This is a genomic window from Terriglobia bacterium (assembly GCA_020073185.1).
Lineage (GTDB): Bacteria > Acidobacteriota > Terriglobia > Terriglobales > Acidobacteriaceae > JAIQGF01.
Map to the genome: position 1 here is coordinate 57,672 of JAIQFT010000009.1, position 57,671 is coordinate 115,342.

Sequence of the window (57,671 nt, forward strand, 5' to 3'; positions counted from 1 at the left end):
GTTATCACCAAGGAGCAGGCGGACATCGGACTGGATACCCTGGAAGAGTGCATTCAGGCTGTGGACAACAGCTCAAAAGACGCCCAGCCCGGCAAGGCTTGAGGAAATGAAGAATTAAGAATGCAGAATGAAGAATGGAAAGATTAGCCCGGCTAATTGGCCGGGCTTTTGTTTACCCGCTGCGCTGCTTGACCGCCAACGCAGTGGAAAATCGGACGTGGATATTACACGTGGGTCGAAAACTGAGTCAAACGTCTGTAGGGATAGTGTGTATTGGATGTAGATGTGTACACACCTGGCCCGGCGTGTGCGCCGCGGCAGGTTTCGCCGTTTATGCGGGTGCGAGCGCTATGGCGTGCGTTTCGACCGCGTCACATGCGGTGTGAATGGTCACGGGGAAGTGCGAGCGGGCGGAGTAGGTGCTGCGCGTGCGTGCGGCGTGGGGCATGCGCATCGCGGCAGCTGAAATCGTGCTTTCGGAGTGTTCGTTTTCGGGAATTAAACCTGTTGCGCGAGCGGCGAGCCGGTTTTGTTCTGAAAGTAGAACACGGACAAAAAAATGCTTCCCGTCTACAAGAATGCCACATAATCTGCAGCCGAATGTCATAGCCACACAATGAAGGTTGTCATTCGCAACCCACACAATCTGAATGGGAGGCACTTCAAAATTATGTCGCGACTAATTTTCGCCATTGTTGCGGTTTGTCTGTCGCTCCCCGCGCTCGGACAACAAGCGCAACAACAGGACAATGTCAAAGAACTCTCGAAAGATTTGGGTGAGTTAAACAGCCTCGTTCAGCAACTTCGGGTCGCAGAGCAGCCCGCGCAGGACGGCAAGCAAATGGCGTACCTGCGGCTAGACTCCGAAGCGAAAGCGCAGCCGATGGTTGCAGCAAAGAACACGGCGCAGTTTAAGCATGGGGAAGCAGCTCAAGTATTGAAGGAGCGCGGTGATTGGGTGCTTGTTGTTGGCCAGGACAATAAGACCGGCTGGGTCGAATCCCAGGCGATCGCGGTGCAGGCTACAGCGCAGGCAGCATTTGACATGGCGGTTGAAAAAATCATTCGCCAGCTTCAGAAGATGCGCGCGAAGTACTCGCAGGGGCCAGTTGTCTTGTCGGGCTTCACGATTGACGTAAAGTTTCCGCCCGGAGCTTCCGTAGAGTTTGGTTTCAAGTGATCCCGTTCCGCGACAGCACTGATAGGCCTTCGGTATTGGCGTTGGGCTGCTCTGCAAAAAAACGGGGATTCGATATGCCTTATCACCACATCCGGGCATACGGTTGGGTGCAGGCGCTGGGTGGGCGAACTGGAGCCTGGTGCCCCACATCTGCCCGCCTTTGGCAGATGTGGGTCATTCCAAAGAGGGAATCTGCACCCAAGCAGGCAGCATGTCCTGGCCAAGGCTTGCTGGAGGAGTTGCAGGTGGATCTGGATGACTGGCTTGACGACTACAATCGGACACGCCCGCACTCGGGCAAGTACTGCTACGGCAAGACGCCGATGCAGACCTTCTTGGATTCGCTTTCCTTGGCGCGGGAGAAAATGCTGGACTCCCACTTGAGTCCAGCGCCGGCGCCGGAGCGGAGCCCTGCGCAGCGAAGCGCAGGCGACGGCGCGGCCGCGGATGCGGCTGCTTGCAGTTAACCGGAGTGTCAGATCAAGTCTGAGCTATTACAGCTATTTGCAGGGTCTTTGTCGTATACGTTCCAGCATTTCCTTCATTACAAGCTCGAGGGCCTTCGAGGGGTCATTGGGGTGCTCGGTCGCTAGCTCTTCAATACGTTTCTCAAAATATTTGGCGTCATCGGCAGGAACTACAGGATTTTCCAGCCATTTTTGCAGCATTTCAATCTTCGGAGAACTCAATCCCAAGAACTCTTCATTTAGCGCAGCAATCTCTGCGGCCATTTCAAGTGTGATGCACTCATCCGGTGCCACAAATTTCTGGTCTTTGAAATCGACATATAATGCGGCGTTTTTTGCGGTATTGGCCTTCAGATGAAATGCTTTCTGCATTTGCTTAAAAGCGGTAAGGGCGGCGTCGAAGTCTCCAGCCTGTTTCGCACTCTCTTCTTCTGCGGATGCGTTTAAGGAGTATGCGTTGGTGCGGTTCTTGTGAGCATGGCTTGCCAAACCCTTCTGTACCTTTTCAAAATCAACGTCGTGGCCCATCAGCAGGCTGGTGGCAAATGCTCCCAAGATTTCGATCTTTGCACACTCTTCTAACGAAATCTGATGCAGGAACAGCGCGCGACTCAACCTTCCCTGTCCCCGCAGAAAAGATGCCTCGTTGTAGAGAGCTTCACCATTTGCGAACGTGATTTGCGCTCCTCGCGCAAGTTCGGCCAAAAGCACCTTGTCTACTCCGCTCGAATTTTGCTTGTTGCCCGTCATTGCCAGAAATACTTCGGAACTCGCAACCGGTGGCTCACTGAATTTCCAGCATCCGGTCCAGCGCCACCCGCGCCCAGCGCTTCACCTCGTCCGCGACCTGGATGCGGTTCACCACGTTGCCGTCCACCAGGTTTTCCAGCGCCCAGCACAAATGCTGCGGCGAGATGCGGAACATGGTGGTGCACAGGCAACCGGAATCGTCAAGGGTGATCACCGTCTTCTCCGGCGCCACTTGCTTGGCCAGCCGGTTGATCAGGTGTATCTCCGTGCCGATGGCAAATTTCGAGCCCGCGGGCGCCTGCTCCACCATCTTGATCAGCTTCTCGGTCGAGCCGATGCCGTCCGCCTTCTGGCAGACCTCCAGCCGGCACTCGGGATGCACGATGACCTGAATGCCGGGATATTTCGCGCGCACCTTATCCACGTGCTCCGGCAGGAAGCGCTGATGCACCGAGCAGTGGCCCTTCCACAGGATTACGCGGGCCGCGCGCAGCCGGTCCTTGCTTTGCCCGCCCTGCGGCAGGAACGGGTCCCACACCACCATCTCACCGAGCGGTATCTGCATCGCGTAGCCGGTATTGCGTCCCAGGTGCTGGTCGGGCAGGAAAAGGATTTTTCCATTCTTGGCGAATCCCCACTCGAACGCGCCGCGCGCATTCGACGACGTGCACACCAGCCCGCCGCGCTCGCCGCAAAACGCCTTGATCGCCGCCGTGGAATTCATGTAGGTGATCGGCGTCATGCCCTCGCCCGCGTCGCTGGTCAGGCCCAGGGCGGCCAGTTGCTCCCAGCAGTCTTCCACCTGGGTGATTTCGGCCATGTCGGCCATGGAACAGCCGGCGTTCAAGTCGGGCAGAACCACCACTTGGTCGGGACGGCTGAGCACGTCGGCACTTTCCGCCATGAAATGTACGCCGCAGAAGACGATGTACTGGCCGCGCGCCTGCGCCGCCATTTTGGAAAGCTTGTAGGAATCGCCGGTGTGGTCCGCGAACCGGATCACCTCGTCGCGCTGGTAGTGATGTCCCAGGATGACGCAGTCCTCGCCCAGTTCGCGCTTGGCGGCGGCGATGCGCTCGTCCATCGAGGTATCGGGCAGGACAAGATAGTTGTCCAGCCTGCAACTGGAAGCAATTACTGTTGCCACTTTTGAACTCGCTTTCAGTCCCGCGCGTTGAGCGCGCTGAACGGGGATGTTGAAAGCATCCTTGGGCTCCAGTAGATCCACTGCCCGGTTGCTGGCCCGACCTACGGGGTTGTTGAAGCCGCTGGTCTTAATTGTGCATCCAGGAGATTGGCCGGCGCAAGTTAAAACGGAGGCGGCACTTACCGCTGCCCAGGCGCCTTGAAGTTAACCGTGATCGTGTTTTCGACTTCGAGCGGTGTTCCGTTCAACACGAAGGGCTGGTAGCGCCAGCGCTTCACGGCAGCGGCCGCCGCCTGCGCCAGAACCGCTTGGCCTCTGACGACCTGCACCGCAGTCACTTTGCCCTCGCGGTTGATGGTCGCCTTCAATATCACTTCGCCGTGCATACCCATGGCGCCGGACGGATAGACGGGGTCAAACCTCTTGATCAGCTTGCCGCCGCTGATATGCGAAACTCTCGCCTCCAGGGTGGGCACCGGCACCGGCGCATGCAGCACGTGGGAAATGGCTGACAATTCGCTCGGCGCATGCGTAGCCATCGCAATCGCCGGAGGCGGATCGGCCTCTGCCTTAATTGCCTTAGTAACGTTGGTAACGTTGGGCGGCGGTAACGTAATCGTCTCCGCGACCTTCTCCTCTGGAGTGTCCTTCGCGGGACCTGGCGGAATCGCCGGCGCGGTGACGACGCCGACGGGCACTGGCTTGGCGACGGCTACGCCGGGCTGCGACGCCGACGGTTTTGCCGCCGGCGGCACGGCGTTCGCCGGAACGGGCGCCGCAGTCGTACTCGCCGCAATCGTGGGTGCAGCCGTATTGCTGGGCGGTGCCGCAGCAGGATTGGCTCGCTTGAACTCGCTGTCCATGGGCGTGCCCTGGGGAGGGGCGAACGCCCGCCAGACCTGCCATCCGCCTATCACCAGCACCGCCACCAGGATGACGCCGCCGGTAGTTCTCAGCCTCCAGGGCGACGGCCGTTGCGCCGCCAAGCTGGACAACACCGCTTCGCGTGTCGAAGCAGCCGTGGGCAGTTCGTCGCCACCATCCTCATCCTGATCTCGCACCGGCGCCGGCTTGGGCCGGGCGGAAGCCTGCACGGCCGCAGCCGCCGCAGCAGCCATCGCGCGCGGCTTGACAAAATCAGGCTTGTTGACCGGCGGCGGAGGCGCCACTGCCTCCAGCGGCGCAACCGGAGTACTCGCTACCACTGGAACACTGACCACCGCCGGCACACTTGCTTCTCTCGGCGCGACTCTTTCCACCGGTGGCGGCGCGACTGTTTTTTCCACCGCCACTAAGCTGCGCTTCGCTGGCGGTTCCTGCTCTGCCTTGACCTCGGACTTGACGACCGGAGCAGGCACGGGCGGCGGCGGCACAGGCCGCTCGATCGGTGCAACGCTTGCGGTGGATACGACAACCGGCGTCGGTTCAGCTGCTGGCTGCGGCTTTGGCGCAGGCGGCGGCACAGGCCGCTCGACCGGTGCAACGCTTGCGGTGGATACGACAACCGGCGTCGGTTCAGCCGCTGGCTGCGGCTTTGGCGCAGGCGGCGGCACAGGCCGCTCGACCGGTGCAACGCTTGCGGTGGATACGACAACCGGCGTCGGTTCAACTGCTGGCTGCGGCTTTGGCGCAGGCGGCGGCGCAGGCCGCTCCTCAACGTCCAGCTTGAGGATTTCTTCGATCATAGCCGGCATGGTTTCTTCCGCCTGCGGATCTGCCAGGAACGGTTCCATTAGCGCCGCTGCCATCACCGTGTGCGGACGCGAGACAGAGGACGGCGCCGGCCCCGGTTGGCTGACGGTGATCCCCGCTACCAGTTCGGATACGCGTCGCAGGAGCAGCACGTCACTGCTTTCGAAGGCGTGGGCTCGGGAGGAAAACACTTCCAACACGCCCGCCGGACATCCCTGCACGCGCACCGGAACAATCACGATGGAACGCAGTTCCAGGCGGCGGCAAACCAGGCGGTCGGCACGAGGATCGGTTTCCGTGTCTTCGCAGCGCACAATCTCGCCGGTGCGCACGCATTCGCCCGAAAGTCCTAAGTTGGGATCGACCCGTGCCCCGATACCGGGCGCATTCCCGCTGCTGGCGCGGCACACGATCTCTCCGCCCTCTTCCAGGGCAATCGCACCGCCGGTGGCGCGAGTCATGCTGCGCACTCGTTCCACGATGTACGTCAGCGCCGCGTCACCGGTGAGCTTATCGCTGGTCAGCTCGCGGCGCAGGGCGGCGATTTCGTCGCGCGTATGCGCTGGTGGCCAGGACGGAAGCGCCACATTCGGGCCGGGCGCGATCAGCGGACGCCGGTCGCGCGCCAGCCACTGCGCCAGGTGAAGCCGGCTCCTCTCGGCAATTTCCTCAAACCGGATTCCCAACCGCCCCGAGCTGTCCGTCCACGCAATCCGGCCCACGCCGACTATCCGTCCGCCGGTTTCCGGAAGATCAAAATGGAGAGGGGTGGTGGTGCCGCTGGGCACGCTGCCCAGCGCTTGCACGCCCATGCCAGTCTCGCTCAGATCGAGGAGCAGCGCTCCGGTCTGGAACGCCAAGTCGACGGTGATCAGCTGCGAATCCACCACGCTGCGCCGCAGCGAAGTACGCCGGTCATTCGCGCCTTCGTCCTTAGGCGGTTCGGTCTCTCCCGTCAGTATCGTGCCCATCTGTTCTTACCCGAGCCAATCTGGCCGCGCGATTACGGGAACTGCCGAATGCCGGACGGCGGAGCCATTGGCTCCGCCGGTTTCACCGTAGCGACGACGGCCGCCGCCGCGGAAATCCGTGGTGTCGTCACCATGCTGGGCACGGACCTTGAAGCGCTCGTTTCCGCATCGTTGTCATCGGCCAGCAAACGCGCGGCCACGCGCAACGCCTCAATTTCCTTCTGCAACTGCTGAATTTCGAGTTCTTTCTGCCGCAACACTTCGTAGAGATTCTTCATGGGGAATCACACGACTTCCTCTTGGACTTGTCATCTGGGTGTTGCGTTACTTTAACTCGAATTCAGTGAAAAATTGAAGCAGATAAATTGTCGTGATTTTGGCGGCAGAGGGATAGATAACTGAAGTAAGCAAAAACTGGGGTTACTAACATAACGCAGGCGGGGACGCCATAGCCGGCGCCGCACTTTCTAGTCTTACCCGCCGATATGCACCATCGTCCTTGAGGCCGGCACAAAGTCCGGCTCACCGATGCGGTGGCGCGCTTCCTTACGCTGGATGACTTTACGGAGGAATGCCGCCAAGTCGTCGTCCGAACCGCCCTGCCTCATGACCGACGCCAGATCGTGGTCGAAAGCTGAAAACAGACAAGTGCGGATTTTCCCGTCCGAGGTGACGCGCACCCGGCTGCAGTGCCCGCAGAAGGGATGCGAAACCGGCGCGATGATCCCGATCTCGCCCACGCCGTCGTCGAAGCGGTAACGCCGCGCTGTCTCGCTGCGCTCGTGGGGAATTTCCCGCAGCGGCCGAAACTCCGCCATGCGCTCCAGGATTTGCTCCAGCCGCACCACGATTTCCGGCGACCACACCCGATCTTCTTCCAGCGGCATGAACTCAATGAAGCGCACCACCACGCCTTCTTCGCGCGCGAACCTGCCGAAAGCGGGAATCTGATCGTCGTTAAAGCCGCGCAGCAGCACGCAGTTGACTTTCACCGGCGACAGTCCCACCCGCCGCGACTCCCGCACTCCCGCCAGCACCGCCTCGAAGCCGTTGGACACGCGGGTAATGCGCGCAAACCGCTCCGCATCGACCGCGTCCATGCTGACCGTGACCCGCCGCAGCCCTGCGTCTTTCAGCGGCTGCGCCAAGTCCGCCAGCAGGTGTCCGTTGGTCGTGATCGCGATGTCCAGCGCCTCGCCGTCAAGGGTACGCAGGCGCGCCAACTCGCGGACAAATTCCACCACGCCATGCCGCAGCAGCGGTTCTCCGCCCGTGATTCGCACCTTCGTAATTCCCAGCGACGTGAGCACGCGCGCGATGCGCAAGTAATCGGAGAACGGCAACTCGGCGTAAAGCGCGCCCTGGTTCCCGGTGCGGCAGTACACGCACTTGTAATTGCAGCGGTCGGTGATGGCGATGCGCAGATCGGTAATGGCGCGCCCGTACTTGTCCGTCAGCCGCGTATCCCGTGCGAGTTCAGCGATCGCCGCCATACCATGCTCGCAAACTGAAAACTCAAAGTCTGGCTGAAACTGGGAGCTCAGGGCGGACTCACGTGACAGCCGGAGAACGCTGTCCACTGGAAGGCGTTTCCTTTCCAAGTGGCCCATCCTGCCGATGGGCACGGGAGGCGCCGGCGTTTCCACCTGCACCCTGATCCCGGTTCAACCACGCCGGGAGTCGCCGCCGGGACCATGGTATCCCTGAAGGTCCAGACGGTCGGAAACCACGCACCGTATTATAGATGCACTCGTCAAGCTCCGGGGTTCGCAAGCCCGGCGGAGGGTTGCCTCAATAAAAAACCCGGGCCGACGTGCCCGGGGCTTAGAGGCACGAACTCAGAAATCTCTTACGGCGGGCTAAGCGGCCTGTTGCTACTTTTTGTGGTCTCCCACGCTACGAACCCTATCAGCACCCCAAGTCCAACCCCTGCTCCGAGGGCAATTGCATTCCCTTTGTTGACCACCGCGCCGTGACTGACGCCGGCATCGGCCTGTGGCAGCGGCTCGGGATCCGCAATGGTGGTTGCATTTCCTTCCGCGATCAGCTTCTCGCTGCTGCCGTCGGTCAACTTCACCGACCCGCGCAGCGCCGCGATCATGACCTTGCCGCTACCGCGTACCACCCGATAGCTGGAGCGCCCTTCCGACGCTGGTGTCACCACCAGCTTTTGGATCTGCGTCTTCATACTGTTTTCGGTGGTGACCATCGTGGAACCGGAACTCAGCCTCACCGCGTCGCCCTGGTACACCAGCAACGACGACGGGCCCACCAGCACCGTGCTGCCCTGCGCGGTTAACGTCACCGCGCTGTCGGCAGGCGTTTGGATGGTGTCACCCGAGAAAACCGCAGAGGAATTCGCCGCGCCCACTCCGTTGAGCGTGACCGCGTTCGTGGCGTACAGCATCGCAGGGTGTGTTTCCGCCGACATTGTCGCCGCCGGAAGCAGCGCCGCGAGCATTAGTGCAAGAACTCTTCCCAGCAATCGATCAGTCATGAAAACCGACCTTGTCATGTATTTAAGTGAGCGTAAATCGTACTTTGCTTTTGGAGTTGCGGCAACGGTTTTTCAATCCCAGGGCATCGGCGGTAACACCATCGGCCCGCGATCCACACATAACACAACGCATGACGAAAGTCCCGCCTGGTTACCTTAGTAACTTACCTGGTTGATTCGGACCTAGTTTCCCCGCCGCTTGTCCTACCAGCGGTTTTCACCAGCAATAATCAACGTTTCCTCCACCTCGCTGGTACTTGCGGGTGTGAGCTTGTAGATGTCACTCCGGCGGCCCCCGGTTGCCTGCTTTCTTGATTTCTTGGCTCAGTCTCAATTTGGGACGGTGTCCCATTGTGGCCTGAACCAAATAAAACTGTGGATAAACTGTGGAAAACATCGCCCTGTCGGATTCGAACCGGTCGCCCAACAAAAACGCTACTGGATATCGCGGTAGGATAGTTGGCGCAACTCGTGCCCTCCGCCACCGCCATCACCGACTTCATCAGCCGGGCCGCCGGCGCCGCCGGCTTCGACCTCAGCGGCATCGCCCCCGTGCGCCAATTTCCCGAACTCGAGTATTTTCCTGCCTGGATCGCCTCCGGCCACGCCGGCGAAATGAGCTATCTCGAATCCCGCGGCGAGTCGGGCGATCTGAAGCGGGCTGGGCTCGCCGAAGTCGCTCCCTGGGCGCGCTCAGTCATCGTTTGCGCGATCAATTACAACACCCGTCAGCCGCGCTCGACCGACCCTCCATCCGCCATAGCCTGCCCCGAGCGCAGTCGGGGCTATCGACCATCGCCGAATTCCGGGTGGATTTCCCGCTATGCCTGGTCCGTCCAGGACTACCACGCCGTTCTCCTGAGCCGCCTGCGTGTCGTCGAAGCAAGGCTGAAGCAAGAATCGCCCGGTTGCGAAACCCGCTGCTACGTGGATACTGGCCCGCTGGTCGAGCGCGTCTGGGCCAAGTACGCCGGCATTGGCTGGCAAGGCAAGAATACCTGCCTCATCCATCAGCACTTTGGCTCGTGGATTTTTCTCGGCGTGATCCTCACTTCGCTCGAGCTTGAGCCCGATATTCCCGCGCCCGACCGCTGCGGCGCCTGCACGCGCTGCCTGGACGCCTGTCCGACCGACGCCTTTGTGTCGCCTTACCACCTCGACGCCACCCGCTGCATTTCCTATCTCACTATCGAAAAGCGCGGCAACATCCCGGAGAACCTGCGCGACGGTATCGGCCGCCACGTCTTCGGCTGCGACATCTGCCAGGACGTCTGCCCGTGGAACCGCCGCGCACCCGTCACCGCCGCACTTGAGTTCGCCCCGCGCCCTGGTCTGGTGAATCCCGCGCTGGAATGGCTGGCGGCGATGAACGAAGACGAATTCCGTGCCACCTTCCGCGGCTCACCCATTAAGCGCGCCAAGTACAATGGCCTGCGTCGTAACGTGGCCATCGCCATGGGCAACAGCGGCGACTCCAGCTTCCTGCCGACACTGGAAAAACTCGCCGCCGATCTCGACGCCACCGTCGCCTCCCACGCCCGCTGGGCCATAGACAAACTCCGCCAACGCAGGTGACCGGCGGCTTTCGATATTCACCCCGAGCGTTTCGATGCCAGCACGCCTATCCGTAGCCCGTCAGCGCGACCCGCGCACCATGTAAGTAATTACTTACTACGGCGCGAAATCTTCCCTGCTCTAAGGCTGGCAAGAACTTACAACTAACAGATTTTCATATACTTGCATTTGGCACGCACACTGCTCTTCCGACGCGTTGTGCAGGTTGGGCCGCAAGGCTCAGCCGGGAGGAAGAGATGAAATCCACCGTCGTCCGTTCGGCGATTGTTTCCGCGGTTATCACTGCGGTGCTGGTTTCCGCGCTGGGACTGTGGGCGGTTCCCAAGTTCGTAAGTCCGCACCCACCCCAGGTCGCCCAGGCCGATGACACCGTCATGCAACCCGCGGTTTACGACCGTCCTTCGCCGGCAAACTCCGACCGGCCAGTATCAACCACCCGAGCGCGCGCGCGCGCCACGCCACCTCAACCTACGCCAACTCAACCTATAACGACCGGGTTGTCCGCGACGCCTACGGCGAGCCGGTTCGTCATTACCGCTCCACCGAGAAGTCGGCGCTGATCGTTGCCGGCTCGGCCGGTACGGGCGCTGCCATTGGCGCGATCGCCGGCGGCGGTAAGGGCGCGGCCATCGGCGCCATCTCCGGCGGCGTAGCCGGCTTCATCTACGACCGCCTGACGGCGAACAAATAGTCAGCGAATCTCACCGGCGGCAGACGATCGGACAAGCAGGCCCGACGCAGCATGTGACTCCGCGTTGGGCCTTTGCTCTTCGCGCCTTTCGTAGACGCTGGTCCGCAGTTCCGACTTATTCGGAATTGGAAAGGGCCACCTGCATCCGCGCGTTCAAACCGGCTAAGTTGTGTCGCGAGTCATGAAACTACCGAATCTCCCAGCAGCAGGCCTCTTTTGGGAAGATCAAGATCGTAACGTTCGCAGATCGCCTGCACCATGGCATGGTTGATGTCACTCGCCCCTCCAGAACAATAGAGTTCTTCGAGTTGCCGCAGGCGCGAGGCGAGGTGGTGGTCGCCGAAAACGTTTTCGACCCAGCGCGAAAAGTCCCTGCGGCGCAGGTGTCCGTGGAGTTCGGTAGCGGGTGTTGCAGCAACGACATCGACAAATTCCCGCAGGCTGCGGGCCTGCTGGCCCGAAGAGCCTTTACTTGACACGAACACAAATGCCTGGCCTCTCAGTATGGGTACGTCGAGATATTTCTCCCGATGTCTGACGTGCGATGTCAGCCGCGGCGCAAGCCGGAACCGGCGGAGCCCGCTCTCCGCTCCCTCCCCGCCCGTCAGCACCGCGGCTTCCCCGAGGTGCAGTTGCCCAAGGGTGACGCCCCACTCCTCTTCACGATCCTTGACACGGCAGAGCGCGGCCAGGGTCTCCACCTCATTGGGGTCCGTCGCAAGCGTCACGATGATGGTCTCCGTGGCATCCAGCACGCGTTGATCCAGCCGCGCTACTTTATAGGTCACAAGGATATATCCGGCCAATTCGAGGTCAAGGAGATCCGCTGCCTCTGGACCCTGAAGGAAGTAATGCGCTTCGTCGACCACGATGCGATGAGGCAGGCCAGTGCGGCGGCGGACGAGCGCCAATGCGGGGAGAAGCGATTGCATGTACTCGGATTTTTCCGCGTGCGTGAGCCGCGAAAGATCGATCACCACGCTCATGTCCGGGTGCCGTAACGCGCGGAGCAGTTCGTGGGAACGCGGTGGCGGACTGTCGCCGCCCAGCACCGTCACACCGGGGAGCACCTCAAGCCCCGTATAATCGCCCTCGGGGTCGATGACGCACACACAGTAGCGGTAAAAAGCGAGCTGCTCGCAGAGCAGACCGGTGACCCAGGACTTGCCCGATTTCGGGTCCCCGGCGATCAGTAGATTGCGCCCGCGGAAGGACAGTTCCATGGGCCAGCCTTCGCAATCATGTCCCAGCAACAGGCGGCGGCGGCCAACGCGTGAAGGCAACAGGCTGCGAGAATGAACCAAGCGCCGGATGTAGGACGCAACGTCGGGCGGCCCCGACCCGTTCACGACTTCATCGGCCGCCGCCTTGAGCGCCTGACTGCCCCATTCCACAGCCGCGCCGATCTCGCACATCTCGAGCATGCGGTGATCGTTTTCCGCATCGCCAATGGCAATCGCATTGTGGGACGAAAGTCGCAGGTCAAAGAGTGCCACCCGTAGTCCGGTGGCTTTGCTGACACCGTCGGGCAAGACCATCAGCCGGTCGCGATTGAACACGGGGACCAGCGAGAGCCGCATCTCGCGGACGACCGACAATACGTCGTACGCCGCCGAAGCAGGAGCTTCCACGACGCACTCGCCCGCATTGATTGGAATTCCGCGCTGGCGGAGTGCGTCGAGGAAGGCAGCAGGCGGAGATGAGGCAAGGACGCTGGAGTAACCCGAGCCGGGAAATGCCAGGACAGCGCCGTTCTCGGCGACGATGACGTCGACGAAACCGAGATCGCCGGCCTCGCGCCGCAGGTCGTTCAAAATGCGTCCGGTCGCCAGGACTACGACAATGCCCGCCGCGCGCGCCTCGGCAATGGCCGAACGCACATCCGGGTCCAGCACCCCGTCGACGGCGATGGTGCCATCATAGTCCAAGACCAGCACGCCGAACTTCACACTCACGTTCTCCGCTTCCGGTCGACTTGATCAGCGATGTGTGCGACATAGTACGCTAGAAAAAGAGAGCGCAGCCAAAAAATAATCGGATGTTGTGATCGGATTGCTGTGCTGGAAACAGCCCTCTCCTTCGCCACCTGCACCAATTTCGGGCTGGCTTGTAACCGTACCCTCCAGAAACTACGCCGTGGCCAGCACAAAGGCGGGCCATGGGGGAGTGAGAGGCAAGTATGGCCAAGACAGAACGGAGTATGAATCTCAATCTCCCCGAAGGACGCGCACTAGTTGCGCTCTACGCCAGCATCTTCGCACTAAATCAGGGGCATGAAGCGAATGCTGCGCTGAAACGAGCGCGAGGCCATGATGCGGCTGTTCCGAAAACCTCCACTGATCGGCAGCCGCAACTTACTGATTCGACGGCGCAACAAATAGTAACTCCTGTCTCACGTATGCCTGTCAATCCTCCTCTCCCAACTGTTTTTCCCATAGCGAGATACCCCTATATTTTTTACGCGGCCCGAGACCCTATATACGTGAACTCTGGCCTCGGGTAACCGGGATCGCCTTCTTAGCCCTCCCCACGATCGAGGCTGGGGTTCCCGCTCTCCAGGATTTCGCGAGCGGCTGGGAATCGCCGAGGCCCGACTGACCTCTGGGTGTGCCTTGCGAAACTGTGGATCCAGTTTCGTGCTTATGCGCCCACGGAAGAAACTCGAGTCGGCGAAGCGCTCTGTGCGCTTCCACGGTGACGCGACCCATCCGGTAGCGGAACTTGGAAAGAGCGGATTGTCGCCTCGGCGCGCGATTGTGTCACCACAAGAAAGCGCCGAGGCGGCGCTCGACCGAAGTCTGCTCGATCCCTATAGGCAGACACAAGCGCGACACGGAAGGAAACGTCGCGCGGCTGCGCACGCATCTCATTGAAGATCGCCCTCTGCTATGACATTTCAGAACGGATGGTACCACCGGCCATCCTCCTTGAACGAGCGGGTGGCAGCGTGGTGGTTCACCGTCAAACTGAAAAGGCTTCCCTTACTTAGGATACGGCTGAGAGCTGTCGTTAGGCGAACTTTCCGATGAGCACGAAGGGGGCCCAGTGATAGGGATGAGCATAGCTGGAGCGCAGGCTATGAATCGCGTGTTGCAGGGCAACGGCCTTGTTGGTTGTACAGGTCAGCTCTTCATAGAAGCACTTCATGAACATGGCGGTGCTCTCGTCGTTTACATCCCAGAGTGTAACCACCAGCGCCTGCGCCCCGGCATAGAGCAGGCCGCGCGCTAGTCCGAGCAGTTCGTCTCCACCTACCACTGCGTTCAGGCCGGTGCCGCAACCGCTAAGCGTTATCAATTCGGCAGACAGCCGTAGCTGGTACAGGTCTAACAGAGTGAGCTGCGAGTCGCCCAGCCGGATGGATGAGAACATCGGGTTGTCGCGCCTAAACAGGCCGTGGGTTGCGATGTGGATGAAGCGGCTCACCGGCCCGTAAGCGCGCAACCGGTCCTCGCTGGCTTCTTCACCCAGGAACAGCGTGGCATTGGGCAGGACGGAAGCGACGAACTCCGCCTCCTGGCGGATGTGGGGCGCCCGGGGATCAGGAATACCAAACACCAACGAGCGCTCCGGCGCACGCGATCGCTTTGCCGCGCACAGGTGAAACACGCTGGCGCTGGGGGCATAGGAGATCGAGAACTCGTCGCAAAGCCATTTTCCCCCATCGAACAGCGCGTGAAAGGGAAGTTGGTGCAGAAAACCATGCGGGACGATTACCAGGTGTTCGGCGTCCAGGCGATCACGTATGGGCGCTATCAGCTCGCGGTAAAGTTCGCTGAGGTGAAAGGAGGCCGCAGCATGTAAAGCCGGACTGAGTGCATCGGCGAACACCCGCCCTAAGCGGAATTTCGAAAGCTGGAATTGCAGGAGCCGCAGGTGATCGCGGACCTTCTCGATCGGTCCCAGCGGCACCATTTCCACCGAGTGCTTTCTCACCAGCCAAACGTAGAACACGCCGCGGGCGTGGTAGTACTCCAGCAGAACTGAATTCTGCGGAAGCGAAGAGCAGATCGCATCCAGCCCGACGGTGCCCGCGCTTTGCAACTCGGCAAACTCGCGGTCGGAGTTCCGGATCTGGGCCAGGGCGCGGGTCAGCGCACCCTCCAAAACCCGGGTCCGGCGACTTAAGCGCCGGATGCGCGCGCGTGAGCCTTCCTCCGCACGCAGTTCCTCGAGGAGGATCTGGCGAGATGCCCAATGAAGTTTGTCGCGCACCTGGTTCACCTTGTCTCCCAGGGCAGCGCTGCGCCGCGTCCGTGGCTGCATCGCGTGGACCCGGGACGCGATCAGGTCAGCCAGGCTGCGCGACTTTGCCTGTTCCACGAAGGCGAAGGCGGAGACAGCGCCCTTCGGCCCCGGCCGGGTAAGCAGAGTGATCCAAGTCAGGCTCTCATAGACTTCAAGCTTGTCTTTGAGGAAGGCGATCTTCAATTCCTCGCCCAGCAAATGACTGCGCAAGTCCTCCAGCGTGGCATGAGATTGCCGGTATGACCGCGCCGCTCCTTGAAGGTCCTTCATCGCCTCCCTTACTTGCCCGAGCACGAAATAAGCCTGGTAGCCGACAGCCGGCGTCTCGGCATTCTTCAGGCGCCGCAGTGCGGAAAGGCAATGCTTCTTCGCCGCCCCAAATCTTTCCGCCTGGAGGTCAAGCTTGGCAAGGAGCAGTTCGCAGATCGCGGCCTTGGCCGGCAGGGAGGAGGTGGCGAAGAAGCGCAGGGCGGAACGGGCCAGTCGCCGCGATTCGTCGCGTTTCTCCTCCTGGTACAGAACCAGCGCCTTGTAAAGGTCAATCAAGGCCGGCCAGAGCAGGTTTTTTTCGCGCACGAAGAGCTTGCGCGCCTGGTCAAAGCGCTGCAGGGATGGTTCCGGTTTTCCCAACTGGCTGGCGGCGATTCCCAGGAAGGTGAGCGCCTTGGCCGCTTCGTAATGCATGTGCAGCTCGAAGAATCCGGAGTAGGCAGCCTGCGCCAGTTCCGTGCCGCTTTCGCCCAGGTTCAACTCGAGAAACATCTCCGCCTGGTCCAGGTCGCAAAGCGCGCGGTGGTAGGGATCGGCGACCTCCTTGCACTTCTGGCGCGTGGTCTCATAGAGGGCAATGGCGGTGGTGTACTCGCCGCGCAGGAAATGCAGGTAGGCGATGTTGTAATCCGCCTCGGCTACCAGCAACAACAGCCCGTGGCGCTGGCAATAGCGCCGTGCCTCGTGATAGATCTTCAGTGCCTCGGCAAACCGGTTGAGGCTGATGTAGCAGACCGCCATGTTGCGGAGGACGATGGCTACGTCTTGGGTCTCGCCCGCTTTGCGGAAGTAGGCGTAAGCGCGCCGGTAAAGCCTCAGCGCTTCCTGAAAACGGTCCTGCCGATAGAGCACGTTGCCCAGATTGCTGTCGAGCCTGGCCAGGCGCAGGCGATCCCGGTGCCTCCGGAAGATCTTCCGCGCTCTGGCGGCCAGCGCGAATGCGCGCGAATATTGCCCCAGGTAGATCAGCGTCTGGAGCATTCCACCACTGGCGGTTCTGGCCGCGTCCAAATCCCGGCCGAGTTGCTGGAAAATTTGCAGTGCCTTCTCGTAACGCCGCAAGGACACCTTGTACTTGCCGCTCAGCAGCAGGATGTGCCCCACGGCGCGCGACGCCTGGGCCAGCGCGCCTTGGTCCCGCAACTGTTCGGCGACCGCCAATGCTGCGTCGGCAACGGGAGCAGCGCGCAAAAGCTCCACCCGCGAGAGCCGGACGACCTCGTCATACAAGCGGTCCACCAATGCTGGCGAATACTGCGCGCGATATTTGCGAAGCAGTTGGCGGCGGGCAGACCGCGTTTCCGCCCGTGACAATTCCGCGATCCAGGCCAGCTCCTGGGGAAGTGCTGCACGCGCGCTGCTCATCTCAGACCCTGCTCTTCGAGCTCTTTCTGCAAGCGCTTCAGACAACGGCCGCGGATAAAGCCGATGGATCCAGTCGCAAGGCCCAGGCGTCTTGCCACCTCGACGTAAGGCAACGGCGGCTGCTCATAAAAAAGCAGGCGGATCATCTCCGCGCAGCGGGCCGGCAAGCGGCGGATGGCTTGGCGAACGGATTGCTCCCTTTCCAACTGTTCGAGCATCGCGACGGGCGCGAGGGTGGCTGCGTCAGGGGGCTCTTGTTCCAGCGAATCGACTTCGACCTCAAGTCCACTGAGCCGCTGCTTTTTCCAGCGCAGGCTTTTGTGAATCGTAACGCTGATCAGCCAGGAGCGCAGAGCTTCCGCCTTGCGCAGGTTCACCAATTCGGAGAACAGCTCCAGGCACACCGCTTGAAATACGTCGGCAGCATCGTCCGGGGTGAGACCATACTTGAGCGGTATCGAGTAGACCAGCCGCTTGTATTTCTGGATGAGGGCGGTCCAGGCCTGCTCGTTTCCGTTCAGGCACTCCCGCACCAGGCGAGCATCGCTCCAGGAGGGGAGCGGGCCCTCGGCAGGAAAGGGCTCGAGCGCCGGCGGAGGTTCCGCGGCCATGATCGCCTACTGCTGGCGCCAGAACAGCTCTTCCACGTTGGAGAGCGTGTAATGGTCCAAGATAGAAGGGCGGAAGTTCCCCAGACTGTTTTTTGCTCCGAGCAGGATGTTGGGACTGACCAGGCAAATCATGGGCAGCTGTTCGGAAATGATCCTCTGTACACGGTCGAAGGCGAGCTTCCGCCGCTTGTAGTCCAAGGTAACGAGCTGCTCCTGCATGAGCCGGTCGATCTCGGCTTCCCACGGCGTCGCCGGTCTAATTTCTCCAAGGTGCCAGATGTGAGTGCCGCCGCTCGACATCCAGACATTCATGTCCGAAGTCGGGTCCACGTCACCGCTCTGGATGGCCATGATGGCGGCATCGTAGTCGTGCGTCTGCATCATGCGATCCACGTAGGCGCGGAATTCCAGCGGGACCACCTGCACCCGCATGCCCAGCTTCCTCAAGTCCTCCTGCACCAGGGTCGCCATCTGGCGCCGCTGATTATTGCTGGCGCTGGTGATAATGGTGAATTCCACGGGCTGCCCGGAGGCATCGACCAGCGTGTCGCCCTTCCACGAGAAACCGGCCGCCTTTAGCAGATCGCGCGCGCCCGCGATGGACGGCGGGGACCTGGGCAGCGCGGTATTCAACCAGAGCTTGTTGCCGGGCGTTACCGGCCCCCACAGGGGAGTCGCCCGGCCCTGGAAGACCAGCCGCACGATGTCTTCGCGGTCGAGAGCTGCCGAGACGGCCTGGCGAAATTTCAGGTCGCGAAACCATGCTTGGCTGCGCTCGACCTCGGGCAACCTGCCGGCGGTGTCGTCATTGAGGTTGAAGTAAAGGAAGTTGTATTCCAGGCCGGCGCCGAGATCGTGGAGCGTGTAGCCTCGAGTTTGCTGCTCCCGAGCGAGCACGGAATAATTCTCTGCGCTCAGGCGGCTGATGACGTCGGTCTCGCCCGCCTGGAAGCGAAGCACTTGCGCGTCGTCGCTGGGCACGAAGAGAAATGTCAGCTCATCAAGATACGGCAGGCGCTGACCCTTCTGGTCAACTTTCCAGTAATACGGATTGCGCTCCAGGGTGATGCGCTCAGCGGGAACGTACTGCTTCAGCCGGAACGGGCCCAACCCGGCCATCTGCTCGGGAGGTGTGTTCAGTCCCCAACTCTGTGAAATCTTGCCCTCCTTGTAGGCGGGCTCCAGCAGATGTCGCGGCAGGATGGCCACGCTGTCGAAGAGCCGCTCGGCGGCGGCGTAGGGCTTGGAGAATTCCAAGCGCACGGTGTGCGCGTCCAGCTTGGTGACGGCAATGGGTTTGTCTCCGACGACGAGCAGGTCACGCTGAGGTGAATGCACCTTCTCGTCGAGGTACACTTGGAAAGTGAAGACGACATCGTCGGCGTCGCAAGGTTTCCCGTCGGAGAATTTCAACCCGCGTCGCAAGGACAGGGTGTAGCTCCGGCCGTCACGGGTGGCTGTCCAGGACTTCACCAAGGCGGCCTCGGTCTGGAAGCTCTGGCGATTAATGTGGATCAAGTCGGCGGACAGGCGGCGGATCACATCGCGCGAAGCACTATCCACGGCGGTGACCGGGTTCAGTGTCTTGGGCTCGGCACGCTGGCTCACCACCAGGCGTCCACCACGGCGGCCGACTTCCGCATTCGTTCGGAGCAGTTCCTCGTCCTCGGGAAGAGCCCAAGCGGTACACGCCGCCACGATCAGTAAGATTAGAGCCAACTTCTCGATCGCCAATTTCAACCTAAACCGCCCTGGACCTGGATTAAGAGACTACGGATTTTACCCGCTGGTGCAAGAGGTTCGCTAGGACATAGTAGGCGAGGAAGACAGGCACAAGAGCGAATCCCGGAATCAACATCCACCAATAGGAGGTCAGCACGTGGTACTGCTGCAACTCGGCGAGCATATTTCCCCAACTGGGAACGGGATCGGCCACGCCGAGGCCCAGGAAGGAGAGAGTCACTTCCGCAAGAATGTATTGCGGCACCAGCAGGGCAGCCTGGGTCAATAACACTCCCCAGGCCGGCGGCAACGCGTGCCGGCGCAGCAGATAGGAGTTCGACGCGCCGAAACCTCGCGCCGCCAGCACGAACGCGCGCTCTTTCGCACTCAGCACCACTCCCCGCACCAGCCGCGCCGGACGCGCCCAGCCCACGAACCCGATCACTCCCACCAAAAGAAAAAATGTCCCGGCAGGATCCAACCGTAGCGGCAGGAATGCCCGCAGCGCAAGCAACAGGTAGATCCAGGGAAGTGCAAGGAACACTTCCGACACGCGCATGATGATGTCGTCCAACCAGCCTCCGTAGAAGCCGGAGCATGCTCCCAGGAGGAGGCCAATGCCCAACGAGAGCCCGGCTGCCAACAATCCTGAAAACAGTGAGATCCGGCCCCCATAAAGCAAGCGCGAGAAAACGTCGCGGCCGAAACCGTCACTTCCCATCAGAAAAATGCGGCCGGGCTCTTCCACTCCGAGCCAACGCAGCCGCGAGGTCCACCGCCCCAACACCTTATAAGGCTCACTCGCGACGAAGAAGCGCATGGGGAAGAGGTGAGTTCGATCTTCCTGGTATTCGGTGAAGCTGCCCTCGCGCAGCTTGATTCCGTAAACAAAAGGCCGGAGGTGGAAGTGTCCGGTGTTGTCCACCAAATGCAGACGCGCCGGTGGCGCAAAGGCCATGCTACGGTCCTGGGTGGCGAAATCGTACGGCGCCAGGAAATCGGCGAAGACCGCGGCGGCATGCAAGACGACCAATACCGCCATGATCGCCCAAATCCTGCGGTCGTGGCTCATGGCTTCCCCGTCCGTATGCGCGGGTCGGCGGCGTAGAGCAACAAGTCCGCAACCAAGCTGCCCGCCACCAAGAAGAGAGTCGAAAGCACAACGGCTCCGATCACCAGGTACAAATCGCGCGCGAAGATGGCTTCCAGCAGCATCGGTCCCAGCCCCGGCCAACTCATGATGACTTCAACCAGCAGGGATGCGCTGAGCAGCGTAGCCAGCGAGAACCCGAACAGTGTGATCAGCGGGTTCGCGGCCGCGGGCAGGGCGTAGCGGAACAGCACCCAGTTCTCCGGCAGGCCGTGTCCACGCGCGGCGCGGATGAATGGCGCATCCAACACCTCGATCATCGCAGCACGCACGTGCCTCAACAGCGCGGGCACCGTTCCCAGCATGATCACCAGGACCGGCAGCAGCATGTGCGTCCCCAAGTCTTGTATTTTCTTGAGGGGAGTCAGTTCGGCGCTATTCACCGAGAACATGCCGCCGACCGGCAGAATCCGGGTTCGCACCGCCAGCATCAGGAATGCCAGCGCGAGTAGCAGATCCGGGGTCGCGAGCAAGGCAGAAGTCCCGACCCCGAAAGCACGTCTGGCCCAGCCGCGCCGATGGCTGGCTGCCCAGATGCCGAGCGGGATCGCCAGCACCCACGACAGGAGGACCGCCGTCCCGGTCAGCAGCAGGGTGTTACGCGCGCGCACGCCTAGCAGCTTGCGCGCCGGTGCGTTGTAGGCGAACGAATATCCGAAGTCCCCGCGCGCCACCGACTGGAGCCAGCGCGCATAGCGGATGGGCAAAGGGCGATCCAAGCCGTATTGGGCGCGTTGTGCCGCGATGGTATCGGCCGAGACTTGCGGCATCATGCGCATCTCGGCGAAGTAATCGCCGGGTGCCATCTCGGAAAAAAGAAACGAAAGCACGGAGACGCCCGCCAGCACGAGGACGGCATGCAGCAATCTGCGCAGCAGGTAGCGCATGGTCACTGGCTCCTGGCGGCGGGGTGAAGGCACGCAATCTCCGGGATGGCCGCGATCAACTCCCGCGTGACCGGCTGCTGCGGAGAGCGGAACAGCTCCGCCGTGGGGGCACGTTCCACCACACGCCCGCCGTGCATGACGGCAACTTCATCGGCCACCTGCTTCACGAGGCCGAGGTCGTGGGAAATGTAGAGATAGGTCAGGTCGTGCCGCTTGCGCAGCTCGAGCAGAGTATTCACCATCTGCGCTTGGAGAGAAAGATCGAGGCCGGACAGCGCCTCATCCAGGATCAATAGTTCAGGCTCCTGCACCAAGGCGCGAGCGATGGCCAGTCGCTGTCGCTGACCTCCGCTGAACTGGTGGGGGTAGCGTTGGGCGCAGTCTGGCAGCATCCCCACCTGCACCATGGTGTCAAGCGCTTTTTCGGCTCTTGCCCGCGCGCTGCCGTAATGCTGGATCCGGAGCGGTTCCTCGACCAGTTCAAGCGCCGAAAAGCGCGGGTTAAGCGCAGAGGCGGTATCTTGAAAGATGAGCTGTAACTTCGGGCGGATGTGGCGCAGTTCGCTCTCGCACAGCCCTGCCACGTCCTTGCCCTGAAACCAAATGCTGCCACCCGAAGGCCGCTCCAAGCATGCGATGCAGCGCGCCAGCGTGGACTTCCCCGATCCCGACCCACCGACCAGCGCCAGGAACAAACCCCGGGCAGCCGCCAGGTCTACTCCGTCCAGGGCGGTCACCGAGTGTTGGCGCAGAGATAGCGGATGACGTTGCGCATAAGTTTTGCGCAGCCGTTCCACGCGCAACAGAGGTTGCACACCCACGCTACCCTGGCTGCCATTAGCCGCCATACTTGAAGCAGCGCACGCGGCGCTCTCCTTCCGCGACTTCTTCCGGCGCTCGTGCCGCACAAGCCTCGAGCCGCTCCGAGCAACGCGGCTCGAAACTGCAACCGGAAGGGAGAAGCGACAAACTGGGCGGCTGTCCAGGGATGGCTGGAAGCACGCCGGCGCTGTTCTCGCCCTGCCGGCCGGCCATCAACGACAGCAGCGCTTTCGTATAAGGATGGCGCGGATGGCAATAGACTTCCGGCAAAATGCCTTGTTCCACGATTTTGCCGGCATAGATCACCAGCACGCGGTCGCAGAGCGTAGCCAGCACTGCCGGGTCGTGGCTGATGAGCAACAACGAAACCCCCATCTCCTGGCGTAGCCGTTGGAGCAGCCCGAGGATTTCCGCCTGCGTAGTCGAATCCAATGAGCTGGTCGGTTCGTCTGCCGTGACCAGCGCCGGACGGCAAACCAGCGCCTGCGCGATCACAACTCGCTGGAGCTGACCGCCACTGAGCTGATGCGGGTAAGCCCGGAAGTAACGCTCTCCCTCCAAGCCGACGCATGCGAGCATGTCTTGCGCGCGCTGGATGGCACGGGCTCGATCAAGGGCCATGTGCGCGCGCACGACATCGGCGACTTGCTGCCCGACGCGCAGCACCGGATTGAGTGCCAGCGCGGGTTCTTGGTAGATAAGCTCCAGGTCCGTCCCGCGGATGCAGCGAAGCTCCTTCTCGTTGAGCCCGACCAGCTCCCGGCCTCGAAGGCGCACCGAACCCCGGCTGACGGATGCTTCGGACGGTAAGAGCCCCATGATGGTGGCGGCGAGAGTGCTCTTTCCGCAGCCGGATTCGCCCAACACGCCGACGGATTCACCCTCCCTGATCACGAAGTCCACGCCTTGCAGCGCGCATACTGGTCCGGCGCTGGATAAGTTGTAGTGGACGTGCAGGTCCCGTACCTGGAGGAGAGCTTCCATCCCTTTTCGCAAGGAGTCGAGTCGCCCTATGTTGAAGCGTGCCGCGGGGCGAGCGCAAGGGGGAAATGAAGGCGGCAGACCGCTGCGGAAAGGTGCGCCTTCAGTGAGACCTTGACCCCGGTTACACAACTATCAGTTGGATATGGTTATGGTGGGGAGTTCCGCCTTGATGTATTCCACCGAATCGCATAAATCCAGGGCGCCGTACCCAGAGTCGAGGTTAAATTTATTATTGTTGGAAAAAGCTTCCAGGGCTTCGGACATCGGCATCTTCGACCAGAACTGCTTCAACAAGGCCATACCGCCGGCAACGAAGGGAGCACTAAAGGACGTACCCCAGGCAGCAGCGTAGTTGTTGCCTGGATAGGTGGTGATGACACCTTCGCCGGGAGCTCCCAGGTCAACGATGTGGGCGCCAAAATTGGAGAACTTGCTGAGTCTGCCGATGTTATCGGTGGACGCCACTCCAATGACGTTCTTCATCCCCGCAGGGTAGACGATTGTCGAAGTCCCCGAGTTTCCCACCGAGGCCACGACAACCACGTTATGCAGGCGCGCATAGTTGAGAGCGCGCATGAACTCGGCAGAATTGGAGAGGATGCTGAAGCTCAGATTGATGACCTTCGCTCCGTGATCCACAGCGAAATAAATAGCCCGAATGATGTCGAACAGGCTGGCCGTGCCGTCGCCCTGAAATACCTTCAAGGGCATGATGCGGGCATTGGGAGCGGCCAGGTGCACGATACCCGCAACCATGGTGCCGTGACCGAACGCCGGCGGAAGTGTCAGCGGATCAAGGATGGCGGCCGTGGACTGGTCCAGAATGGCGGCGGTGGACTGGTTCACTACCGCGACTCCGTTTTGGTTCAGCATGGCCTGTCCCGCTGAAGTGAGGACGGCAGCGGTGGCTGGCGGCAAATCATTCATCTCCGACGGGATGCCGGCCACGTTGCGCGTGAAGTCATATCCCGCCACCAGCGCCGACTGCAGGACGGGGTGATTGGGGTCCACTCCGGTGTCGATGATGGCGACGATTCCCGTCCCGGTGGCGCCGTAGTTTGATTGCGCGCAGTTCAAACGGATGAGCGCAGTGGCGGGCTGATTAACGTAACCCTTAGCCGCGGTGGAACCATAATAGGAGACGAGGGTGGGGTCGAAAAGTTTATCCAGGATGGCGGCGGTGGACTGGTCAAGCCGGGCAGCGCTAGCGTTAGAGACCTCCGCGACCAGCGCCGTGAAATCCTGCTCCGCTCGCTGCACTCGCGGATCGGACTGCAAGTCGGAAAAAACTTGCTGCGACTGGGCTGGGTCGAAAGGTGCCATCAGGGCAACGCCCTGCGTGGGAACAGAGGCGACATCGCTCAGCCCATGGTCGGAGGCTACCTGTTGGTCGTTTCCCGGCGCTCGCACAATGAACCGGCTGCCCGACGGCGCAGACTGGCCGTAGCCCGCCACCGACAAGCCGGTAAGCAATAAAAAAACCAAGAGACGATTGATAACAGCTTTCATCCTAACCTCTCTGTAGTACCTGGAGCAGGAAGGTCCCGCCCTGAAACCAAGCCCGGAGCTGCTTACCTGACATCAACCCCAAGCCGAACCTCAAGGCCTTTACCGCGTTGTTCTACCGGAACATACAACCAGAGGTGCCGGGCGGGCTCATATTCCATCTGGAACTCGCCAAAGCGATTGCTGAGCGTGCGCGCAATCACCGCCTTGCCCGACATCAATAGGACCGGCACGTCACCCAGGTCGGTCGTCGGTTGCTCACGGTCGGCAATCTGCCCCACCAAGTTGATGCGCGCGCAACCGCGCTCGTGCTCCAGCCGCACATCCACGGAATAACGCCCGGCCTCGTAGAGTGCCTGGCGGCTGAGGCGATGTTGCATGCGCACACCTGCCGGCAGAGGATCACGAAAGCTGTCGTACACCAGCTTGGCGACTATGCGCGGCAGGATATGTACCTTTTCCGGTCGTTGCAGCGCAAAGAATGATCGGGCCGTTTGGACGACGGAGTCCGGCACATCCCACCGCGAATCGGAAGCCCCCACCTCAGCTGCAGCACCGAGAAGCCGGGCAGTCCGGCCGCACCGGGCGCACGCTGTCTTGAGGTGCGCTTGCATCGCTTCGCGTTCCCGCCCAACTAACACGCCACGCACAAAATCGATCCACTTGGTTGCGTCGTAATGATTCACTATCATTTCCTCTGCGGACTGGTTCATTACCAGCCTAATTTGGAGTTATCCCAACCTAAGTTAGGGTTCCGAGGCGCAGAGGAAAATATATGCCCGCGCACTTTCTTGTCCATTTGGCGCCCAGTTTCTCAACCTCGTTGTTCAAGACACGATGCCAGCCGCACAATACTCGCTGTCGAGAAGCTATCTCACGAAACATTCGGCAATTCTTGATGTCGCAAATTCAATGACTTGGAAGAGGGCATCAACTCAGTTACCCCGTCCGTGGAATAGCTACTAGGTTTTCTGCTCACCGGGAGTGGAACCTAATAAATGCCGACTGCTTCGCTGCGCCTGATCCGGGAGCCGGCGTGCCTGGCCGCTATATGGCTCTAAGAATCGCGGAAGGATTGCGAACTGACTCGTATTCGAAGAGACCCTTGAACCACGAGCGACCCTTACCCACGCTCAATAGCAGAGGATATTTCTTACTCCCTCTCAGCTCGGTGTGTCAACTCTGTTGAAGACTTTCTACAGCTGTTGGGCCGAGTTCTTGACATGGATGTACCTGCCAAGTGTTTCGGCAATATTTTTTTTTCGTATCCGAGGCGCTCCTATATTTCCGGCGCGCTCCGGTACCCTACATACACAAACCTGGGCCTGGGGTTGCCAGGATTGCTCTCTTCCCCTCGCTGCCCAAGCCGCCCGCTCGCGATCTTGGAGAGTGGGAATCCCAGGCCGTTTTCCTGCGAGAGTCCGCATTACGTTTCCTGTCTTGCGCCTGAGAAGATAGGTGATGCCGGATCAACGGGAGAGAAGAAATGGCAATGATGCAGAATTCTTGGCTGAACAAGACATATCGGGAGACACTCCCAGCCGACTCTGTCCATGAACGACGAGGCCAGCAACGGATGCCATGTGCGACTCCGGCGATCGTGACTTCGGGGCAGCACACTCTTGCAGCCTCCATGAAGAACATTGGCACCCGAGGACTTTTCTTCATCACTGACGCTTTTTTTGGAGCAGGCTGCGACATCGCCATTCTCCTCGTGCTGCCGGAAGGACTGGGATTGCCTTTAACGGGCATGGTTTGCTGTCATGGGCGTGTCGTTCGCGTCAGTTCATGTTTTGGCCAATACGGCATTGCTGCGGAGATCGAGCGGATGACCCCTGGGGACATTCTCCTCATGGCTCGACAAGTGGCCCCTTCCCACCGTACCCGGCGAGGTCGCCGCGTGGCCCGAAACACTCGGCTCGATTTGCCTGACTTCGAGGTCGCGTATCGAGTGCATGCTTGAGCGACGAATGCGAAAGCCACTCCCGAATTAGCACTGAGATTCGCTCTCCCCTGATGAAATGGGGCGTGTTGGCTGGTCATTGGCGTACCTGCCTTATCAAGCATGGCTTGTTTTCCCGAACCGACCGGGTGGTCCTTGGTCGGCACGCGCTTCCGCGTGTATTCCCGAAAGGCCGCCACCGCTTCCTCCAGCGCCGACCTCCGCCGGCTGCTTGACGCCGTCGCCATGGAGAGAGAAGTCGCTACGGTTCGCTAGTACTGCGCTCGACTTGTCCACCGAGGACGATCACCTTGTGGCTTGGGGCGCCCTCACGGCTCCGAGCATGCGTCGCGGCGTAGCGGGAACCCGCATCGGACGGCGGAGAAAGCGGCCGAAAGATGGGACTCGCCGGCGCACTTGCACAATCGGCAGCATCACCGCAATGGTGACCAAGGCTTGCTGCAACAATCCCCCGAGGTATTGCGCCATTTGCGCTTCGATACCCACCAGTGACGGCACCAGTGCCAGGCCGATGCCTTTCATGAGGACGCCGGAGTTGCGCGCCAGGCAGACCGTTGCGATCCCGTCCAGAACGACGCCGATCAGCATCATGATGCCGACCGTTCCGAACCACCCGTAGGCAATGTAACTTTCCGCCGCCACGCCGACGGAAATGGAGACGCCGTCGAGGTTGCGCTCGCTGGTCAATCCGTACGTCACCTGGTAAAAGCGATTGGCCTCGTTCACCGACGGCTTGTCGGGCCACAAGGCGCGGGGTATTACGGTGACGGCCATGTACCTGTACATGAAGCTGCCCTGGTAGGGAATAACGCTGGGCGTAACCTCCATCACGTTGGCTGTCTGCTGCATGAGCGAGAAACGGGCGACGGAGGAATAGAGCGTGTCACGAAAGGCGGCCGGATTCGAATCTGAAAGTGTGGCTTCCCAATGGTGCAGCGCGCTGGTAACCCAGTCGGTGGCACGGTGGGCCTGGGTAGTTTCTCTCTCTGCGCCCCAATACTGGCTGCGGAACTGCTCTTTCGCCGGTTGCAAGAAGATGGCAAAAGCAAAGGCTAAGGCGAGCGCGGATTTGGGGACCTTGAAGCGCGTATCTACCAGAACTGAGCCGGCGATGACCATGACGCCGGCGCCGGTGCCGATCCAGCCGGAGGCCACTCCCATGCCGATGGTCAAGGCAATGAAAATGATCAATGCAACGCGCTCGAAGGGCGGGACCGGCCGCAGCAGACGACGGCGCAGCAGAATGGCGAACGCGGCCTGCGGCACCGTGCTGCGCAGAATCACCATTACCTGGCGTAAACCCGAGCCGAAAACGTACGTCATCGAAGAATTGCTCAGCAGCGGCCCCAGCAGCATCACGATGGCGACGTATTTCGGGGAGATTCTGGCGTCGCGCAGGTCCAGCATAGGGGCGTGGCGCAGACGGCGGAAAATTCCCAGATGCATGCCCACCAGCAAAGACACCACCGCCACCAGGGCTAGAGTAAGCGAACGAGTCACACCGCCTTCGGTCAGCGGGCGCGTGTTGCGAAACGTCCACGCATCTTGCAAATTCCAGAAGACGGGCATCCCGTAGGCCAGCCAGTACATGGTGGCTATCGCGGTAAACAGCGGGAAGTCCTTTTCCCCGTCCGGCTTTTGTTTCCAGTAGACCCAGTAACCCCAAGCGAGTTGCAGCAGCAGGTGGGAAAGGAGAATCTGCGGGAGAGTGGCACGCCCGGTGCCGGTCGCCCAGATGATGAGGGTGGCGATGATCGGCGGCGTTACATAGCGGGATGCCTGGAAAATGCCGCGTTCGAGGGTGCCCTTGGCCTGTTCCGCCGGTCGTGTGCGCTGGGGATGCATCCTTTGCTATCTGTAAATTCCAATCGTCCGCGGAGTCGGTCCCAATGCATCGCACTCGCCAGTGCGGTACGCTCTCGTCTGCTTATGTATAGGCTAATCGTACCACGCAACCGGGGCATACCCAGTCCCCAAGAGGGTACGACCGCGAGTAATGTGTTTCGCGGCGGCTAGACTAGCCTTTTTCAAATCCCGAGACACGAAGAATGACGAGTGAATCGGCCGACGCAATCTCGCGCACGCCGGTCAGGTTGCGCACATCGTCGTCGTAGAAGCGATGGCGGCCCAGGTAATCTGGGGAATTCGCGGCCAAGCGGCAATCGCGGAGCGCGATGATGCCGCCGCGCCCGACCCCCGGGGCAACCACGGTCGCGCGCGCTGCTGCCAGCCGCCCCAACAATTCAACGCACTATTGGAGATCGAACCAAGTTTTGGCGCATCATGCGCAGAGCTGTACTAGTCCGTAAAACGCGGTTTTGAACGGCGGGGAGTATTCGTCGTTGGCGAATACAAGCGATCGGCAGCATGACGACAATCGTCACCAGGATCTGCTGTGCCAAGCCGCCGAGATATTGCGCCATTTGCCCTTCGATACCCGCCAGTGACGGCACCAGTGCCAGGCCGATTCCCTTCATGAGGACACCAGCGTTGCGCGCCAGGCAGACGCTTGCCAGCCCTTCCAGAATGATCCCGACCAGCGTCATGATGCAAATTGTGCCTACCCAACCATAGGCAATATAGCTTTCCGCTGCCATACCCACCGATATGGAAACGCCTCCAAGATTGCGCACCGCGGTCAATCCGTAGGTCACCTGGTAAAGGCGATTGGCCTCGTTCACCGTCGGCTTGTCGGGCCATAGGGCACGCGGTATCAGGGTGACGGCCATGTACCTGTACATGAAGCTGCCCTGGTAGGGAATGACGATGGGTGTAAGCTCCATCACGTAGGCGGTCTGCTGCAGGAGTGAGAACCGGTCGACGGAGGAATAGAGCGTGTCATGAAAGGTCGTGGAACTCGAATCTGAAAGAGTCGCTCCCCACCATTGCAGGGCGGTGGTAACCCAGTCGGCGGCGCGGTGGGTCTGCGATGTTTGCCCCTCCACTCCCCAATACTGGGTGCGGAACTCGCCTTTCACCGGCTGCAAGAAGATGGCGAAAGCGAAGGCGAAGGCAAGCGCGGCTTTGGGGATCTTGAAGCGCGTATCCACCAGAACCGAACCGGCGATTACCATAACGGCAGCGCCGGTGCCGATCCAGCCGGAGGCCAGCCCCAAGCCGATGGTCATGCCGCCGAAAACGATCAACGCGGCGCCTTCGAATGTGGGCACGGGGCGCATCAAACGACGGCGCAGCAGAATAGCGAAGGCAGCCAGCGGCACGGTGCTGCGCAGAATGATCATCAACTGCCGGAACCCCAACCCAAAAATATAGGTCATGGAGGAATTGCCCAGCAGGGGCCCCACCAGCATTACCACCGCCAGGTATTTGGGAGAGAAGGCCGCGTCACGCAGGTCCAGGGTGCGAGCACGCCGCAGGCGGCGGAAAATCCCCAGATGCATGCCCACAAACAAAGACACCACCGCCACCAGGGCCAGAGCAAGCGCACGAGCCACGCCAGCTTCGGTCAGCGGGCGGGAGTTGCGAAACGTCCAAGCATCTTTCAAATTCCAGAAGACGGGCAGCCCATACGCCAGCCAGTACATGGTGGCGATCACGGTAAAGAGCGGGAAGTCCTTTTCTCCATCCGGTTTTTGCTTCCAGTGGACCCAGTAACCCCAAGCGAGCTGCAGCAGCAGGTAGGAGAGAACGGTCTGTAGGAGAGTGGCGCGTCCGGTGCCGGTCGCCCAGATGACAAGGGTGACGATGCCAGGCAGCGTTACGAAGCGATGGACTTGAGCGATGCCGCGTTCAAAGATGCTCTTGGCCCGCTGCGCCGGTCGTGTGCTTTGAAGCTGCATGATTTAGGCACGTGGATTCAGTCGCGGTCGTGGCGATCTTTGTCCGTCGCGTCCGCCCGCGCGACACGCCCGAAGCTCATCAATGCGCTCATCGTACGGTGTAAACGGATTGGAGCCATATCCTAGCATAACCCTACGCACCATCCGGAGAAACAATCCTGACAACCCAATGGATGCCGGTGCCATGTCTATTCGTTGGCGGCACATTCAGCACCCCTGCGGGCGAGCAGTTTCAACCAACGCCCCCGAAGTTTTGCCGCCGAGTACTCGCGGAGGTAAGTTTCCCGCGCATTTTTTCCGCAACGCTCGCGCAAATCCGGGTCGGCGAGGAATCGTCCGATCGCATCCGCGAGCGCCTCGACGGTTTCCTCAGCGCACAGAATTCCCGTGACGCCATCCTTGATCATGTCTTGCAAACCACCGCTTCGGAAACATACGGATGGCACACCGGAAGCCATCGCTTCCAGCGCGATGCGGGGAAACGATTCGTGGCATCGGCTTGGCGGTGTAGATTGCACATGCAAGTACGCGGATCCCAGCAGGTCGATGACGTTTTCAAGGTATCCCCAGAACTTCACGTCGGCCATCCCTTGCGCCGCGCTCAGCCGGCTCTCGAACTCCTCTTCGTACTCTTTTGCGCAGGTGCCCACGATGTGCAACGTGGTGTCGGGATAGCCGGCTGCGACTCGCGCGAATGCCTCAAGCAGGTAATCGATGCCCTTTTGCGATGATACGCGTCCAGCAAACACCAAGTTGCGCTTGCGGGCGTCAGCGCCCGGCCAAGGCGCCGGAGCGGCAAGGTCCATGATGTACGGCAGTAGGTGGTTTCGCTTCTTGCGCAAGTACGGATGGTCCTGCAGGACGGCCTCCAGTCCGAAGCGGGAGTTGTGGACAAAATCGGTCACAAATGGCGCCCAGGCCCTCATCAGCAATCGGTTGTTGTTGAGATCGTGAAAGTGGTGCACCACGCGCCGCCCGCGCGATCGGTAGTAAAACGCCAGCGGCATACCGTATGGGGATGCGAACAAGGAGCCGACATACAAGGCATCCCTTCCTGCGCCGCTCTTAAACAGCGCGATGCTCCCTCGTACCCATGCCCATATCATCCGCAGCAGGTGAGACAGCGAGCGTGGCTTCCCAAGCCTCGGCCACGGTTTGTGGTCAGGCCAAAAAACGTGCGGCAGTCCGCGGGCCTCGATCTGCCTCAACACAGGCAGGTTCTCACGGAGCGTGACATGCGTCATGACAAACAGCGCCTCGATCTCCGGCCTGAGCACGCTGAACAGTTCGATGACCGCGCGCTCCATCCCGTACAAGAATGGTGAGTTGAAAAGAACAGCCACACGACCCAGCGAGCGCCCGCCGTGCAGTGACGAGCCTGCCGTCCCTTCCGCACGGGGATCGTTCGCCGGCAGTTTCATTTCACCCGCTTCGAGCCTTGAAACGTAAAGTGCACTCCAAACGGTCGGAACACTCGTTTCCAGAATCCGCTGTTGAAATCCTCCGTGCACAGCTTGTGCGGGGCAGTGCGGGGGAGAAGAAGCCATTGGAAGTGGCTGCTCTCCATGTGCTCGACGGCCAACCCGCCGGCTTGCAACAGCGACTTGACACGCCAATAAAGAAAGAAATTTTCGTGCGGCTGGGCGCCCCAACCGGAATCGAACGGGGTTTTTGTTGCCCATGATTTCAGCCACGAAAGCATCATTCCGTTGAGATGATTCGGTGTCGTTAGAATGAACTGCCCTCGCGGCTTCAGCACCCGGGAAATCTCCGCGGCCATTGTTTCCGGATGCAAAACATGTTCCAGGCACTCGCAGGAGATCACGAAGTCGAAGGTTTCGGAAGAGAAACGTAGCGACTCGGCATCGCCAGTTTCGAAGCACAAGTTGGTTAACCGCTCATCACATCTCGTGCGAGCAATGTCAATGGCTTTTGGGGAAAAATCGACGCCGGTAATCCGCGCTGCGGGATACTTCCGCGCGAGGTAGATGCTGAAATCGCCTCTGCCGCACCCAACCTCGAGAACCTCTTTCCCGTCGATTGGCGGAAGCAGCTTGAGCACGGTCTTGTGCCAGGCGAATAATCGTTCCGAGCTATCCTGCTCCCAGGTGCTAACCCGTTCATGCCATGCATCGTACTGCGAATTCGCCTGTGTCATAGTCCAGACCCTTCCGCTGGGTTTGCGCCTTGATCGTCCGCCGTCAGCTCGGCAACGCGGGTATTGATCTGTGCGAGCGCGAGGCGCATTCAGGCTCCTGTCTCGGAGGTGGCGATGCCCTCCCAGAGCGCAATCAGGGCAGCGGCATTTTCCGCATCACGCCGGCTGCAGCCGATCGGAACATAGCGGACATGCTTGGCGCCGGAGAGCTGGCCCCTGAGGATGCGCCAGAAGTCCACCACGGTGATGCCATTGGGGCGTACGGGAAAATCGGCGGCGCTGAGCCGGTGGAATTCCGGATCGGGGGTGGTGATAAGTGCGACGTCGGCCTCGGCGAGACACGCGGCGACAGAGTCAAGAACCACAGCGGAATAGAGGAGCGCGCTGCGCGCAGCCGCGCCTGCCAGCGGGTCATATGCGACCACGCGCGCGCCCGCTTTGGACAGCGCCTTGGCCAGAAAGACACCCTGGGATTCCTCGATGACATGGGAGTTCGGCTTGTAGGCCAGGCCGAGTACGGCAACCGATTCGCCTCGTCCAATCAAGCCGCGAAGTTGGCGGACAATCTTATCGGCGAGGCCGCGATTGCTCTGCTCCGTGGTCTCGGCGAGTTCGGCTCGCGTGCCGACAGCGCGCGCGAAGAAGCCTAGAGCAACGTTGTCGCGAGGAAAACACGGCCCCCCGTAGCCGAGCGCTCCGGTCAGGTACTTGCGGCCGATGCGGCTGTCGGCGCCCAGAGCATCGGTGACAACATCAATATCGCCGCCCGGAATATGCTCGCAGATGTCGGCCAGCATGTTGGCGAAGGTGATCTTGGTGGTGACATAAGCATTGATCGCGATCTTGGTTAGCTCCGCGTTCTCCAAGCTCATGCGGCGGCAGGGCGGATCATCGTTCATGATGTCGGCATAGCAGGCCTGCAGCAGGCCGCCGGAACGCTGGTCGAATTCGCCGACGAGAGTGAAGTCGGGATGGAGAAAATCGTGAATGACACTGCCCAGGGCGATGAATTCCGGGCTGTAGCACGCGCCAAAGTCGCGGCCGGCCTGCTTGCCAGATGCGCGCTCCAGGATAGGCACCAGGCCATGCCGGGTCGAGCCTGGCAGAACCGTACTGGTAAGCACCACGAGATGATAAGAAGACTTTTCGCGGAGAGCGCGACCGATTTCACGGAACGCCCAGGAGGCGTACTGCAGCGAGAAAGCGCCGCGTTCGTCGCTGGGGGTGGGAACGATGACGAACGAGACATCGGAATTGAGGATGGCGTCGCGGTGGTCCAGGGTGGCGCGCAGCCGCGAACGGTTGGCTTCGACCAGTTGCTCGAGGCCGGTTTCCTGGATCGGAGCATGGCCGGAATTCAGCAGATCCACCGACTGGTGGTTGACGTCAACGCCGATGACATCGAACCCTTTGCTCGCAATCGCGGCCGCCATGCTGGCACCCAGCTTGCCGAGACCGATGATCGAATAGGTCCGTTTCATGGGGACGGATCATCCTGAGATGGATTGATTATTGTTACTCCAATGCCACCGGATGGGCGGTCACGCATAAGTGCCAGCCCAGACGACGATCGAGGCCGCGGTACATGCCGGCTGGCATCCACCGAAAGTACCATTCGCGAACGTACCGGTACTGCACGTAGTCCTCTACACGATAGGGGAAAATGTGTTCCACGAAAATGTCGTCAATGGTGAACTGATTCCGGACTGCATCGACGCCAACACCGCGAAAAACCCTCGCCATTGGTTCGTGTCTCTCCGCGCTAACCGGCATCCAGCAGGTTCCACTCTGCAGGGTAGTAGTCGCTATAGTCGCAATTCGAGCCGATTTGGTATTTAGTCGGCGCATACACCAGTTGATTGTCCTTTTTCCCCAGCCAGGCTGCCCACCAACTGAAGCTGCTGTTGGCGATGATGTGGTGCTTGCACGCGGCCATCAACCGCAGATCTTCGTGGTTTTTCTCATCGCCATTGTGGGAAACAAACACGGTCGGACCCGGCAGGGCGAGCACTTCCCGGGCCCACTCTGGTTCATCAGAAAAAACATAGAAGTGCGGCCGGGATACCTTGCCGGCGATAGCGCCGGCCGCCGCATGGTAGTAGGCGACCGGCAGAACGCCATACAGGCCTTCGCCGTGGTAGCGGTCACCGCGGCGGACATGCACCGCTACCGAATTACTCGCGGAAATCGCGGCCAGCATGGCGGCATTCTGGCCATCGGCCGGTGACCTCAGACTAACTTCTTCGCGAAGGGTAGCGGCGATATGCGAAAAGTATTTTTGGCTTTGCCAGTTGCCCACCAGACAAACGGGTTCGGCGAGGGGCGATGTCAGCACAGGTGGGTAAAACTGCCAATAAGACGAGGGCGGCTCCTGAAGGTAACGTTTCCGGGAGAGAGGGCAGAAACGGTTCGCCAGTCGCGCTAGACGCCCGCGCGTCCCCGGCGTGCGGTAGATCAGAAAGCACTCCAGTACATCCGGAGTTGCGACCTCGCCCTTGACGGAGAACGAATGCAACCCAAAGAGCCTGATCCCCGCCTTGGGGTCACCCTTGACGTCGGTATAGCCGGAGACATCGAAGTGCAACGGGCGTTTGTGGATTAAAGACAGGTGCCTGCCGAGCGCATACTGGAACAACTGGTTACCTAGCCCTCCCGCGAAGCGAACCACGATCATGCTCTTGCGTTCTCCGAACGGCCCGGCCGGCATTGGGAAATCACGGGCACTCCGGCCTGGCTGGGATGAGTCGCTGCAAATCAGCGACGAATTCCTGCTGCTGCACACGGATGTCGTGGTACGCACGAAATTTTTCGAGGCCGCGAGAGGCTAGCGATTCGCGCCGCTCCGGATTGTACATCAGCGTGCGAAGGGCATCGGCGAGCCGCTGCGGCGAAGGTTCCTCCACGAGTTCGGCGCAGGCGTGCTCGCGAATGTATCGGCTGACGGAGGCTTCCGGAGGAGCGCAGACCAGCGCAGGCCGGCCGGATGCGAGATAGTCGGCGAACTTGGAGGGGAAAGAGCGGACAGAGAAAAGCCGCGACTCGGGATCAAACCCCATCGGCAGGTACACCAGGTCGGAGTCGCGCAAGGCGGCGCGAACCTGCTCCTGCGTGCTCCAGCCATGCGCGCGGATGCGAGGGTCGGCCCAACCGCGGTCGCGCGCGGTCTGCTCGAAAGCGCCGTAGAGATTAAGCTGCCAGGAATGGCCGGCAAAATCGTGCAGCAACACGTTCACCAGCAAACCCATAGTCACCATCGGCCCGGCCGTGAGGGATCCCGTGTAGGCGATGCGAAACGGATTTTCGCTGCGTGCGCGGGTGCTGACCTCGTCATGCGCCTCAGTGGCGGGCAATTGCACTTGCGAGGCGACGCCAAAATCCTGGGCGAGCCAGTCCTGCACGCCCGCGCTGACAGCGTACACCCGACTCGCTCGCTGCAACGTGCGCCGGAACAGCCGGGGCGCGGCTGCCCTCGGCACGAACATATGCCGGCCGATGCAGGACACCCAATCGTCGTGCACCACAGCAACGCAGGGTACGCCCACGTTGCGTGCCGCGCCGACCGCAGCCAGGAAAAACAAGTCCTGAGCGACCGTCAGCACCGCCTCGATTCGCTTTTCGCGGATGATTGTTTCCGCCGCGCGCTGGATATGAGGGACGGCCAGCAAATCAACCAGTTGCTTCACCCGTCCCAAGCCCCAACGGCCCGTACCGCTGGTCCGAAACAGCGTCACGTGCTGGCAGTCGAGCAGCGTGCCGGCGGCGCGACGCAGGAAGTCGGGCGCGCAGGCGACGGTGAGTCGGTCAGCCGGGTAATCCGCCAGCAACCGGCGCATCAGGATGGGCCCGCCGTTCAGGTTGCTGGGCGGAAGGTCGCACATATACAGCAGCCGTGGATATTGGGCCAACCCACGCGCCATGCCATCGGCGATCTCGGTCGCTGCTGTACCGGCCATTGCTCCGGCAGGCGCTGCGCCTGGCTCCCCGCCATCGCCGCGAACGCGGGAGATGCCAACGCGTGCGGGTCCAACGTTACGACCTGGCGTAAACGTCTCCGAAGATGACGGTGTCTTCACGATAGCTTCTTAATAGCGGTACCAGTTCATCCTGCTGGACCCAGGGATCGAACAACAGCTCGAAAGACTCTCCCCGCGAGAGGTTAAACTCACGAAAGCCGAGGCCGCTCAGGCGCTCGGCGCATTCCGCCGCCGCCTCGCAGCGTTCAGGCGTGAATTCGAAGGAAAGGCAAGGCACAACTCGGCTCAGCCCCTTGAGCACCTGTAATTCGTAGCCCTCAACGTCAATCTTGATGAACGCCGGCGACCCATAGGTACGGATCAGCTCATCAACCGTGATCAAGGTGCAGGGCTCCTGTTTTGTCCAGGCCGGCGTAAACCTTCCCGAATTGCTGACGGCGGTGATCCACTCGTCAGAAAGCGACGACAACACGTCGAGTTCGCAAGCGCGCATGATGGCCTGGCCACTCGCCGCTCCGCATGCGGCCTGTACCAGCGCAACTTCCGGATCGCGGCCATAGGCGCGGCGCAGAATGGCCATGCAGGATTCTTGCGGCTCCACCGCGACCACCCTCGCGCTTAAGCGGCGGAACACCTTCGTCCGCATTCCGCGATTCGCCCCAATGTCGAAGCAGAGGTCGCCGGATCGGAGGAAGTGGGCGTAGAAACGGAGCGCGGGTTCGTCGTTTCGACTCCAACTGCACAAGTCCTTTACAGCTCGCCTGCGACGGTACCATGTTCGCAGAGGAGAACCGAGGGGAGTGTAGCCCAGGGCCGTCTTCAAGAAACCACGACCAGTCGAGACAGCGTTGGTCAACATTTGGAGTTCCGAGCGCACTTGTGTTACTCAACCAGAGAAGACACCATGCTTGACTTCAACGGGGCCACGAACTGCTCGAGGATATCGTCCAGCGAAACCCGCACGCGCCACCTTGGGTAGTCGCCCTCGAAACGGCGCAGGTCGCTGATATAGCAGATGTGGTCGCCGACGCGGTTCTGCTCGACGTACTCGGTCTTGAGCTTCTTGCCGAACAGGTCGCTCATGCGGCGAATGGCTTCGATCATCGAAACCGAGTTCTGCCGCCCGCCGCCCAGGTTGTACACCGCCGCGCAACGCGGAGCATCGTAGAAGGCGTAGAAGGCGTCGCACACATCCTGCGAATGGATGTTGTCGCGCACTTGCTTGCCCTTGTAGCCGAAGATGCGGTAAGGGCGGTCCTCGCGGAAGCAGCGCGCCAGGTACGCGAGAAAGCCATGCAACTCCGCGCTGGCATGGTTGGGCCCGGTCAAACATCCGCCACGAAAACACACCGTCGGCATTTGGAAGTAGCGCCCGTATTCCTGCACTACCAGATCGGCCGCCGCCTTCGACGCGCCGAATAGGCTGTGGAGCGTGGCGTCAATACGGCAGGACTCGCTGATGCCGTTCCAGTCTTCCGCACGCGCGTACTCCCAGCGCGTTTCCAGTTCCTTGAGGGGCAGCTCGTTGGGGGCGTCGCCATACACCTTGTTCGTGCTCATGAAAACGAACGGCGACTCCTTGGCAAACTGGCGCGTGGCCTCCAGCAGGTTCAGCGTGCCGGTGGCGTTGATCTCGAAGTCGTCGAAGGGGCGATCTTTGGCAAGGTCGTGCGAAGGCTGCGCGGCGCAATGAATCAGCAGAGCGGGACGCAGGTCTTTGACGAGGCCAAGGATTTTCGCCCGGTCGCGGATATCGAGGTCGTGATGTTCGAAGTTACGGCAGCAATTGCGCAGCCGTTGCAGGTTCCAGGTGGTGTCGCCATCCGGCCCGAAGAACGACATGCGCATGTTGTTGTCAACGCCGTGGACACGCCATCCCAGGCGGTCAAAGTACGTGACACATTCCGAGCCAATCAGGCCCGAGGACCCCGTCACCAAAAGAGATTCCATTCTTCTCCCATACCGAGATCGGAAATGTGCTGTCATTGTAGGCCTAAAAATCCAATCCGGCGCCAAAAGCTTGCCAATTTCATTCCTTTCCAGCGTCGCCATCGCCCGCCTCAGCACGCCGGTTGACACGGCTGAACAGTCCGGAAGTCAATCGTCCTTTTTCGGATCCAGCATTCGAGTTGACGATTAATGATATTAATGGATAGCGCAGTTGAGCGTCACAATTATGGTACCTCCGCGCGCGGAATCGCTGCCCTCACGGCAACTTTTCAGCTAAGGTGGCGTATGCATTTCACGGATCGCATCCGAAAGCTCATACCCCGCGCAGTGAAGCGGGCCGTCAAACCTCTGTTGCCGCAGATCCTGGCCTTACCAAAGGATCCGAATCAATACGTCGGCACGGACGAGGTAAGCGGGCAACTCCAACTTGAGCTCCTCAAGCGGGAGGGGTGCAGACCTGATTCGAAGGCGCTGGAGATCGGCTGTGGGAATCTGCATGCTGGAGTCATGCTGATCGAGCATTTGATGAAAGGACACTACGCCGGGGTGGATCCGAATACTTGGTTGCGACGACAGACCCTAAAAGACCGCCGCGTCCGGGAGCTTGTCAGGGAGAAACAGGCCAGATTCCTAAGCGTGGACAACTTTGATGCGAGTAGCTTGGGGACGAAGTTCGATTTCATTTTGTCTCATTCCGTGTTGTCGCACGCCGCGCATTGGCAACTGGAACAGTACCTGCGAAACGCCTGCAAAGTTCTGGCACCCGGGGGCCGCATTCTCGCCTCCATTTACTTGGCCGAGGGTAATGCCTACGGCAGCAGCGGTACACCCGGCAAGCAAGATTCCATGGATGAGACCTGGCAGTACCCCGGCATATCTTGGTTCAAACTTGCCACGGTAGTAACCGCAGCCGGCCGATGCGGGTTGACGGTCGTTTACAAACCTGAATACACGGAATTCTACGTTAAGACACGTCCGAATGAGTGCCATGATTGGCTTGTGTTCTATTGGAAGGGATGAATGCTGATTGCTCGAATGACCGGTGTTCACTTGGCCAGGCCGAGGCCTGGCACTGGTTGTCGCGTCGGTTGCATTTCTACTGATTAGGACCCGCTATGCACAAGCGTGCCATGCTACGTCTTCTGGACCGCCCCGGCGGCCGTTGGGCACTCCAGGCTTTCACCAACGCCCTGGTTAGACGCCAACTGCGCTCGAACGCCGCGTCCGTGTTCTGGGACGGCGAGATGTGGGTCCATCGCTATGATCGCGATTTCTTCCCTGACTGCAATTACTACGACTACTCCATCAATTCCGCCTCCGCTTGGCCCACACAAAAGCGTAAACGGGAGCAAAACTCCGAGTATTTCTGGTTTCATTCGTACCGGCCTGAGCCCGGGGACGTCATCGTTGACATCGGAGCGGGCCGAGGCGAAGACGCGTTCGCCTTTTCGCGCGCCGTTGGCCCGCACGGCCGCGTGCTCGCCGTGGAAGCCCACCCGGAAACCTTCCTGTATTTGCGGAAGACCTGTGAATACAACCGGCTCGAAAACATCCGTGTTCTTAACCTAGCGATCTCAGACACGCGGGGTGAGGTTCTGATTTCCACGGGTTCCGACTACGTGGCGAATGCACTCACCGCAGAGCCATCCGCCGGCAGCTACCGAGTCCATGCCGAAACCCTAGACAATTTGTTCGACCGCGAAGGGATCGCCCGGGTGGACTTCCTTAAGATCAACATTGAAGGCGCCGAAACTGCGGCACTCCGGGGGCTCGTGCGCTGGTACTCACGCGTAGGTTCGGTTTGCATCGCCTGTCACGATTTCCTGGCTGACTCGGGCGGCGGCGATCAGCTTCGAACTCGCGCCAGCGTGATCGCCGCCCTGCAGCAGATGGGATTCAAAGTGGTTCTTCGCGACGATGCCCCCGAACCCTGGGTCCGCGGCCACGTTGACGGCTTCCGGACGAGGTGATTGGGCCGTCACGTCTCTGTCCAGTTTCAAACCAGGCACTCGGCTCGCCGTCGGATCCTTTCGCCGCCGTGCGCCTTGACGAGCTGGTACATCTCGATTACTTTCGCTTGAATTGCGCCGCGCTCCAGGCGCTGGTCCGCCATCGTAGCGTTCAATTCGGCAGCTCGGTCTACCATGTTGTCGTCTTTCACGGCTCGCGTGATCGCCTCCGCGACGGCCGTCGCGTCTTCCGGCGGAACCAGCAGGCCGTTTTCTCCGTCAATCCATTCGCGCGTGGAGATCGTGTCGGACTGAATCGGAAACGCGCCGGCGATCATCGCCTCCAGCATCGCGTTCGGCGTCCCGTCTGACGTAGCAAGCCCGATTGCTATACGCGCTGAGCCAAACAAACGCGCCATTTCGCGGTGTGTCAGAAGCGGAGGGAATCTGAATGGTAGTTTGGCTTCCCGCGCAAGCTGCTCCCCCGCGACGCGCACCTCCGGATACGCCGAGTAAACCACCACTTCGTAGCCCGGCAGCAGCGGCGCGCAACGGCGCAGCGCTTCGATCGCAACCAACCCTCGGGCACCTGGGTGGTCGTTTCGGACGGATCCCGGATGGCATTGATATCCCTTGACGACAATAACTCGTCGCGACCGCACAGGTCCGGGCTGTCTGACTGCACGCATCTCCTGCAAATCAAAACCACCCCCGCCCGGAAAAACGCCAACCGTCTCACCAGAGAAACCGAACTCACGGGCGAGTTGCACGTCGCGCCGGCAGTCGGTCGTCATATAGTCGGAGTACCGCAGCACCTGCCTGATCCGTTCTTCATGTTCGGGCAGCCGGCCGAAGTGGTGTATGTCGACACCCCAACACGAATAAATCCACGGCGGAAATTGCACCCCGATGCGTTTGCGCGCATTCAACACGTCGTATGCCCCCCCGTGCATGGCCAGCGAGTGCACAATGTCTGGCTTCAGCGACTGAACTAATCGCGCCAGGCGGGCTGCCGCCGAGTACCGGTCAAACTTTTCAAGCAACTGCATTGCGCGCGTTTCTCCGCGCGCAAACGGCCACGAAAACCCTATCTGCGGCAACACTGATCGTGTGCGTGGTCCGGTGATGAGACGATGGACCGTGACTCCTCGCAGTTCAGGATGCGGCGTACTCTGCGACACTGCAAAAATATGAAGGTCCCAACCTAACCCGTCAAGTTGCGCAATCCAGCGCGCAGTATGCACACAATTGACCCAGGTAACGAAAAGTATTCGCATCCTTAAGGTTCTCTCCTTCGAGGGTGGACGCGTCCGCGCTGGGAAAATCGGGCGATACAGTGATGAAACGAGGCGTGGACGCTTCGAGTGTTGCGACGTTTCCTCGATGGGACGCTCTCCCAGCCGGTAGCGTTTGCCGAGCGCTTCACAATGAATCGCGGTATTAGCCATGCGGGGCGTCAGCAGTGATCGCGATTATACGACGCATCGTCCGCAAGCCTTAAGCAGCGGCTTTTATGTTGCTGCGCGCCCGCCTTCGTCAGCTTGCTTGATCCAGACCCCCCACCACGTGTCCTGAATGTGACAAATATTGAAACCGAGCCGTCTTAGCGTCATGCACGCCTTATAGCTACTCCACAAGTGCGCCGACAAGGAGGGGTGCGTATCGTGCAGCAGCACCATTCCGCCGGGCCGCACGTACGGAATGACCTTGTGGAAGTCATTGATCACATACTCGCAGTCATGGCAGGCGTCAACAATCGCCAAGTCCACGGTGGAATGGGGTAGATAAGGCGAAAGGTCGAGTTGCATCGTATTGGCCCAAACCTGCACCACCCGATCCGCGAACCCGTACTGGCGGTACACGCGGCCGATCTCATCCTTCGAAAGATCGTAAGTTGTCGATTTGCCGCTGAGTTGCTCCGGCAGAGCATTTACCGTAACTACCCGCGCTTCCGGGCACGCACGGCAGATATTCGCCACCGTGTTGCCGTGGGCCGTGCCCAATTCCAGAACCAACTTCGGGCGACGCACCGCCACGATTCGCATCAGTGCTTCGAAATCGTCACAATCGCTTGTCGCCATGAATGGTGGCAGGCAAATGTCGTCCAGGATGGGCTGCATGTTCGATCTTTGCTTGCCGGCCAGAGACGACACTGAAACTGATAGCAGCGCGAACCTCAGCTTCATTACTCTGACGCCGGCGCGCACCCACCCGTCTTCCCGGTAACCCTGCAAGGCCGTAAGCCATGGCTGAACCAGCGCACCCACCCCCCACCACTGCCTGCTTGCTCCTGGCAGTGCTGACGCCTTCAGCGCATTCCCCTGCAGCTCCGATTTCACGACCGCGGCCTTTCGTGATGCGGAGTGGAGCTGAGCGCCACCAACCCGAACCAGTAGTCCAGTTTGCGTCCGCCATACACCGGGATTTCCGCAACTTCAAAACGCAAGGATTGCGGCACCATCTCGGCTATCGCGCGGGCCGTGTCCTTGACGTAAACCTCCATCTGACAACTGCCCGCCAAAAGGGAAAGTTCTTGATCACAAAGCCAAGTACCATCGTCTGGCCTGCCGCCAGCGCTGGCACAGTGGCGAAATCGGTGAAATCCACTCCCGATTCGCACCTTAGGTTCTCCCCTTCTTCCCGTCGCGTGGCACAGCCTGCATCAAAGTGGACTCCTTTTGTGACGAGAACGGATGCGCGTGCAGCGCTACGTGGCCAAACCAGCCGTCCGTCTTCCTCACGCCGTACACCGGCGTCTCTGCCACAGTGAACCGGAACATCGCCGGCACGAATTCGTATTTCTGTTCCGCGGTGTCGCGGAATTGCACCTCCATGTCGTAGGTTCCCGCAAGCAGCGGAAAATCTTCGATCACGAATCCCATTTCCACCGTTTGCCCCGCCTCCAGCGGCGGAAACGTCTCCATGTCCTTCGTCACCACGCCCGTAAGCCTGTGACTGTCCAGGGTCAGGAACGACACGTAGATGCCAGGATCCTTCATTGCCACTTTTGCCGTAAACCGTGCCCGCACTTCGACCGCGTCGTAGGTCTTGATCACCGGGCTGGTCAGCGACCGGATCTGCACGTCCTGCAGGATGCAGGTGGGGGTTTCCGACTCCACCGTTTGCGCACTCGCCAGGTCCACCGTCACCAAGTACTGATCTACGACCTCATTGATCTCTCCATCCGCAACCACCCGGCCCCCGTCCAGGATGATCCCGCGCTGGCATACCTGCCGCAGCGCCGCCATGTTGTGGCTGACAAACAGGATCGTCCGCCCGCTTCGTCCCACCGCCCGCACCCGCTCAAAGCACTTCTTCTGGAATGGCGCATCCCCCACCGCCAGCACTTCGTCCACCAGCAGGATTTCCGGCTCCAGGTGCGCCGCCACAGCAAACGCCAAGCGCACGTACATGCCGCTGGAGTAGCGCTTCACCGGCGTGTCCAGGAACTTCTCGATCTCCGCAAACGCAACGATCTCGTCGAACTTGCGCGTGATCTCCGCCTTCCTCATCCCCAGGATCGCGCCGTTCAGGAAAATGTTTTCCCGCCCCGTCAACTCCGGATGAAACCCGGTGCCTACCTCCAGCAACGACCCAATCCGCCCGCGCACCTCGGCAAAACCTTCGGTCGGCTCCGTGATCCGCGCCAGTACCTTCAGCAGGGTGCTCTTCCCCGCCCCATTGCGCCCGATAATCCCCACCACCTCGCCTTCGCCGATCTCGAAGGAAGCGTTGCGCAGCGCCCAGATCGTCCCGTCCCCATTGCCTTCCGCCTTCGTTGTCGGGTCCCGGTGAAAGGGCGCGCTCAACCGCTTCATCAGCGCCTCTCGCAAGGAGTTAGTGGGACGCTCGCCCAGCCGGTAGCGTTTGCCGAGCGCTTCACAATGAATCGCGGTAGTAGCCATGCGAGGGTTCAGGAGTGATCGCGATTATACAACGCGTCGTCCGCAAGCCGTGAGCAGCAGCCGATGCTGCAATTGATTCCCAGCAAGAATTCTCAATCCATGTCAGCCTGTTCACGCGGATTAATCGAGCCGAGTTAACGTTCCTTCTTCAAATCCTGCTCGGCTTGCCGCACGTGCTCCAGCCTGCCGAGGTCGCGCCAATAGTATTCATCGGCGCGGAAGGCAAGAATCTTCTCTCCCTGCCCTGCCAGGCGCAGATAGGCGTCGACGATCGAGAAGATACCTTCTTCCCTCACCTTGCCAAAAATGCGCGGGGAGATAACGTGGATGCCGGAAAATGCCAGCGCTCGTGGCCGCTCTGAAGGCCAGACCAACTCGGCTCTTCCATCTTGCCCCGCGCGCCGCCCGCAAAGCTGAAGCTGCTCGCCGAACAGCAGGTAGCGAGAGGTTTCCCGCTCTTTTACCGCCAGCGTCGCCAGGGCCTGATGGTCACGATGAAACTGCACCATGCGGCGCAGGTCAATCGTGCTGATCACGTCCACATTGTGCAGGACGAACGGTTCGTCAAGCCGGTTGGCGTCGTCGAGAAAAAACCAGGCGGCTTTTTTCAGTCCACCGCCGGTGTCGAGCAACACCTCCTCGCGCGACACTTCGATCCTCATGCCGAAGTTGCCGTTCTTTTTCAGGTACTCGACGATCCTCTCGGCGAAGTGATGCGCGTTGAGGATCACTTCGCAGAAGTCGAAGCTGCGCAGGCGGGTGAGCGTGATCTCCAGCAGCGTGCGGCCGGCAACTTCCACCAGCGCCTTCGGCCGGTCGTTGGTGAGCGGCCGCAAGCGCGTGCCCAGTCCGGCGGCCAGAACCATCGCTTTCATCGCTCCATGGGCTCCAACCCAAGGTGCCGCACCACCACCTCAATGCTGTCTCTGCCGCGCAAGTGCTTCGCTAGCGCTTCCGCGCAGTACACCGAGCGGTGCTGGCCGCCGGTGCAGCCGAACGCCACCATCAGGTTCTTGAATCCGCGGCGTTGGTACGAGCTCACGCTGGCATCCACCAGCGCTATGACGTTGGCGAGAAACCGGTGCACGCTCTCTTGCCGGTTGAGATATTCAATCACCGGCTCGTCTTTGCCGGTCAAAGCCTTGTAAGGCTCTTCGCGCCCGGGGTTCGGCAGGCTGCGGCTGTCAAAAACAAATCCGCCGCCATGCCCGGTCTCGTCTTTCGGCGGTCCGCCGCGGTGGAACGAGAAACTGAAGATCCGCACCGTCAAGTTTTCCGCTTCCGACGCCACGCTCCGCAGTTTTTCCGAACCGAGCATGCTCTGGAACGCGGCCGTCAGGGTCGGCAACGCGATCGGCAACTCAACGTTGTGCAGCAGCCAGCGCACGTTTTTCAGCGCATACGGCACGCTTTGCAGGAAGTGCGGCTTGCGCTCATAAAACCCGCGAAATCCATACGCTCCCATGGCCTGCATGATGCGGACGTAGACGAAGGCATAGTAGTGCTGCATAAACGCTGGGCGGTCGAGCGCGATGAACCCCGCCAGCCGGTCGAGATAATGATCGAGCAATTGCTGGCGCAATTCCGGCGGCAGATCGGCCTTGGCATCGTACAAAAGCGACGCGATGTCGTATTGCAGCGCGCCCTTGCGTCCGCCCTGGTAATCCAGGAAGTAGGGGTTGCCGTCGCGCAACATGACGTTGCGTGACTGGAAGTCGCGATACAGAAAATAATCGCGCTCGGCGCTCCACAGGAATTTCGTCAAGCGCCCGAAATCGTCTTCCAGCGCCTGCTCATTGAAGGGAATCCCGGCGAGCCGGAGGAAATAGTATTTGAAATAATTCAGGTCCCAGGCGATGGACTGGCGATCGAAGCTCGCGCGCGGGTAGCACACCTTGTAATTCAGATCGCGCCCGGCCTCGACTTGGAACCGCGGCAACAGGGCGGCAACCTTGCGGTAAGCTTCCACCGCCTGGGGCGCGATCTCGTCGCCGGCCCGATTTTTCGAGATAAATTCGAACAGGGTGGTATCCCCCAGGTCTTCTTCCAGGTACGCGCCCTGACTTAGATCCTCCGCATAGATTTCCGGCACCGGCAAACCGTGCCGGCGAAAATGCCGGGAGAACTCCAGGAACGCGACGTTTTCTTCGCGCACCTCGTACAGAATTCCAACCGCGCTATGTTTGTCGCTGCTCAGCCGGATGACGTTGCGCCCCGAACCGCCGAGCTGCCCCTGCAGCGGCTGCACCCGCTCCACCGGCGAGTGGAAGAGTTGCTCGAAAAGTTTCTTGAGAACTTCCATGCAGCTATTTTCAACGATTCAATTGCTCTGAGAGCCATCGCACGCCAGCGCAGGCGCCCTGTGCACAGCGGTTCGATCCTGCGATTATCTTGCGTTCACCCCGGCCGGCTCTTTCGCTCCGCACTCTCTCTCACGGTAGTACCTGGTAGTGAGTGGTCATCCCGGACGTCATGTGGTCCGACACATGGCAGTGAAACATCCAGATACCAGGGTTGTCCGGAACCATATCGGCGGTCACGAACGTAGCCGGCGATAACGGCAGAATATCCGTGCGCTGCCCGGCAACGGTCACCACATTGCCGTGCCAATGCGGCGTGTGGAAGTTGAAGCCATCTCCCATGGACAGCAGGTACCAGCGCACATGCTCCCCTACCTTCATCGTCATCATAGGGCCGTTTCCGTACATGTAGCCGTTGATCGTGGCCTTGTGGTTCACGATGGCAAACCCCCGGCCCAGCACCAGGTGTGCATTGCCGTCGGGATCGGCGGGCACTGCCTCCAGTTTGTCGATGGATTTCGGATCGCCCGCATAGGTGTCGATGTTGTGCCGGAGGTACGGGCTCTGATTCTCGTCAATGATCATGAACAGAGCCGCGAATTCGCGATCCACATCTTTGGGGCTGCCGTCGGGACGGGCCATGCCTCGGCGCGTAATCACCATCGGACCAATCAGGCCGGCATTCACATCCTTCGGTTCGTAATTGTGCGAGTGATACAGCCAGACGATGGAACTCGGGTCGTTCGGTCCCGGCCCCGCTCGCTCCGGCACTTCCCAGGTGTAGACGTGGGTCTGGTGAGGCGGCACCAGGCCGGTCTGCTCCATTGTCATGTCCGGATAGGGCGCACCTTCCGAGTCTTTCTTATACGACACGCCATGCGGATGCATACTGTACGGCTGCGATGCGTTGTTGCGGAAAACGACCTTGATCGTGTCTCCAACCTCGGCACGGATCAGCGGACCCATCATGCCGAGGTGCTCCCACTCCGGAGGACGCTTCTTCAGCGTGGCGAATGTCTCGTCCGTGTACTCTCGGTAGATCGCCTTGCGGTAGACCTTGCCGATCCGGTTCTTCGCCTGCTCCACAAAGATCTTGCCGTAGGCGTCGAATTTGCCCCCGCTGCTCATGTGATCTTGGTTGCTGGGGGTATAGTCCCATTCGACCTCGTCGGCCGCAATGTAGTAAGTCCGAACCTTGCCCGCTGGCACCGCCCGCTTCGCCCGGCTGCTTGCGGTCTTCGAAGCTCCCGCCAATTGTCCGCCGCTTGCGGATTGCGCACTGAGAGTAAGAGCTGCCGCCCAAACCAGCACGGCACACACAACGCCTACACGAACGTCCTTTGCCATTCGCCATCCTTTCTGGAAGCACTACGGTGGGGGAATTCTGCTCCCGCAAGACCGCCGTGCGCAAGGGGCCGACGATTTGTTCGCCAAACAAAAACGGCGCCTGCGCGTTGACCCGGCAGCGAGCCCCAGCACTGACCTGGAGCTGACCTGTATCTGTCCGGCGTGACTTTCCTGCATCCGGGGACGCCACAACGCCCTCCAATCTCGTGAGGTGGCACATGGCTGAGGTCGTATATGTCTCCAACGTCAAGATTGAGCGCAAGTCCGGACCATTGCGCGTCGCCGAGCTTCCCGGAGAGTCCCAGCCGGTAAGCTTCAGCGTGCACGGCGCCATCGCCAAGCATTACGGCATCGATATCGCACGTCTGAAGGAATCCCATGCCGCCACCATCGATTACGTGGTCGCGGCACTGGGCGGTTGAATGTTGGGCACCTTTGCCGGGGCGCTGGATGCGCGCCAGATTGATGCCAAGCATGGCCGCCTGGTAGCCGAAGTTCGGGGAGAGATCGAATCCGACGACGGCGTCCTCGTGATCCGCCGCGTGCACGTGAAATTCTTGCTCAAAGCGCCCGACACCGTGCGCGAAACCGTGGACCGCGTGCATGGTATTTATAAGGACAAGTGCCCGGTCTATCGCACCTTGCGTCCGGCCATGGAAATCACTTCCGCTTGCGAACTCGTGCCGGAAACCGGGGCCTGATCGCTTGTTGTGTGGACTTGTTCCGCCCGATGGTTCGGTCCACCGGCTGGGGACTCTGTACAGCAACAGCACCGCAGCGATCACCGCTCCTATGGCGACAAACGCTCACGTGCGCCTGTGTCGCCGCTCACCGCTTGCTGTGACGCGCTCGCGCTTAGCAGGTTCACGAACAGCCGCACCGCGCCCGGCACCCCCGCCGGCAGTTGGCGGAAGAACGCGTACCCCGTGTAGATATAGAATCCCTTCCCGTACGGCGCCACCAGCAGGCCACCCTCACGCGCCGGCTCCTCCGGGTCGTGCGACGACAGCAGCGGCTTGAAATGCGGGTCCCACGAGCCCATGAAGTAGAGTCCGCGCTCCTGCACCCATCCCTTGAAATCGCCCTCGCCGATCCGGTTCGGCGAGCGGAATATCGGGTTCGCCGCATCCAGAATCTGCACTGGCGCTTCCTCCACCGTGACCCGCTCGTAGCTGAGCGACGCCGGATACGGCGTGAAGTGTCCGGCGTTAAACACGCCCATCGAGGCGTTGTACTGCACCAGCAGGGTGCCGCCGTTGTTCACGTAATCGAGCAGCCGCCGGTTGTACGCCCGCACATCGGTGCGCACATCGTAGGTCCGGATGCCGAGCACGATGGTGTGAAACCGGCTCAGGTCGCCCGATGCGAGGTCCCCCGGCGTGATCATCTCCACCTGCACCCCCAGTTGCTGCAGCACGGTCGGGATGTCGTCGCCCGCGCCCATGATGTACCCGACGCGCAAATTCGCCGGCGCCATCACGTCCACCGCGCTCACCTTTTGCTCCGCCGGCCGGTAATAATAAAAATCGCCGATGTCGCGCCGCCCGATGATCTCGTAGCCTTCCGCGTACTGCTTGCCGTCGTACTCGAGCACCGCCCGCAGCGGAAGAACTCCCTCCCGCATCTCCGCCGGCGTAACATGGAACGTGTAATGCTTGGATTCGCCGCCCGCGCTGAATTCGGCCGGCTGCGATTCCGGCGTGACTCGCCATCCCCTCGGCGCATGCAGGCGCACCGCTCCCTGCGTCACGCCGTTCACGTTGTTACGAACTCCAACCGTGACCGCGATTGCGCCATCGCGATGCGTGGAAGTCACCTGTACCGGCGGATCCACTTCGATGGCAAGCGGCGGCCCGACCGCCAGCGGCCTTTCCGACTGCCCATAAGTCGGATCAATGAACTTCACCTTCGCCACCGAAGATATGCTGCCCGTGTTTTCGGCCAGCTTGAAGGACGCGTGCGCCTGGACCGGCCACGGCGGCAGTGGCAGCGTCGCGTACAGCGGATCGTCAATTGTGTACACCGCCTGTAGCGGGTCGTCGCGATGCCAGTACGGCCGTGTGTAACGCGCATCACCGGGAACTGTGACCTGGAATTGCGCCCACGCCTGCTCGTTGGACGCCAGCGTGCGCAGTTCCGACTTCACCTTCGTCGCTTGCCATCCCGCCGGAAGCTCCAGTTCAATGTCCTTCGCCGTGATCGTCTGCCGCCCGCGGTTGTAGAGCCGCGCCGTCACCGTGAATGTCTGGCCCGGTACCGCCATTTGAAACGTCTCTTCCTGACGAAAGAATCCGAAAAACGACTGTTGCCGTTCCGCGTCAACTGACGCATCCAACTCCATCCCGAGCGCCAGATTGGCTGCTTCCTCAAGCTGCCGCTGCTTGGTCCGCAGGTCCGTCAACACTTTAGCTTTGCCGGCCGGCGATAGTTGAGCAGCGTTCACTTGCTCGATCAGCACATTGATCTGCTTCAGCCCCGTGAGCAGTGGCGCAGCCGACGGCGACGGATCAGTCGGTTTGAACGCCGCCGCGGCATCGTCCACCGCCTTCGCGATTGCCGCCAGTGCAGGCCGCAGAAATGGCGCGTTCCCCTCTTCGCTGCCCAATCGTGCAGCAATCCCGGGTAAGGTTGTGTCAATCCCGTCGAAAAATCCGTTCTCCATCGCCGCACCCGCCGGCAGCACCGAGTCCACCAGCCTGTATGTGCGAAACAGGTTTCCCGGCGGGTTGTAGAAGCCGCCGACTCCCTGCGACATCTGGTGCTTCAGCCCCTCGGTGGCGAACTGCGCAAACGACGTTCCCAGGACCGGGTCATATGTGCCCACGTTCAGCCGCAGATTGGCGCCATCCTCACCGCGAATGTTGCCGATGTAGAGCTTCTTGGCCTGCCACGGAAACAGCCCTTCGCGAATCTGTTCGGGAAACCGCTTCGAATCGGCGGCGGCGCGAAATGCCTCTCGCGACAGAATGCCGGATGCCTGATGATTGCCATGCCCGTCCCGCCCGCTCCCGTCGAAGCGCGACACGATCACATCAGGCCGGAAGGTGCGGATCACGCGCACCATGTCGGCAAGCGCCGCGTCGTGTCCTCTCCACTTTTGAAACGTCTCGTCGGCGGTCTTGGAATATCCGAAATCGACCACGCGCGTAAAGCGCTGCTCCACTCCGTAAAAGCGGTCCGCTTCCAGCAACTCCAGCGTGCGCAGGATTCCAAGCTCATCCGACAGCGCCGCGCCGAACTTGTTCTGCCCGCCCTCGCCGCGGTTGAGCGTGAGCATCATCGTCTCCGCGCCCTGTCCGCGCGACTCGTAAGCGAGCATGCTGCCGTCGTCGTCGTCCGGGTGTGCGGTGGTGTGCAGTAAGCGCGCCGTGGTGCGCAGGCGGGAAAGCATCTCCACCAGCGCATTGGAACCACGGTCCGGGGCGGGAATTTCCTGCGCAATCCCCGCCCCACATGCCAGAACCACGGCGATGACAACGGTAGTCAGCCTCGACCGCAACCTGTGCGCCATCCTCTCTCCTCGGAAACAGACGAGCATAAACGAAGATGAGCCGGCGGCCGCGGGCGCTTCAGAATTCAGGTCTTCATTTGTCCGGTATAGATGGCCATCCCGACCACGGCGTCCACGCCCATGGCATCGAGGGTCTCAACCTCTTCCAGCGACCGGACGCCGCCGGCCACGATCAGCCTGCGCGAGGTGGCGGCGCGTAGCTCGCGCACGGCCTCCAGCGGGATTCCCTGCATCAGCCCTTCGGTTTCGATATGCGTATAGAGGAACCCGCCGCAGTACCTTTCGACCTCACGGAGCATGGTGATCGGCGTCACCATCGCAAGTTCGCGCCAGCCGTGCACCGCGACCTTGCCGCCGCGCGCGTCGAGCGCGGCAACGATCTGCTCCGTACCGACCGCTTGCGCCAGTTCCTTGGCGAACGCCGTGTTCACCTGCGCTCCCCGCACCAGCGCTGAACCGACAATGATCTTTTGAGCTCCCGCGGCCAGCACTTCCTGCGCCGCTTGCACGCTGCGGATTCCCCCGCCAACCTGGCAGCGCAGTCGCGACGTGAACTGCTGCAGCAACTCACGGTTGCTGCCCTTCCCCATCGCCCCATCCAGGTCGATCAACTGCACCACCGAATATCCGGTAAAGCGCTCGATCCAGTAGTCAAAATCGGAAAACTCCAGCGCCTTGCGTTCCCCCTGCACCAACTGCACGATCTTCCCGCCCATCAGGTCAATCGACGGGATCAGCACGGGAACCTCACCGAAATGGAAGCCGCCTGCAATTCCCGCTTGAGCTGGCGGATATCGTGAACCCCGAAATGAAAGATGGATGCCGCGAGTGCGGCGTCGGCGCGCCCCTCGCGCAACACCTCGACGAAATGCCCGACGCACCCGGCGCCCCCGGAAGCAATTACCGGGATCGAGACCGCGCCCTCGATGGCCGCCGTCAGGGCGCAATCGAAGCCGGCGCGTGTACCGTCGCGGTCCATCGAGGTCAGCAGAATTTCGCCCGCGCCGCGCGCTTCCGCTTCGCGCGCCCATTCCACCGCCCGACGCTCCACCGGCGTCCGTCCGCCCGACACATATACCTGGTGATGGCCGTCACCATTCGACTTGGCATCAATTGCGACCACCACCGCCTGCGAGCCGAAGCGCTCCGCAATCTCCGTGATCAGCTCCGGCCGGCGCACGGCGGCGGAGTTAATCGCGATCTTGTCCGCCCCCGCCTCGAACACCGCGCGCGCTTCCTCGAGTGCTCCGATTCCTCCCCCGACCGTGAACGGGATGAACAGTTCGCGCGCTGTCCGTCGCACCGTCTCCAGCAGCGTGCTTCGGCGCTCGTGCGTGGCCGTGATGTCGAGCAGCACGATTTCATCCGCGCCCGCTGCGGCGTGAGCGGCCGCAAGTTCGGCCGGATCGCCGGCGTCCCGCAAATTCACAAACCGCGTGCCCTTCACCACCCGTCCGGCATCCACGTCGAGGCAGGCGATGATTCGCTTGGTCAGCATTGCAAAAAATTCCTCAGCAGCCGCAGTCCCGCTTCGCCTGATTTTTCCGGGTGAAATTGCACCCCGAACACATTGTCTCGTTCCACCACCGCCGCAAATTCCCCGCCGTACTCGGTGCAGCCCACGGTTCCCTCGGCTGCCGGCGCGCGATACGAGTGCGTGTAGTAGACGAAGAACTCCGGACTCATGCCGCGCAGCAGCCGAGAGTCCGCCGTCCGCCGCACCGTGTTCCACCCCACGTGCGGCGCCTTCACCGCCGACGGGAACCGCGCGCACGCGCCGCCGAACGCTCCCAGCCCGATGACCCCTGCCGCTTCCTCGCTGCCCTCGAACAGCCATTGCATTCCCACGCAGATCCCCAGGAACGGCACACCCCGCGCGATGGCCCGCGCGATGGCCTCGCGTACACCCGACTCGGCCAGCGCCCGCGTTGCCGAAAAATTCCCTACTCCAGGCAGCACTACCCGCGACGCTGCCCCGACGACGTCCGGATCGCTGGTGATCTCGGTCACACACCCGAGGTGCGTGAACGCCTTCTGCACCGAAGCGAGGTTGCCCGCCTTGTAGTCAACAATCGTGATCACAACAGCCCCTTGGTGCTGGGCAGCATGCGCCGCAGCCGCGGGTCTCGCGAGCACGCCACGCGCACCGCCCGCGCGAACGCCTTGAACAGCGCCTCGATCTTATGGTGGTTCGACCGTCCGTACATCACCTTCACGTGCACATTGGCGCGCGCGCCCCGCGCGAACCCTTCAAAGAAGTCGTGCACCAATTCCGATTGCAAGTCTCCCACCAGAGGAGTGCGCACCTTGGTTGCAATCACCGCCTGCGACCGCCCGCCGAAATCGACCGCCGCCAGCCCGAGCGTCTCGTCCATCGGCATTAGGAAGTACCCGGCGCGCAAAATTCCCCGTTTGTCTCCCAGCGCGTTATGGAACGCCTCGCCCAGCGCGATTCCAACGTCCTCCACCGTGTGATGCTGGTCCACATCCAGATCACCTTGTGCCGTGAGCTCCAGGTCGAATCCGCCGTGGCGCGCAAACAGCTCCAGCATGTGGTCGAAAAACCGGATTCCGCTGGATACGCGATACCGGCCGCTCCCTTCCAGCCGCAGATGCAAACGGATGTCGGTCTCGTTCGTCTTGCGGTGAAGATTTGCCGTTCTCATGCCGGCACCTCGGCGGCGCGTTTGCCCTCGCGAGCGTATTCGCGCAACGCGGCGATCAGCGCGTCCATGTGGGTGTCGGCTCCCACGGTGATGCGCACGCATCCGGCGCACCCTGGGTCGTTGTTGCGGTCGCGCACCAGGATTTTCCGCTGCCGCATCGCCGTGACGAACCTTGCGCGCGCGGTCCCGAACTGCGCGAGTACAAAATTTGCCTGGCTGGGCCAGCATTTGATCCCCAGCGCGCCCAGTTCGTCTTGCAGCCGCGCCCGCCCCCGCCGCACCGCCTCCGCATACGCGCTGACGTACTCGCGATCCGCAAGCGCCGCCGGCAAACATGCGAGCGCGACTCCATTCACGTTGTACGGGGACGCGATTCGCCGGACGAACTCCATCTGCTCGGCCGGCCCGGCGAGCACGCCCGCGCGCAGCCCCGCCATGCCGTACGCCTTCGAGAACGTGCGCGCGATGAACAGGTTCTTGCGGCGGCTCACCTCGCCGATGAGGCTCCGTCCGTAAAATTCGAAGTACGCTTCGTCAATCAGCACCGCGGCCGCGCTCGCGCGTTCGGCGATGGTAAGCAGGTCGTCGGCAGATGCCGCGGTCCCCGTGGGATTGTTCGGATTTGCGATCGCGATCAATCTCGTCCGGCCAGAAATCCGTTTCAGCGCCTCGCCCGTCGGGAAGCGAAAATCCTCACCAGCCGGCACGCTCACCACCTTCGCTCCCGCTGCCGACGCGTACACCCGGTACATCCCGAACGTCGGTACCACCACGATCGCCTCGTCGCCCGGCTGCAGATACGTCTCGCACAACAGGTGGATCGCCTCATCCACTCCATTCGTGAGCGCAACTTCCGCTGCCGAAAGCCCGAGCCATCCGGCCACCACGCGCTCCACCGGCTCGCGCTCCGGATAACGCGTCAGTTCCTCGGCGCTGATCGAGCGCAGGCACTCGACCACTCGCGGCGAACATCCGACGGTGTTCTCGTTAAAGTCCAGGCGCAGCCCGCTTCGTCCGCTCAGCGGCGGGTGGTATTGCTTTACGCCCGCTACGCTTTCTGACGGCCTAAGCATGGGCGCACCTTGCGCGAACGGATTCCGCATGTGCCACCAGGCCTTCAGCACTCGCCAGCGTCTCGACCACGGCTGCTGCGCGCTCCAAGCCCGGCTGCGATACCTCCTGCACGCTGATAATCTTCACGAAGTCCATGACGCTCAGGCCGCCGCGAAACCGCGCCGAGCCGCCGGTCGGCAGCACGTGGTTCGGCCCGCACGCGTAGTCGCCGAAGGCCTGCGGCGAATAGTCGCCGACAAAGATCGACCCCGCGTTCGTGATAGCCGACACATCCTCGCGTGACACCGTGATGTGCTCGGCGGCAATCTCGTTCGCGATCCCCAACGCCTCAGCCCTGGATTTCGCGACAAGGATCACGCCGTTTCTCCGGAGCGACTCCTCTGCCGTACCGTTTCCCCGCGCTGCGCGCCGCACCGCCTGCGCCACCGTGCGCGCGAGGCTCCCGCACGACGTGACAAAAACCGCGATCGCCTCGGCATCGTGTTCCGCCTGCGCGACCAGGTCGGACGCGATAAATGCGGGGCTGCCGTGGTCGCTGACAATCACCACCTCCGTCGGTCCCGCCACCATGTCAATCGCGCAATCGAAGGCGACTTGTTTCTTCGCTTCGGTTACAAAACTGTTCCCCGGGCCCACAATCTTGCTGACCCGCGGCACGCTCTCCGTACCGTAGGCAAACGCCGCGATCGCCTGCGCGCCGCCGATACGAAGGAGTTTCTCGACTCCCAGCAGCGCCGCCGCCGCCAGCGTTTCGCGCGCCGGCCGGGGCGAGGCGACCGCGATGCGCGCCACTCCCGCCACCTGCGCCGGGATCGCCGTCATCAGCAGCGAAGACGGCAACGGATATCGCCCGCCCGGCACGTAGCACCCGACCGAATCCAGCGCCCGGATCACCTGCCCGACCGAGACTCCCGGCTGGATTTCGCGCGTGAACTTGCGCGGCATCTGCCACTCGCAGAACTGGCGGATGTTTCGTGCCGCCTTCTCCAGCGCAACGCGAAATTCCCGCGACACCGACGCGAGCGCTTCCTTCATTTCCGCGCCCGACACCTCGAGAGCCTGGCCCTTGGCCAAACCGTCCCATCGCTTGGAATGGGCCCGCAGCGCTGCGTCACCTCGCCGGCGGACATCGCTCACAATGCGTTGTGCCGTTTTCGCTGCCCTTAGATTCGGCTGCGTGGCGCGGCGCGCCAACCGCTCCACCTCCGCCCGCAGACTGCGCCCACGCACGATCCGCATCACACCACCACCTTGTTCAGCGGATACTCCACGATTCCCTGCGCATTGGCCGCCTTCAGCCGCGGGATCACGTCGCGCACCACGCTTTCCTCAATGACCGTGTTCAGCGCCACCCAGTCCTCATCGGCGAGCGCAGAAATTGTCGGCCGCTTCAAAGCAGGCAAGACGGCAAGCACGGCGGCAAGATCCGCCTTCTGCACGTTCAGCATGAGCCCGACCCGCCCCTGCGCCGAGATCGCTCCGCACAGCATGAGCGCGATGTTCTGGATCTTCTGCCGCTTGGCGTTGTCCTGCCACGCTCGCGTATTGGCGATGAGCTGCGTGTTCGATTCCAGTACCGTGTCCAGAATCCGCAGCCGGTTCGCGCGCAGCGAGCTCCCCGTCTCGGTGACTTCGACAATCGCGTCCGCCAGCATCGGCGGCTTCACCTCGGTGGCGCCCCAGGAAAATTCCACTTTCACCGGAATGCCGCGCGCTTCGAAGTAGCGGCGCGTCACGTTCACCAGCTCCGTCGCCACGATGCAATCCGCCAGATCCTCGGCCCGTCGGAACGGCGACTCTTCCGGCGCCGCCAGCACCCAGCGCACCTTCCCGCGGCTCTGCTTCGCATACACCAAGTCGGCCACCGTCACCACCTCCAGCCCGCTCTCGATCACCCAGTCGTGCCCCGTCAGGCCGGCATCCAGCGCGCCGTGCTCGACGTAGCGTGCCATTTCCTGCGCGCGGATCAACATGCATTCGATTTCGGGATCGTCGGTGCCCGCGAAATACGAGCGCCCGTTCGCATAGATCTTGAACCCCGCCCGGTCGAACAACTGGATCGTGGCCTCCTGCAGGCTTCCTTTCGGTATTCCCAGTCGGAGTTTCATCGCGCACCGCCATCGCTTGCCGGCGCCAGCCGCCTGGTGAAGCAGGAGCGCGTCCCCTCGTGGCAGACCTTGCCTTCGCCCTCCACCTGCACCCGCACCAGCAACGAGTCCTGGTCACAATCCGTGGTGAGCGCCGTCACCTTAAGGCGGTTGCCGGAGGTTTCCCCCTTCGTCCACAACTTCCCGCGGGTGCGGCTGAAGAAGGTCGCGTAACCGCAGTCGAGCGTGATTCGCAGCGCCTCCCGGTTCATAAACCCGAGCATCAGGACCTCCCCGGTCGCGTCGTCCTGCACGATCGCCGGCGCCAGGCCCTGCATCTTGTCGAAATCGATTTCCACCATGTTCTCCTCGCCAAAATGAAAAGGCCCGCTGAGGTTGTCAGCGGGCTAGGTCTTTAGAATTGCCGGTTGCTTAGCTGGAGACCTCCGCTG

At 61.2% G+C, this 57,671-nt stretch carries 51 protein-coding genes, 1 pseudogene and 1 riboswitch (1 of these 53 only partly in view); of the genes and pseudogenes, 9 read left to right on the forward strand and 43 right to left on the reverse strand.

From position 1 onward, the window contains the following. From LAN64_04425 to LAN64_04435, 3 genes and pseudogenes are all read left to right on the forward strand, one after another. A protein-coding gene (locus tag LAN64_04425; protein ID MBZ5567080.1) for an acetyl ornithine aminotransferase family protein crosses the window boundary here: on the forward strand, nt 1-102 show its end. The gene continues 1,275 nt to the left of window position 1, outside the view; only the last 102 of its 1,377 coding nucleotides appear in the window; its start codon lies beyond the left edge, outside the window; it ends in the stop codon at nt 100-102. A 514-nt stretch (nt 103-616) separates the two neighbouring features. Further along, a complete protein-coding gene (locus tag LAN64_04430; GenBank protein MBZ5567081.1) occupies nt 617-1,180 on the forward strand; it encodes an SH3 domain-containing protein in 564 nt (187 codons plus the stop codon). Between the two features lie 230 nt (nt 1,181-1,410). After that, nucleotides 1,411-1,545 (forward strand): annotated as a pseudogene (locus tag LAN64_04435) (IS481 family transposase). A gap of 135 nt (nt 1,546-1,680) precedes the next feature. Here the strand turns inward: LAN64_04435 and LAN64_04440 are convergent. From LAN64_04440 to LAN64_04465, 6 genes are all read right to left on the reverse strand, one after another. Continuing rightward, nucleotides 1,681-2,397 carry an AbiV family abortive infection protein gene (locus LAN64_04440; GenBank protein MBZ5567082.1) on the reverse strand — a complete coding sequence of 239 codons (717 nt, stop codon included), beginning with the start codon at nt 2,395-2,397 and terminating at the stop codon, nt 1,681-1,683. A 34-nt stretch (nt 2,398-2,431) separates the two neighbouring features. Further along, entirely contained in the window at nt 2,432-3,544 is a 1,113-nt protein-coding gene (gene nadA / locus LAN64_04445; protein ID MBZ5567083.1) for a quinolinate synthase NadA, read from the reverse strand. Nucleotides 3,545-3,723: 179 nt separating this feature from the next. Further along, complete coding sequence (locus LAN64_04450) at nt 3,724-6,207, reverse strand: TonB family protein (GenBank protein ID MBZ5567084.1); 2,484 nt, start codon at nt 6,205-6,207, stop codon at nt 3,724-3,726. Nucleotides 6,208-6,239: 32 nt separating this feature from the next. Next, nucleotides 6,240-6,485 (reverse strand): hypothetical protein, encoded by a 246-nt coding sequence (locus LAN64_04455; protein MBZ5567085.1) that lies wholly within the window; start codon nt 6,483-6,485, stop codon nt 6,240-6,242. 195 nt (nt 6,486-6,680) lie between these two features. Continuing rightward, complete coding sequence (gene moaA / locus LAN64_04460; GenBank protein ID MBZ5567086.1) at nt 6,681-7,700, reverse strand: GTP 3',8-cyclase MoaA; 1,020 nt, start codon at nt 7,698-7,700, stop codon at nt 6,681-6,683. Between the two features lie 81 nt (nt 7,701-7,781). Then, a riboswitch (molybdenum cofactor riboswitch) is annotated at nt 7,782-7,944 on the reverse strand. A 112-nt stretch (nt 7,945-8,056) separates the two neighbouring features. Beyond that, nucleotides 8,057-8,704, reverse strand: coding sequence for a hypothetical protein (locus LAN64_04465; GenBank protein MBZ5567087.1), 648 nt, complete (start codon nt 8,702-8,704; stop codon nt 8,057-8,059). 459 nt (nt 8,705-9,163) lie between these two features. Here LAN64_04465 and queG point away from each other — a divergent pair, with 459 nt between their 5' ends. After that, a complete protein-coding gene (gene queG, locus LAN64_04470; protein ID MBZ5567088.1) occupies nt 9,164-10,279 on the forward strand; it encodes a tRNA epoxyqueuosine(34) reductase QueG in 1,116 nt (371 codons plus the stop codon). Nucleotides 10,280-11,149: 870 nt separating this feature from the next. On the opposite strand, the gene LAN64_04475 is transcribed toward queG, so the two are convergent. From LAN64_04475 to LAN64_04520, 10 genes are all read right to left on the reverse strand, one after another. Beyond that, entirely contained in the window at nt 11,150-12,919 is a 1,770-nt protein-coding gene (locus LAN64_04475; GenBank protein ID MBZ5567089.1) for an HAD hydrolase family protein, read from the reverse strand. A 1,060-nt stretch (nt 12,920-13,979) separates the two neighbouring features. Beyond that, nucleotides 13,980-16,853, reverse strand: a complete 2,874-nt coding sequence (locus LAN64_04480) for a CHAT domain-containing protein (protein ID MBZ5567090.1) — start codon at nt 16,851-16,853, stop codon at nt 13,980-13,982. Then, on the reverse strand, nt 16,850-17,386 hold the full coding sequence (locus tag LAN64_04485) for a sigma-70 family RNA polymerase sigma factor (protein ID MBZ5567091.1): 537 nt from the start codon (nt 17,384-17,386) through the stop codon (nt 16,850-16,852). The genes LAN64_04480 and LAN64_04485 overlap by 4 nt, the downstream gene beginning before the upstream one ends. Before the next feature lie 84 nt (nt 17,387-17,470). Continuing rightward, a complete protein-coding gene (locus LAN64_04490) occupies nt 17,471-19,183 on the reverse strand; it encodes an ABC transporter substrate-binding protein (GenBank protein MBZ5567092.1) in 1,713 nt (570 codons plus the stop codon). Nucleotides 19,184-19,226: 43 nt separating this feature from the next. Then, the gene (locus tag LAN64_04495; GenBank protein ID MBZ5567093.1) at nt 19,227-20,258 is read right to left on the reverse strand and encodes an ABC transporter permease; all 1,032 of its coding nucleotides are present in this window, start codon (nt 20,256-20,258) and stop codon (nt 19,227-19,229) included. Continuing rightward, entirely contained in the window at nt 20,255-21,256 is a 1,002-nt protein-coding gene (locus tag LAN64_04500; GenBank protein ID MBZ5567094.1) for an ABC transporter permease, read from the reverse strand. Before LAN64_04500 ends, LAN64_04495 begins: the two co-directional genes overlap by 4 nt. Further along, a complete protein-coding gene (locus LAN64_04505; GenBank protein MBZ5567095.1) occupies nt 21,226-22,071 on the reverse strand; it encodes an ATP-binding cassette domain-containing protein in 846 nt (281 codons plus the stop codon). The genes LAN64_04500 and LAN64_04505 overlap by 31 nt, the downstream gene beginning before the upstream one ends. Further along, nucleotides 22,061-23,029, reverse strand: coding sequence for an ABC transporter ATP-binding protein (locus LAN64_04510; protein MBZ5567096.1), 969 nt, complete (start codon nt 23,027-23,029; stop codon nt 22,061-22,063). The genes LAN64_04505 and LAN64_04510 overlap by 11 nt, the downstream gene beginning before the upstream one ends. Before the next feature lie 132 nt (nt 23,030-23,161). Further along, the gene (locus tag LAN64_04515; GenBank protein MBZ5567097.1) at nt 23,162-24,538 is read right to left on the reverse strand and encodes a S8 family serine peptidase; all 1,377 of its coding nucleotides are present in this window, start codon (nt 24,536-24,538) and stop codon (nt 23,162-23,164) included. A gap of 62 nt (nt 24,539-24,600) precedes the next feature. Further along, nucleotides 24,601-25,221: a hypothetical protein gene (locus LAN64_04520; GenBank protein ID MBZ5567098.1), complete on the reverse strand. Its 621-nt coding sequence runs from the start codon at nt 25,219-25,221 to the stop codon at nt 24,601-24,603. Nucleotides 25,222-26,168: 947 nt separating this feature from the next. Between LAN64_04520 and LAN64_04525 the strand changes: the two genes are divergently transcribed. After that, nucleotides 26,169-26,498 carry a hypothetical protein gene (locus tag LAN64_04525; protein ID MBZ5567099.1) on the forward strand — a complete coding sequence of 110 codons (330 nt, stop codon included), beginning with the start codon at nt 26,169-26,171 and terminating at the stop codon, nt 26,496-26,498. 285 nt (nt 26,499-26,783) lie between these two features. Here the strand turns inward: LAN64_04525 and LAN64_04530 are convergent, their stop codons facing one another. The 11 genes from LAN64_04530 to LAN64_04580 all read right to left on the reverse strand — a co-directional run bounded on the left by LAN64_04530 (nt 26,784) and on the right by LAN64_04580 (nt 38,380). Beyond that, nucleotides 26,784-28,343 carry a hypothetical protein gene (locus tag LAN64_04530; protein MBZ5567100.1) on the reverse strand — a complete coding sequence of 520 codons (1,560 nt, stop codon included), beginning with the start codon at nt 28,341-28,343 and terminating at the stop codon, nt 26,784-26,786. Nucleotides 28,344-28,515: 172 nt separating this feature from the next. Continuing rightward, nucleotides 28,516-28,737 carry a hypothetical protein gene (locus LAN64_04535; protein ID MBZ5567101.1) on the reverse strand — a complete coding sequence of 74 codons (222 nt, stop codon included), beginning with the start codon at nt 28,735-28,737 and terminating at the stop codon, nt 28,516-28,518. A gap of 4 nt (nt 28,738-28,741) precedes the next feature. Beyond that, nucleotides 28,742-30,298 carry a hypothetical protein gene (locus LAN64_04540; GenBank protein MBZ5567102.1) on the reverse strand — a complete coding sequence of 519 codons (1,557 nt, stop codon included), beginning with the start codon at nt 30,296-30,298 and terminating at the stop codon, nt 28,742-28,744. A 188-nt stretch (nt 30,299-30,486) separates the two neighbouring features. Next, nucleotides 30,487-31,719, reverse strand: a complete 1,233-nt coding sequence (locus tag LAN64_04545; GenBank protein ID MBZ5567103.1) for a glycosyltransferase family 4 protein — start codon at nt 31,717-31,719, stop codon at nt 30,487-30,489. Beyond that, nucleotides 31,716-32,456 (reverse strand): class I SAM-dependent methyltransferase, encoded by a 741-nt coding sequence (locus tag LAN64_04550; GenBank protein MBZ5567104.1) that lies wholly within the window; start codon nt 32,454-32,456, stop codon nt 31,716-31,718. Before LAN64_04550 ends, LAN64_04545 begins: the two co-directional genes overlap by 4 nt. 89 nt (nt 32,457-32,545) lie before the next feature. Next, nucleotides 32,546-33,937, reverse strand: a complete 1,392-nt coding sequence (locus LAN64_04555; protein ID MBZ5567105.1) for a nucleotide sugar dehydrogenase — start codon at nt 33,935-33,937, stop codon at nt 32,546-32,548. Between the two features lie 34 nt (nt 33,938-33,971). After that, nucleotides 33,972-34,199 (reverse strand): hypothetical protein, encoded by a 228-nt coding sequence (locus tag LAN64_04560; GenBank protein ID MBZ5567106.1) that lies wholly within the window; start codon nt 34,197-34,199, stop codon nt 33,972-33,974. Nucleotides 34,200-34,218: 19 nt separating this feature from the next. Next, the gene (locus LAN64_04565; protein MBZ5567107.1) at nt 34,219-35,130 is read right to left on the reverse strand and encodes an alpha-1,2-fucosyltransferase; all 912 of its coding nucleotides are present in this window, start codon (nt 35,128-35,130) and stop codon (nt 34,219-34,221) included. Between the two features lie 40 nt (nt 35,131-35,170). Further along, complete coding sequence (locus LAN64_04570; GenBank protein ID MBZ5567108.1) at nt 35,171-36,409, reverse strand: glycosyltransferase; 1,239 nt, start codon at nt 36,407-36,409, stop codon at nt 35,171-35,173. Between the two features lie 76 nt (nt 36,410-36,485). Then, entirely contained in the window at nt 36,486-37,076 is a 591-nt protein-coding gene (locus LAN64_04575; protein ID MBZ5567109.1) for an FkbM family methyltransferase, read from the reverse strand. Between the two features lie 236 nt (nt 37,077-37,312). Then, entirely contained in the window at nt 37,313-38,380 is a 1,068-nt protein-coding gene (locus tag LAN64_04580) for an NAD-dependent epimerase/dehydratase family protein (protein ID MBZ5567110.1), read from the reverse strand. 285 nt (nt 38,381-38,665) lie between these two features. Between LAN64_04580 and LAN64_04585 the strand changes: the two genes are divergently transcribed. Both LAN64_04585 and LAN64_04590 read left to right on the forward strand, forming a co-directional pair. Beyond that, entirely contained in the window at nt 38,666-39,400 is a 735-nt protein-coding gene (locus LAN64_04585) for a class I SAM-dependent methyltransferase (GenBank protein MBZ5567111.1), read from the forward strand. Nucleotides 39,401-39,510: 110 nt separating this feature from the next. Then, a complete protein-coding gene (locus LAN64_04590) occupies nt 39,511-40,350 on the forward strand; it encodes an FkbM family methyltransferase (protein ID MBZ5567112.1) in 840 nt (279 codons plus the stop codon). A gap of 26 nt (nt 40,351-40,376) precedes the next feature. Here LAN64_04590 and LAN64_04595 read toward each other — a convergent pair whose 3' ends face one another. The 7 genes from LAN64_04595 to LAN64_04625 form a co-directional block, all read right to left on the reverse strand. Beyond that, nucleotides 40,377-41,777: a glycosyltransferase family 4 protein gene (locus tag LAN64_04595; protein MBZ5567113.1), complete on the reverse strand. Its 1,401-nt coding sequence runs from the start codon at nt 41,775-41,777 to the stop codon at nt 40,377-40,379. A gap of 63 nt (nt 41,778-41,840) precedes the next feature. Then, nucleotides 41,841-42,536: a class I SAM-dependent methyltransferase gene (locus LAN64_04600; protein ID MBZ5567114.1), complete on the reverse strand. Its 696-nt coding sequence runs from the start codon at nt 42,534-42,536 to the stop codon at nt 41,841-41,843. Nucleotides 42,537-42,664: 128 nt separating this feature from the next. Then, the gene (locus LAN64_04605) at nt 42,665-42,832 is read right to left on the reverse strand and encodes a hypothetical protein (GenBank protein MBZ5567115.1); all 168 of its coding nucleotides are present in this window, start codon (nt 42,830-42,832) and stop codon (nt 42,665-42,667) included. A 118-nt stretch (nt 42,833-42,950) separates the two neighbouring features. Next, nucleotides 42,951-44,234 carry an ATP-binding cassette domain-containing protein gene (locus LAN64_04610; GenBank protein ID MBZ5567116.1) on the reverse strand — a complete coding sequence of 428 codons (1,284 nt, stop codon included), beginning with the start codon at nt 44,232-44,234 and terminating at the stop codon, nt 42,951-42,953. Nucleotides 44,235-44,368: 134 nt separating this feature from the next. Further along, the gene (locus tag LAN64_04615; protein ID MBZ5567117.1) at nt 44,369-45,109 is read right to left on the reverse strand and encodes a nucleotidyltransferase family protein; all 741 of its coding nucleotides are present in this window, start codon (nt 45,107-45,109) and stop codon (nt 44,369-44,371) included. Beyond that, nucleotides 45,106-46,536 carry a phosphotransferase gene (locus LAN64_04620; GenBank protein MBZ5567118.1) on the reverse strand — a complete coding sequence of 477 codons (1,431 nt, stop codon included), beginning with the start codon at nt 46,534-46,536 and terminating at the stop codon, nt 45,106-45,108. Before LAN64_04620 ends, LAN64_04615 begins: the two co-directional genes overlap by 4 nt. A 130-nt stretch (nt 46,537-46,666) precedes the next feature. Continuing rightward, entirely contained in the window at nt 46,667-47,881 is a 1,215-nt protein-coding gene (locus LAN64_04625; protein MBZ5567119.1) for a multicopper oxidase domain-containing protein, read from the reverse strand. 218 nt (nt 47,882-48,099) lie between these two features. On the opposite strand from LAN64_04625, the gene LAN64_04630 reads away from it, so the two are divergent. Beyond that, nucleotides 48,100-48,303: a hypothetical protein gene (locus tag LAN64_04630; GenBank protein ID MBZ5567120.1), complete on the forward strand. Its 204-nt coding sequence runs from the start codon at nt 48,100-48,102 to the stop codon at nt 48,301-48,303. After that, nucleotides 48,304-48,582, forward strand: a complete 279-nt coding sequence (locus LAN64_04635; protein MBZ5567121.1) for an OsmC family protein — start codon at nt 48,304-48,306, stop codon at nt 48,580-48,582. A gap of 89 nt (nt 48,583-48,671) precedes the next feature. Here LAN64_04635 and LAN64_04640 read toward each other — a convergent pair whose 3' ends face one another. The 9 genes from LAN64_04640 to hisI form a co-directional block, all read right to left on the reverse strand. After that, nucleotides 48,672-51,392, reverse strand: a complete 2,721-nt coding sequence (locus LAN64_04640; protein ID MBZ5567122.1) for a PIG-L family deacetylase — start codon at nt 51,390-51,392, stop codon at nt 48,672-48,674. Nucleotides 51,393-51,457: 65 nt separating this feature from the next. Continuing rightward, nucleotides 51,458-52,132 (reverse strand): 1-(5-phosphoribosyl)-5-[(5-phosphoribosylamino)methylideneamino] imidazole-4-carboxamide isomerase, encoded by a 675-nt coding sequence (locus tag LAN64_04645; protein ID MBZ5567123.1) that lies wholly within the window; start codon nt 52,130-52,132, stop codon nt 51,458-51,460. Continuing rightward, nucleotides 52,126-52,890 carry an imidazole glycerol phosphate synthase subunit HisF gene (gene hisF / locus LAN64_04650; protein ID MBZ5567124.1) on the reverse strand — a complete coding sequence of 255 codons (765 nt, stop codon included), beginning with the start codon at nt 52,888-52,890 and terminating at the stop codon, nt 52,126-52,128. The genes LAN64_04645 and hisF overlap by 7 nt, the downstream gene beginning before the upstream one ends. Next, on the reverse strand, nt 52,884-53,474 hold the full coding sequence (hisH, locus tag LAN64_04655) for an imidazole glycerol phosphate synthase subunit HisH (protein MBZ5567125.1): 591 nt from the start codon (nt 53,472-53,474) through the stop codon (nt 52,884-52,886). The genes hisF and hisH overlap by 7 nt, the downstream gene beginning before the upstream one ends. Beyond that, a complete protein-coding gene (hisB, locus tag LAN64_04660) occupies nt 53,471-54,058 on the reverse strand; it encodes an imidazoleglycerol-phosphate dehydratase HisB (GenBank protein ID MBZ5567126.1) in 588 nt (195 codons plus the stop codon). The genes hisH and hisB overlap by 4 nt, the downstream gene beginning before the upstream one ends. Further along, nucleotides 54,055-55,131: a histidinol-phosphate transaminase gene (hisC, locus tag LAN64_04665; GenBank protein MBZ5567127.1), complete on the reverse strand. Its 1,077-nt coding sequence runs from the start codon at nt 55,129-55,131 to the stop codon at nt 54,055-54,057. The genes hisB and hisC overlap by 4 nt, the downstream gene beginning before the upstream one ends. After that, entirely contained in the window at nt 55,124-56,371 is a 1,248-nt protein-coding gene (hisD, locus tag LAN64_04670; GenBank protein ID MBZ5567128.1) for a histidinol dehydrogenase, read from the reverse strand. Before hisD ends, hisC begins: the two co-directional genes overlap by 8 nt. Next, nucleotides 56,371-57,240: an ATP phosphoribosyltransferase gene (hisG, locus tag LAN64_04675; protein ID MBZ5567129.1), complete on the reverse strand. Its 870-nt coding sequence runs from the start codon at nt 57,238-57,240 to the stop codon at nt 56,371-56,373. The genes hisD and hisG overlap by 1 nt, the downstream gene beginning before the upstream one ends. Then, on the reverse strand, nt 57,237-57,581 hold the full coding sequence (gene hisI / locus LAN64_04680; protein MBZ5567130.1) for a phosphoribosyl-AMP cyclohydrolase: 345 nt from the start codon (nt 57,579-57,581) through the stop codon (nt 57,237-57,239). Before hisI ends, hisG begins: the two co-directional genes overlap by 4 nt. Between the last annotated feature and the right edge of the window lie 90 nt (nt 57,582-57,671).

Bases quoted from the DNA above. Each gene is read 5' to 3' on its own strand.
- hisG (MBZ5567129.1), bottom strand. From the start codon at position 57,240: ATGAAACTCCGACTGGGAATACCGAAAGGAAGCCTGCAGGAGGCCACG.
- LAN64_04575 (MBZ5567109.1), bottom strand. From the start codon at position 37,076: ATGCGGACGAAGGTGTTCCGCCGCTTAAGCGCGAGGGTGGTCGCGGTG.
- LAN64_04625 (MBZ5567119.1), bottom strand. From the start codon at position 47,881: ATGGCAAAGGACGTTCGTGTAGGCGTTGTGTGTGCCGTGCTGGTTTGG.
- LAN64_04465 (MBZ5567087.1), bottom strand. From the start codon at position 8,704: ATGACTGATCGATTGCTGGGAAGAGTTCTTGCACTAATGCTCGCGGCG.
- LAN64_04440 (MBZ5567082.1), bottom strand. From the start codon at position 2,397: ATGACGGGCAACAAGCAAAATTCGAGCGGAGTAGACAAGGTGCTTTTG.
- LAN64_04605 (MBZ5567115.1), bottom strand. From the start codon at position 42,832: ATGGAGGTTTACGTCAAGGACACGGCCCGCGCGATAGCCGAGATGGTG.
- LAN64_04635 (MBZ5567121.1), top strand. From the start codon at position 48,304: ATGTTGGGCACCTTTGCCGGGGCGCTGGATGCGCGCCAGATTGATGCC.
- hisB (MBZ5567126.1), bottom strand. From the start codon at position 54,058: ATGAGAACGGCAAATCTTCACCGCAAGACGAACGAGACCGACATCCGT.
- hisC (MBZ5567127.1), bottom strand. From the start codon at position 55,131: ATGCTTAGGCCGTCAGAAAGCGTAGCGGGCGTAAAGCAATACCACCCG.
- LAN64_04590 (MBZ5567112.1), top strand. From the start codon at position 39,511: ATGCTACGTCTTCTGGACCGCCCCGGCGGCCGTTGGGCACTCCAGGCT.
- LAN64_04620 (MBZ5567118.1), bottom strand. From the start codon at position 46,536: ATGGAAGTTCTCAAGAAACTTTTCGAGCAACTCTTCCACTCGCCGGTG.
- LAN64_04430 (MBZ5567081.1), top strand. From the start codon at position 617: ATGAAGGTTGTCATTCGCAACCCACACAATCTGAATGGGAGGCACTTC.
- LAN64_04550 (MBZ5567104.1), bottom strand. From the start codon at position 32,456: ATGACACAGGCGAATTCGCAGTACGATGCATGGCATGAACGGGTTAGC.
- LAN64_04510 (MBZ5567096.1), bottom strand. From the start codon at position 23,029: ATGGAAGCTCTCCTCCAGGTACGGGACCTGCACGTCCACTACAACTTA.
- LAN64_04455 (MBZ5567085.1), bottom strand. From the start codon at position 6,485: ATGAAGAATCTCTACGAAGTGTTGCGGCAGAAAGAACTCGAAATTCAG.
- LAN64_04525 (MBZ5567099.1), top strand. From the start codon at position 26,169: ATGAAGAACATTGGCACCCGAGGACTTTTCTTCATCACTGACGCTTTT.
- LAN64_04450 (MBZ5567084.1), bottom strand. From the start codon at position 6,207: ATGGGCACGATACTGACGGGAGAGACCGAACCGCCTAAGGACGAAGGC.
- LAN64_04480 (MBZ5567090.1), bottom strand. From the start codon at position 16,853: ATGAGCAGCGCGCGTGCAGCACTTCCCCAGGAGCTGGCCTGGATCGCG.
- LAN64_04570 (MBZ5567108.1), bottom strand. From the start codon at position 36,409: ATGGCCGGTACAGCAGCGACCGAGATCGCCGATGGCATGGCGCGTGGG.
- LAN64_04530 (MBZ5567100.1), bottom strand. From the start codon at position 28,343: ATGCATCCCCAGCGCACACGACCGGCGGAACAGGCCAAGGGCACCCTC.
- LAN64_04585 (MBZ5567111.1), top strand. From the start codon at position 38,666: ATGCATTTCACGGATCGCATCCGAAAGCTCATACCCCGCGCAGTGAAG.
- LAN64_04555 (MBZ5567105.1), bottom strand. From the start codon at position 33,937: ATGAAACGGACCTATTCGATCATCGGTCTCGGCAAGCTGGGTGCCAGC.
- moaA (MBZ5567086.1), bottom strand. From the start codon at position 7,700: ATGGCGGCGATCGCTGAACTCGCACGGGATACGCGGCTGACGGACAAG.
- LAN64_04610 (MBZ5567116.1), bottom strand. From the start codon at position 44,234: ATGGCTACTACCGCGATTCATTGTGAAGCGCTCGGCAAACGCTACCGG.
- LAN64_04540 (MBZ5567102.1), bottom strand. From the start codon at position 30,298: ATGCAGCTTCAAAGCACACGACCGGCGCAGCGGGCCAAGAGCATCTTT.
- LAN64_04595 (MBZ5567113.1), bottom strand. From the start codon at position 41,777: ATGGCTAATACCGCGATTCATTGTGAAGCGCTCGGCAAACGCTACCGG.
- LAN64_04545 (MBZ5567103.1), bottom strand. From the start codon at position 31,719: ATGAAACTGCCGGCGAACGATCCCCGTGCGGAAGGGACGGCAGGCTCG.
- LAN64_04580 (MBZ5567110.1), bottom strand. From the start codon at position 38,380: ATGGAATCTCTTTTGGTGACGGGGTCCTCGGGCCTGATTGGCTCGGAA.
- LAN64_04615 (MBZ5567117.1), bottom strand. From the start codon at position 45,109: ATGAAAGCGATGGTTCTGGCCGCCGGACTGGGCACGCGCTTGCGGCCG.
- hisI (MBZ5567130.1), bottom strand. From the start codon at position 57,581: ATGGTGGAAATCGATTTCGACAAGATGCAGGGCCTGGCGCCGGCGATC.
- LAN64_04565 (MBZ5567107.1), bottom strand. From the start codon at position 35,130: ATGATCGTGGTTCGCTTCGCGGGAGGGCTAGGTAACCAGTTGTTCCAG.
- LAN64_04515 (MBZ5567097.1), bottom strand. From the start codon at position 24,538: ATGAAAGCTGTTATCAATCGTCTCTTGGTTTTTTTATTGCTTACCGGC.
- LAN64_04640 (MBZ5567122.1), bottom strand. From the start codon at position 51,392: ATGGCGCACAGGTTGCGGTCGAGGCTGACTACCGTTGTCATCGCCGTG.
- LAN64_04560 (MBZ5567106.1), bottom strand. From the start codon at position 34,199: ATGGCGAGGGTTTTTCGCGGTGTTGGCGTCGATGCAGTCCGGAATCAG.
- hisF (MBZ5567124.1), bottom strand. From the start codon at position 52,890: ATGCTGACCAAGCGAATCATCGCCTGCCTCGACGTGGATGCCGGACGG.
- LAN64_04495 (MBZ5567093.1), bottom strand. From the start codon at position 20,258: ATGAGCCACGACCGCAGGATTTGGGCGATCATGGCGGTATTGGTCGTC.
- LAN64_04505 (MBZ5567095.1), bottom strand. From the start codon at position 22,071: ATGGCGGCTAATGGCAGCCAGGGTAGCGTGGGTGTGCAACCTCTGTTG.
- LAN64_04630 (MBZ5567120.1), top strand. From the start codon at position 48,100: ATGGCTGAGGTCGTATATGTCTCCAACGTCAAGATTGAGCGCAAGTCC.
- hisD (MBZ5567128.1), bottom strand. From the start codon at position 56,371: ATGCGGATCGTGCGTGGGCGCAGTCTGCGGGCGGAGGTGGAGCGGTTG.